We start from the raw sequence: 55,201 nt of genomic DNA, 5'->3' as shown, positions 1-55,201 counted from the left end.
CGCGCCACACCGCATTATTACGGGCCACATCGGTCGAGCCACTTCGGTCCGGCCGCTAACATTATGTCATATCGCGGGGCTACCCTGAAATGCTGGCAGGCCGTAAGCTCACCACCCGATCTCGGAGGTCAATGCCGTGATGACCCTTCCCGAACTTGCGGCCGACGCGCTCGGCAAATTCCTCGGCGAATACATGCAGCGCCGCTTCGGCTCCTCGCAGACCGAGCTGGTGGAGATGGTGCCCTCGATCGCGCGGATCGCGATCGAATGCATCGGCAACAGCGACGCGCTCTACCACAATGTCGAGCACACCATGCTGGTGACGCTCGCCGGTCACGACATCCTGCGCGGCCGCGCGCTGCACTCGCACATGAGCGCCGAGGATTATGCGCACGTCATCATCGCCTGCCTCACCCATGACATCGGCTATGTGCGCGGGCTGTTCGATGCCGACGACCATAACGGCTATCTGGTCGCTGCCGATGGCCGCAAGGTGATCCTGCCGCGCGGCTCGTCGGATGCGGCGCTGATGTCCTATCACGTCGACCGCTCGAAGATCTTCGTGATGGAGCGGCTCAAGGGCGTCGCGCTGCTCGACAAGGAGCGCATCGCGCGCGCCATCGAGGGCACGCGCTTTCCGCAGAGCGCTCCGGACGGCGATAAGGACTTCGGCGGCGAGGCCATATTGCTGCGCGCGGCTGATCTGATCGGCCAGCTCGGCGATCCGCATTACATCCGCAAGGCCAACGCGCTGTACATCGAATTCGAGGAGGCCGGACTGAACCGCCAGCTCGGCTATGATTCGCCGGCCGACCTCGTCGACCTCTATCCGCGCTTCTACTGGGACAGTGTCGCGCCGCATGTGCAGAAGGCGATCCGTCACCTCAACATCACCTCCAGCGGGCGGCAATGGATCGCCAATCTCTACAGCAACGTGTTTCGCGCCGAGCGCGACATCTCGCTGTCGGGACCGCAGAAATAGGCCTCCGAAGGATCACGGCGAACTCTACCCCCGTCATCCTGAGGTGCGAGCGGAGCGAGCCTCGAAGGATGGATCGGCCACGGTCGGACCGTGCATCCTTCGAGGCTCGCCGAAGAGGCTCGCACCTCAGGATGACGGAATCGAGCTGTCGTAACGCTGCGCGCGATCACTGGTGGCCGCGCATGGCTCCAATCCGCACTTTCGTCTTGTGGCAGCGGCGGATTCGGGCACAACATCCACCAGATAATGACCGCTTTGCCCGCACCTGCCACAACCCCGCGCCGCTCGCCGCTGCACTGGCTCAACAACCAGCCCTATCTGCTGCTCAGCCTGACGTCGCTGTTCTGGGCTGCCAATATCGTGCTGGCGCGGCATGTCGGCAGCCATGTGCCGCCGGTCACCCTGACCACGATCCGCTGGTTCGGCGTGTTCCTGATCCTGTTGCCGTTCGCCTGGCCGCATCTGAAGGAAGACTGGCCGAAGCTGCGCAGGGCGCTGCCGCTGATGCTGCTGCTCTCCGCGGTCGGCTTCGCGTTCAACAACGCGATCTCCTACTGGGCGATGCAATATACCGAGGCGCTCAATGCGCTGCTGATCCAGTCGGCCGGGCCGCTGTTCGTGGCGCTGTGGTCGCTGGTGCTGTTCGGCGTGCGGCTGACGCCGGCGCAGCTTGCCGGCATCGCGATCTCGCTGGCCGGCGTGCTGACCATCATCCTGCGCGGCGACTTCGCGGCGCTCGCCAGCATCAGCTTCAACCGCGGTGACATCATGTTCGGCGCTTCGCTGGTGTCGTTCGGGCTCTATTCGGCGTTGATCCCGCGGCGGCCGAAAATCCATCAGCTCTCGCTGATCTCGTTCACCACCTGCTGTGGTGCGCTGATGCTGCTGCCGGTGGCTGTCTGGGAATTCGCCAATGGCGTGACGCTGAAGCTGGACATTTTGACGTTTGCCACGCTGGGCTACACGCTGATCTTCCCATCCACGCTCGCCTATCTGTTCTTCAACCGCGGCGTCGCATTGATCGGCCCGAACCGCGCGGCGCCGTTCTTCCATCTGGTGCCGGTGTTCGGCTCGGCGATGGCGATCCTGCTGCTCGGCGAAACGCTCGCGCCGTTCCATCTGATCGGCTACGCGCTGGTGCTGGCCGGCGTCATCATCGCTTCGCGGCAAGGATCAGCTAAAGAATCAGCCAAAGGATCGGCCAAAGGATCGGCGAAGCCTTAGCTGACGCCGCGGATCTGGCTAGCCTACCTTGCGCAAGCCGGCGGACTTGCGTGGTGAATGTGGCTTTGCCGCCAGCGTGTCCGTGATGAAGTCGATGAACCGCCTCACCTTGGCCGGCACGTGGTTACGCGAGGCATAGTAGACGTAGAGCGGAAACCGCTCGTCGGGCCAGTCCGGAAACAGCTCGATCAGCGCGCCGCTCTTCAGGTGATCGTCGAGCCCGATATCGATCACCTGCGCAATCCCGAAGCCGGCCAGGCAAGCGCCTAGCTTGGTTCCTGAATCGGTCACGGTGAGCCGCCCGTTGACCGCGACCGGCACGACCTCGCCGCCGCGCCAAAACTCCCACTCGAAGGGACGCCCGGTCGCCGCGTCGATTGCATGGATGCACTGATGGTCGCGGCTCGCCAGCTCCCGCGGATCGAGCGGCCGGCCGTGTCGTTCGAGATAGATCGGCGAGGCCACGGTGAGCACGCGCGCGTCGAGCACGCGGCGTGCAATCAGCGCCGACGGCGCCGGCTCGCCGAAACGCACAGCCAGGTCGAACCCGTCACTGACCAGGTCCGCGATCCGGTCGCGGGTCTCGATACGCAGCTCCATGCCCGGATTCTGCAGCAGGAACTCGCTCAGCTTCGGCGACAGCACCATGCGGGAGAACAGCGGGTCGACATTGACCCGCAGCCTGCCGCGGACCGCATCGCGCGATTTCGAGGTCTCCGCCGCCGCCTCGCCGATCCCGGCCAGATGCGCGGCGACCCGCTCGACCAGCGCGCGTCCTTCCTCGGTGAGCTCGACCGCGCGGCTCGTGCGGTGAACCAGCCTGGCATCGAGGCGCGCCTCGAGCTTGGCGATCGCCTTGCTGACCCCGGATTGCGTCATGCCCAGCCGTTCGGCGGCGCGGCCAAAACTGCGCGCATCCGCCAGCGCCGCGAGGACCACCAGGCCGCCAACCAGCCGACCGTCAACTTCGTCCATGCCGATGCCTCTCAGTCATCCAAGAGATGACCGCACAGTCGTAGCACTCCGCCACCATATCGGCCACTGTCGGCGCAGATCACCGGTTCAATCCGGTGAGGCCACCGCCACATCATCGCCTTAGGAGATTTTGCAATGAGCGACATCCAGGCCATCACGTCCGCGATCGATGGATATTTCGACCTGATGTATGACGTCGATGACAGCCGGTTCTCCGACGTCTTCGCCGATGCCTCCATCGTGCACGGCATCCGGGACGGCAAGCACACGGTGCGGTCGGCCGCGGAATTCCGCGACTTCATCCAGAGCCGTCCGTCGCCGGCGTCGATGAAATCGCCGCGCGAGGAGGCCATCATCAGCATCGACCAGACCGCGCCCGATCTGGCCATCGCCAAGGTCCGCATCAGGAACGGCCAGACCGGCTTCATCGACCATCTGGTGTTTCATCGGATCGACGGCAGGTGGCTCATCACCACCAAGGCTTTTCACGTCGCGCAGGTCTTCCCAGCGGGATCGTAACGCCCTCATGGAGCATTTCTGAATATTAGAAATATGTCACTGATTTGCCCGACGTGTCAAGTTGGCCGGTCCGGCCGTCGCGGCTACTTTGCATGGGGTTGTTTTCGATATTTTTGGCAGCGCCCCTGAGCAGCTCGTGCTGTGAGAGAAGCTGATCGCCGACGCCGGGATCGAGAAGCAGTAGGCAGCCCAAAACGCGAATGCCCGGGCCAGGCCCCGGGCATCGCGACGATGTCGATTGATCGCGCCGGCCTTACGCCGCGCGGACCTTCTGCAAGAACTCGTCGACCGCGTCGCGCAGCATGCCGGACTGGGTGTCGAGCTCGCGCGCATTCGACAGCACGTCACCGGCAGCGGTGCCGGTGGCGGCGGCCGCGGTGGTGACGCCGCCGATATGGGCGGAGATCTCGCTCGAGCCGGCTGCGACCTGCTGGATGTTGCGCGCGATTTCGCGCGTCGCATCGCCCTGCTGGTCGATCGCGGTCGAGATCGACGCCGTGATCTCGCTCATCTGGGCGATGGTCGCGGTGATGCCGCCGATCGAGGTCACCGCCTCGCCGGTGGAGGCCTGCATCGCGGCGACCTGCGCCGAGATCTCCTCGGTCGCCTTCGCGGTCTGGTTGGCCAGCGCCTTCACCTCGGAGGCGACCACCGCGAAGCCGCGGCCGGATTCGCCGGCGCGCGCCGCCTCGATGGTGGCGTTGAGCGCGAGCAGATTGGTCTGCGCCGCGATCGAGTGGATCAGCTTGACCACCTCGCCGATCTTCTCGCGCCGGTGGACAGCGCCTGCACGGTGGCGTTGGTCCGCTCGGCATCGGCGACCGCCTTGCTTGCGACCTCGCTGGAGCGCGCCACCTGGCGGGAGATTTCCGCAACCGAGCTGGAGAGCTCCTCGGCCGCCGCGGCGACGGTACCGACATTGTTGGAAGCGCTGTCGGAGGCGGCGCCGACGGTCGCGGCCCGCGCGCTGGCGTCGCTTGCGGTCGCGGTCATCGACTGCGCCGTGGTCTGCATGCCGGCGGCGGCGGAGGCCACCGTGCGGACGATGCCGTTCACGCTGCGCTCGAAATCGCTCGCAAGGCCCTGCATCGCGCTGCGGCGTTCGGCCGTGGCGCGCGCCTGCGTCGCGGCCTCGGCCTGCTCGAGGCCGCGGATACGGATCGCATTGTCCTTGAAGATCTGCACGGTTGCCGCCATCCCGCCGACTTCGTCGCCCCGGCCGACGCCCGGAATGTCGCCGTCAAGCTTGCCGTCGGCGATGTCGCGCATGCGGCTGCCGAGCAGATTGAGCGGCCGTGAGATGCTGCGGCCGATCAGCCAGGCAACCGAGCTCGAGATGATGCCAATGCCGAGGATCGCGAGGCCAAGCAGCCAGGCGATGGGGCGCATCTTGGCGTCGATGTCGTCGAGATAGGCGCCGGTGCCGAGATACATGTCGAAGCCGGGGACCGCGACCGCGTAGCCGAGCTTGCGGATCGGCGTCTCCTGGCCGGGCTTCACGTATTCGTAGAACAGCAGGATGTCACCCTTCGACTTCACGCCGTCCATCAGCTCCTGCGACAGCTTGCGGCCATTGGTCACGACGTCCATCCGGTTGGTTCCGACCTGCTTCGGATCGGGCGCCAGCACCGTGATGCCGTTGTAGTCGGTGCCGAACAGATAGCCCGAGCCGTTGTCATACGTCATGGCGTTGGCGCGCTTGCCGAACTCGGCCAGCGCAGCCTCCTTGGTCATCTTCCCGGCGTCGACCTCCTTCTTCAGGCTCGCCGCCATGTTCTTCGCCATCTCGACGATGGCCTTGGCCTGGTCGATGCGAGCATTTGTCATCTCACGCTGCATCAGCTGACCGGCGAGAATGCCGGCCGTGCACAGACCAAGGAGGGTCACCCCCACCAGAATGCCGAGCTTGGGGGTGATCTTCAGATTTGACAGCTTCACGGGGATCTCCAGAAGAGGCGGGGAACGCGACGCGATTGGCGGATTGATTCCGCTCACCGTAATGTGAGACCCTTTACCTGATGGTTACGGTGGTTCCCCGTAGTAGCCCGGAGAATCGGGCCACGGACCAACCGGCAATTGTGGAGAGGACCACCCAGCTCGCGTACAAGTAGGCGCAAGCGACGAAGCAAGCCGCGCTCGGAGAAGCAAGAAGATCAAGAAGCAAACCCAGCAAGAAGCAACAATCAAGAACAGAAGACCTCACATCGGGAGCAGACAATGTCGAAATTCAGAGTGGTGACGCCGAAGGGCGCAAGCTTCACGATCGCCGGCGGCGGCTACGATTATGAGCGCGAGGCGCTCGATCCGATCGGCGCCGAGATCATCGAGGCGCCGGCCAACGAGGCCGAGTTCATCGCCGCTGCAAAGACCGCGGACGCGATCTACGCCAAGGGCATGCCGATCACCAAAGCGGTCATCGACGCGCTCGAGAACTGCAAGGTGATCACGCTCGGCAGCGTCGGCGTCGACTCGGTCGACGTCAAGGCCGCGACCGCGCGCGGCATCCCGGTCACCAACATCCCCGACACATTCATCGAGGAGGTTGCCGACCACGCCATGATGCTGCTGCTCGCAGGCTTCCGCCGCCTGATCGAGCAGGACAAGATGGTGCGCAGCGGCCGCTGGGCCGAGGGCCGCCCGGCGCTCTTGAAGATTCCGCGGCTGATGGGCCAGACCCTCGGCTTCATCTCGTTCGGCCGCGTCGCCCGCGCGGTGGCCAAGCGCGCCGCGCCGTTCGGCCTTCGGATGATGGCCTACGATCCCTTCATCCAGGAAACGCTGATGTACGACCATGGCGTGATCCCCTCGACGCTGTCGGAGGTGCTGTCGCAGTCGGATTTCGTCTCGATGCACGCTCCGGCACGCCCCGAAGTGCACCACATGCTGACCGAGAAGCATTTTCGCCAGATGAAAAAGTCGGCGATCTTCATCAACACCGGCCGCGGCGCCACCGTCGACGAGGAATCGCTGATCAAAGCGTTGCAGGAGGGCTGGATCGCCCACGCCGCGCTCGACGTGCTGGAAAAGGAGCCGCCGTCGCACAACAACCCGATGCTCGGGATGGACAATGTTACCTTGACCGCCCACGTCGCCTCGGCATCGGCACGTTTTGACGAGGCGCGCAAGCGCCGGGTGGGCTACGAATTGTCACTAGTGCTGCAAGGCATGTGGCCGGTAAGCTGCGTCAACCCGTCGGTGCTGCAAAACACCGCGCTGCGCCGCTGGCAGCCCGTCAGCATGGATCGCGGTCCGAACAGTTGAGGCGGGACTGCGCTTGTCGCGCGCGCCTGCCTGATGCGGGCGCTTCGCGCGGCGGCGTGCCGAGACCACAAGATGCTTCACCGGCGGCCAACGCCGGGAAGCCACAATAACAACGAAACAATACAACAACGAAACAATAAGAACGGGAGTGCGAACGACATGAAGTACGAGATCACGCGTCGCGACGCGCTGGTGCTGGGGGCATCCGCGGCGGCGCTGGCGGTCACCGGCGCTTCGGCGCAGGAGGCGTCGAAGGTCAAGGCTGCCGACGTGGCGGCGCCGTCGCTGCCGATCGAGAAGGGCGCGACCCTGCGCATGCTGCGGCCGGTGCGCTTCGTGCAGGCCGACGAAGACGTGTTCCGCGCCAATGCCAAGCGCTTCACCGACAAGACCGGCGTCGAGGTCAAGGTCGACTTCGTTGGCTGGGAAGACATCAATCAGCAGACCGCGGTGACCTCGAACTCCGGCGCCGGTCCCGACATCATCATCGGCTTTGGCGACGCGCCGCATATCTATATCGACAAGCTGATCGAATTGACCGACGTCGCCGATTATCTCGACAAGCGCTACGGCGGATGGCTCACGCTGGCAAAGCGCTACGGCATGCGCTCGAAGTCGAAGAGCTGGGTCGGCCTGCCGTTTGGCGCCTCCGGCGGCCCGCTGGTCTACCGCAAGTCGCTGGTCAACGCGGCCGGCTTCGAGAAGGTGCCGGAAGACCACGCCGGCATTCTCGAGCTCTGCAAGAAATTGAAGGCGGCCGGCAAGCCGGCGGGCTTCGCGCTCGGCAACGCGGTTGGCGACGGCAACGGCTTCGCCAACTGGCTGTTGTGGTCGCACAACGCCGCGCTGCTGGATGAGGAAGGCAACATCATCATCAACAGCAAGGAGACGATCGCCGCGCTGAAATATCTGAAGGAACTCTATCCGACGTTCATCGCCGGCACGCCATCCTGGAACGACGTCTCCAACAACCGCGCCTACTCCTCGCAGGAGATCGGCCTGACCGCCAACGGTGTCTCGTTGTACTTCTCGCTGAAGAACGATCCCGCCACCAAGGCCGTGGCCGACGACACCGAGCATCAGTTCCTGCCCAAGGGACTGGCGTCGAGCTCGCCGATGTCGGGCCTGACCCTGAACGCGATGGCGTTCAAGCACAGCCCGTATCCGAATGCGGCGAAGGCGTTCCTGCAGTTCATGCTGGAGAAGGAGCAGTACGAGCCGTGGCTCAACGCCAACTCCGGCTACTGGTCGCAGCCGCTCGCGGCCTACGCCGACGCTGCGGTGTGGTCGGGCGATCCCAAGGTCTCGATCTTCAAGGAGACGATGAAGAGCGCCTATTACAACGGCTACAAGGGACCGATCTCGACCGCGACCGGTGCCGTCACCGCCGACTACGTGCTGGTGCAGATGTGCGCCTCGGTTGCGACCGATGCGGCAACGCCCGAGGCCGCCGCCGCGGAAGCCGAGCAGCGCGCCAAGCGGTACTTCCGCCGGCAGAACCGGTGACGGCGGTCATTGAACTGCGAAACCTTAATCAACCGTCATTGCGCGCGAAGCGAAGCAATCCATAGTGCCACAAAGGAGAAATGGATTGCTTCGTCGCTTCGCTCCTCGCAATGACGACAAGACGAGCATTCAATGTCCGTAACCACCTTCCCTTCACGCGGCGCGACGCTTCGCCAGCCCGGCTGGCTCGCGCGCCTGTTCGACTACAAGCCGTTCCTGATCGTGATGTGCCTCGCGCCCGCGATCGGCCTGCTGCTGGTGTTCCTCACGTACCCGCTCGGCCTCGGCATCTGGCTCGCCTTCACCGACACCACGATCGGCCAGCGCGGCATCTATATCGGGCTGGAGAACTTCCAGTACCTGCTCAAGGATCCCCTGTGGTGGAACGCGGTGTTCTACTCGATCTTCTACACCGCGGTCGCGACCTTCGGAAAGTTCGCGCTCGGCTTCTGGCTGGCGCTGCTGCTCAACAACCATTTCCCGTTCAAGAGCCTGATCCGCGCCATCGTGCTGCTGCCGTGGATCGTGCCGACCGTGCTCTCCGCGTTGGCGTTCTGGTGGATCTACGATCCGCAGTTCTCGATCATCTCCTATCTCCTGGTCGACGTGCTGCACCTGCGCGACAGCAATGTCGACTTCCTCGGCTCGCCCTGGCCGGCGCGGTTCTCGCTGATCGCGGCCAATATCTGGCGCGGCATCCCGTTCGTCGCAATCTCGCTGCTGGCTGGGCTGCAAACCATCTCGCCCTCGCTCTATGAGGCGGCAATGCTCGACGGCGCCACCTCCTGGCAGCGCTTCCGCTACATCACCTTCCCGATGATGATGCCGATCCTGGCGATCGTGATGACGTTCTCGATCATCTTCACCTTCACCGACTTCCAGCTGGTCTACGCCATCACCCGCGGCGGCCCGGTCAACTCGACCCATCTGCTCGCAACCTTGGCGTTCCAGCGCGGCATCGCCGGCGGCGAGCTCGGCGAGGGCGCGGCGATCGCGGTCTCGATGATCCCGTTCCTGGTGTTCGCGACGTTGTTCAGCTACTTCGGCCTCGCCCGCCGCAAATGGCAGCAGGGAGAAGCCAATGACTGACGTTGCAGCCCAATCCAACGTCGCCAGCGCCGCGCCCGACACGATGGCGTGGGACAGCCGTGCCCGGCGCGTGGTGATGATCTACCTGCCGCTCGCCTGCTTCATCCTGATCCTGCTGTTCCCGTTCTACTGGATGGCGATCACCTCGTTCAAACCGAACGCGGAGCTCTTGAACTACAAGGAGCACAATCCGTTCTGGATCACCTCGCCGACGCTCGCGCATGTCAAGCATCTGCTGTTCGACACCTCGTATCCGCGCTGGCTGAAGACCACCATGCTGGTCGCGATCGGCTCGACCTTCCTGTCGCTGTTCGCCTCGACGCTCGCCGCCTACGCGATCGAGCGGCTGCGCTTCCGCGGCAGCCCCTATGTCGGGCTCGGCATCTACCTCGCCTATTTGGTGCCGCCGTCGATCCTGTTCATTCCGCTCGCCACCGTGATCGTGCAGTTCGGCCTGTTCGATTCACCGCTGGCGCTGATCCTGGTCTATCCGACCTTCCTGGTGCCGTTCTGCACCTGGCTTTTGATCGGCTATTTCAAGTCGATCCCCTACGAGCTCGAGGAATGCGCGCTGGTCGACGGCGCGACGCGGCTGCAGATCCTGTGGCGGATCACGCTGCCGCTCGCGGTGCCCGGCCTGATCTCGGCCGGCATCTTCTCCTTCACGCTGTCCTGGAACGAGTTCATCTACGCGCTCGCCTTCATCCAGAGCGGCGCCAACAAGACCGTGCCGGTCGCGATCCTGACCGAGCTCGTCACCGGCGACGTCTACCAATGGGGCGCGCTGATGGCGGGCTCCCTGCTCGGTTCGCTGCCGGTCGCGCTGTTCTACTCGCTGTTCGTCGACTACTACGTGTCGTCGCTGACCGGCGCGGTGAAGGAGTAACGGAGCTTCCGGCGATGATCGCCGTTACGCCGCAGCGGTCTTCGCCCGCTCGGTGATCAGCACCTGGAAGCCTTCGAATTTCGGGTGTCCGAGATAAAGGCTGCCGCCGGTCGCGTTGCCGGCGCGCGCATGGGCGCGGCGGAACGCATCCGACCTGGTCCAGTCCTCGAACGCCGACTTGCTGGCCCACACGGTGTGGGTTGCATAGAGCGTGTGGTCCTCGGCCTCGGATCCCTTCACCAGGTGAAACTCGATGAAGCCCGGAACATCGTCGAGATAGGAATCGCGCGTGTTCCAAACCGTCTCGAAGGCCTCTTCCTTGCCCTTGATGACCTGAAACCGGTTCATTGCGATGAACATCAAAGCCTTCTCCTCTACGCAGCGGATGCCTTCGATCCTGCCAGCTGAACTCGTCAATAGCACGATCTATCCTGCGACATTTGCGACCGTTCACAAAACTGTCAGCCGGCTGTAACAGGCGCCTCCGAGAACACCGCATCGTTTATCCCTTGGGAGATCAACCATGCGCCTGTCACTGCTCTGTTCCGTCGCCTCGATCCTGCTCGCCACACCGGCGTTCGCGCAGAGCGAGGACGAATTTCCGGCGACGCTGGCAGGACACGCCGTGATGCCGGCGGAGAGCTTCATCGATGCTCCAGCCGATGCGCCGGCAGACCTGAAGACCTCGGGCAAGTACACCACCGGCAAGCGCGTCGACGCCATCGGCACCGTGATGGGCAAGTCCTATGAGCGGCCGACCGGCGTGTCTCTGCCGTTCAAGGGCCAGCCGCTGCAGGGACATTCCGGCATCAAGATGATGCCCGACGGCACGTTCTGGGTGATCACCGACAACGGCATGGGCTCGCGCTACAACTCGGCGGACTCGATGCTGTATCTGAACCGCTACAAGATGGACTGGACGGGCGGCAAGATCGAGCGCCAGGAGACCGTGTTCCTGCACGATCCCGACAAGAAGGTACCGTTCCGCATCGTGCATGAGGACACCGCCAAGCGTTACCTCACCGGCGCCGACTTCGACACTGAAGGCTTCCAGATCATCAACGACATTTTCTGGATCGGCGACGAGTTCGGGCCCTACATCCTGAAGGCCGACAAGACCGGCAAGATCCTTGCCGTGTTCGAGACGGTCGCCGATGGCAAGCCGGTGCGTTCGCCGGATCACTGGGCGGTACAGTCGCCGGGCGCCCCCGGCGCGAGCTACACCAACGTCAATCTGCGCCGCTCCAAGGGCTATGAGGGCTTCGCTTCCTCCAAGGACGGCAAATTCCTGTACGGCCTGCTCGAAGGGCCGCTGTGGGACGCCGACAAGAAGGACTGGGAGAAGGTCGATGGCAAGGAGGCCTCGCGCATTCTCGAATTCGACGTCGCGGCGGAGAAGTTCACCGGACGCTACTGGCAGTATGTGTTCGAGCAGAACGGCAATGCGATCGGCGACTTCAACATGATCGACCCGACCCAGGGCCTCGTGATCGAGCGCGACAATGGCGAGGGCACCGCCGACAAGGCCTGCCCACAAGGCCAGCGCGGCGAGAACTGCTTCCCTGATCTCGCCAAGTTCAAGCGCGTCTACAAGATCGAACTCTCCGACGCCAACGTCGGCAAGCCGGTGCGCAAGATCGCCTATATTGATCTCTTGAAGATCCGCGATCCGAACAAGAAGGCACGCAAGCCGCTCAACGACGGCGTCTACACCTTCCCGTTCTTCACCATCGAGAATGTCGACCGGGTCGACGAGACCCACATCATCGTCGGCAACGACAACAACCTGCCGTTCTCGTCGAGCCGCGACCCGAACAAGGCCGATGACGACGAATTCATGCTGCTCGAGGTCGGCGACTTCCTGAAGGCGAAGTGAGGCGCCTCTCGCCGCAAACACCGTGTCGTCGCCCGGCTTGCCGCCTCCGCTAAAGCTTCGGCGCGCCATGCATTCATGGCCTCGTCGAAGCCTTGGCGTAGACGGGACCGGGCGACCCAGTATTCCAGAGGCGGTCGACTTCAACGGAGAGGCCGCGGCGTGCTGGATGCCCCGCTCGAGGCGGGGCATGACAGTGAATATGCGGAGGCCGGTCTTCGTCTCCTTCGCGCCGTTCAGCGCGGCGATCGGAGCCCAATCCAAAGGTTGTCCGACAAATACACTTCTAGCAACGCGCTAGATGATGATAGCCTCCGCCGATACTTGAGTCGCTTTGGGGCAAATCATGCAAGAGAAATCCAGCCTGACCACCATCGAGGCGCTGATAGCCGCGGGCTTCGTTGTGTATCTGACCTGGGATCAAAGCTGGGGCCTTCCGCCGGCATGCATCGCCCTGATACTCGGCGTGATCGTGTACTTTGCCTATCTGTGCTTGATGCGCCGATTGGTGAGGCTTCATCAGAATAGCTACGGGGTTGTGGCCACGATATTGGCCCTCGCATGGGCCGTATTGGCTTACTTCGCAACGGGCGCGCTGCAGGCGGCTTCGCCGGCCAGATCCCCGACACGCTGCTGATGCATCTATGGCCGTGGATCGCGGCGATCGCCGCTTTCGTTGGCGCGCTCGCCAGCAAGGTCCGCTTCATGGACGATGTTCGCGACTACGTCCTCGGCCGTCGCGCGCACTGGGACAACCATCAATGGCTGGAGGAGAACGCCGGCTTCTAACGCGTTTTCAAGCGAAGTGGACACCGGTTCGCGTGAAGAAAACGCGTCAATATAGCGGGCGTTCGCGAGGCCAGCTCACTCCTTCCTGGTCCGGTAATCGCCGAACGTGGTGTCGCGCTGATCGAGCTGGGCCTTCACGCTGCCGCCGTCGCGGCGGAAGCCGGCCATGTAGGCCTTGCTCGCCTCGGTCGTGAAGGCCAGCGCCTGGATCTCGGTGCCGGCGCGCATCGCGGCGCGGGCGCCCATGATCTCCATCGCGCGATGAACTGAGCGCTTGTTGAGCTGCTGCAGCTCGATCGGCACCTTTGCCGCGCGCTCGGCAAAATCCAGTGTCTTCGCCTCCAGCTCGGCGAGCGGAAACGACCTGGTCGCGTAGCCCCATTCGGCGGCCTCGCGGCCGGACATCGCATCGCCCGTCAGCATCAATTCCATGGCGCGGCGCATGCCGACCAGCCAGGGATGATACTGCATGTCAGGCGGGCTCATCAGCCGCACCGGCGGGTAGCCGATCTGGGCATCGTCGGCGACATAGACCACGTCGCAAGCGGTCGCGAGCTCGGTGCCGCCGGCGAGGCAATAGCCGTGCACCTGTGCAATCACGGGCTTGGCGAGGTCCCAGATCGAGAACCAGCCCTCGACGACATGGCGCGACCATTGGCCGGGGCCGGATGCCGAATGATAGGGCTGGTCGACGCGGTTGTCGGCGGACAGGTCATAGCCCGCCGAGAAGCACGGCCCAGCGCCACGCAGGATCGAGATCGAAATCTCGGGATCGCGGTCGGCCTGCTCCAGCACCGCGAAGATCTCGCCGCGCAGGCGGTTGTTCAGCGCATTGCGCTTCTCGGGGCGGTTCAGCGTGATGCGGCGGACGCGCGGACGCGGATCATCGACGATGATGTGCTGGTAGCTCATGGATCCTCCCGATCTCAGGCATTTTTGCCGTTGGCAAAGTGATGCCCGAGATCGAGAGGGATGTCATCGTCTCAAGATGCAGATCACCCCGCCGGCACCATCACGACGCCCTTGTCCTTCGGCCAGCGCATCCGCCAGGCGAAATTGACGTCACGGACTTCGCCGGCCTTGGCCTCGAACGCCCATTCCAGCACGCCGCGCTTGTCGCGCAGATTAGTGGTCGTCGCAGGCGTCGACGACGGCAGCATCTCGACCACGATGTCGTCGTTCTCGCTGACCGGGAGCTGATCCTGGATCGCGACCTTGATCGGGAAGTCGTGGCCGTTGCGCACCGTGGTCTTGAACGCGCGCTCGTCGGTTTTCGATGTCGTCACGATCAGGCCCGCGGAGCCCTCGTTGCGTTTCACCACTGTGCGTTCGATCTTGACCTTGTCGTCGGCGCCGAAGCCGAACCGCACGGTCTCGTCCTTGGCGGCGGTGGCCATCCGGCTGCGGCCGACAAAGATGCCGTCGCGGTAGATCGAGACCTGCCCCGGCAGCAGCGGCGCATCGTCGGCCTGCACGAAGCTCGCCTCCAGGAACGCGGTCGGATCGAGCACCGGGACGGCGCGCACCGCGAGATCGGGGGTGATCGTCGCGGTCGCGATGCGCAAGCTCTTGGCGCCCTCATTGGCTGCAACGCTGACGCGGCCGGGGATCTTGAAGATGGCCTGGAAGGCGCCGACCTCGGCTGTGGCGTCCCGCTCCTCGGCCTGCTTGGACAGATGCTGCTCCATCGGCGGCGCAGCCGGTGCAGGCATCAGCGCCGAGGGCTGTTGCACGCTGTCGAACGCTCGGCCCGCAGCCAGCGGCCGCGGCGGCAGCGGATATCGCACGACCAGCGAATTGAGATCGGGCGCGTTGCCGCCGCGGGCGATGCGCACAGTGGAGACGACGAGTGCCACGTTCGACCAATCCTCGCCGGTCGACTGGGTGATCTCGGCACGGCGCACCAGTTCGATCGCCGGCTTGCGATCCTTGGCGCCGGTGTCGAGACGGGCGTCGTAAATCGGCATCCAGCGGGCATTGCGCACCGCATAGGTCACCCGCAGCGTCGCCCGGGTCGCGGCGGCGGAGGCCAGCTCGATCCGCACCTCGAGCTTGCTCGGCGGCTTGGCGGCACGATCGGCTTCAAGGCGCGCGATCTCGCGATCGATGTCGCGCTGCTTACGCGTGGCGTCGCGGATCGCATTGTCGGCGGTTGCCACTTCGTCCCCGACCGCCGAGAACGCGGCACGCCACTCGCTGACCGGACGCGCCTCGCCCTTCTCGCCGATCCCGACCGGCGAGGCCTCGGCAAAATGCTCGGCGAATTTGCGCCGCGCTTCGGCCGACGTGATGATCCCCTGCAGATCCTCGCGCTGATCCCTGAGCGCCTCGATCCGCTTGTCGATGTCGGGCAAGTTAGCCGGCGGCACCGGACGCGGTGGCCGCGCGTCGATGGCCCCGATCGTCAGCCGGTCGCCCGCCTCGCCCTCGACCCGCAACGAGGTCGGATCGAGGCCCATCGGGAAATCCTTCGCGACCAGCGTGTTGTCGCCGGCGGGCAGATCCAGCGTGATGACGCGGGTGACACTCGCGCCATCGGGATAGACGGTCACGGCGTCGACCTGCGACGCCGCGTCGAGATTGGCCGCATGCAGCGGCCCGGCAACCAGCGCTCCCGCCAGCACCAGGCTGGAGGTCACAAGACAATTCGCAATCCTTCGCATCACATCCCTCCGGGAAACATCGCATCGCGCGCGAGACCAACCGCGCGCCGGGCTCAAGGCGCGCCGTTTCTGGTGGTGAGACGCAGCGAGGAAGGGACTGGTTCGATTGAGGTTTCCCTGCGGCGCGACCATGGCGGCGCCGCGACTGCCGGATGGCGCGGCGATGTCTTTCGTGCGTCAGCGCTCAGCCCGGCGCCGGATGAACAGGTAGTTCGGCACGAAGCCGGCGATGGTGATCGCGATCATGATCCACCAACCGCGATGGAAGGCCGCGATCCTGTCAGCCATCGTCGCCGGCGTAGCCAGGATCGCGACGAAGATCGCGACGCCGATCGCAAGCGCCGCCTGCCGGATCATGTTGATGACACCGGAGCCGGTGGCGAACGACGATGGCGGCAGCGAACCCGCCCCGACCCCCATCAGGGTCGGAAAGGTCAGCCCGACACCGATACCGGTGAGCATCATGCCGACCACGAAGGCAGGCATGTCGGGGTCAGCCCCAAGCAGCATTGCCCAGATCGCGAGGCCGCCCGCGAACGATGCGATTCCGGCGGACACGACGGCTGCGGCGCCAAACCGTGCGATCAGGCGGGCAGCGAACAACAGCGAGGTGAACGGGACAAGCAGCGGACCCGGCGCGATTGCAAGGCCGGTCTTCAGCGCCGACCAGCCCCACACGGTTTGCTCCCACAGCGCCACCGACAGCAGCATCGCGCCGAAAGCCGCCGAGTAAGGCGCCATGACAAACGTCGCCCCGGTAAACGGCCTGACCGCAAACAGGGCGGGATCGACGAACGGGTTCTTCGAGCGCAGACAGTGCCACGCGAAGGCGGCGAGCGAGAGGCCCGCGACGGCAAAACCGAGCAGCACGCCGCGCGAGCCCCATCCCCAGTCATTCGCCTTCACGATTCCGAATGTCAACGCACCGATGCCCGAGGTCACCAGCAGTGCCGCCCACCAGCTCGGGCGCGGTATGTCATGGCCGGGCACCTCGGGCAGTTTGAGCCAGCCGATTACCAGTGCGACGACGCCGATCGGGACATTGACGATGAAGATCCAGCGCCAGTCGAAAGTGACCAGCACTCCGCCTGCCAGCGGCCCGAGCGCGGCTGCAAGTCCGCCGATCGCCGTCCAGGTCCGCACGGCACCTGCGCGCTGGTCGGGCGGAAACGACGCCAGCAGCAGGCCGATCGAGGTCGGGGTCATCAACGCAGCGCCGGCGGCCTGCGCGACGCGGGCCACGACCAGCAATTCGACGTTAGGCGCAAGCGCGCAGGCCGCCGACGCCGCCGTGAACAGCGCAACGCCGAGCAGAAAGCTCAGATTGCGGCTGTGGCGCTCCGCCAGGCGGCCGAAAAACACCAGCAGCGCCGCATAGACGATCGCATAGCCATTGAGGATCCAGGACAGATCCTCGAGCGAGGCGCCGCGGAATTCCTGCGCGATGTTCGGCAGCCCGACATTGACGATGAACAGGTCGAGATTTGCGAGGCAGATACCCACCGATACGATCGCGAGTACCTGGCGCGGTGATGCCGTTGCGACCCGAACCCGTGGCCGCGCGTCAGTTCCGATAGCCAGCCCGATCGTCTCCGTCTCGATCTCCGACATCGCATCCTCCATATATGTGCATATGCATCTATTGCTACTAGGTGCATATGCATGTATATGTCAAGCGTGTTGGAGGCAGTGATGGCGAAGATCGAAACCAGCCGGTGCAATCTCACGGCGTTGCGCAAGGCGACGCGGCGGGTGTCGCAGCTCTACGATCAGATCCTTGCGGCGTCAGGGCTGCGCGGCACGCAACGGGCCATTCTGGTCTATGTCAAACGCTCGGGCTCGCCGACGATGGGGGAACTCGCCGCAGCGCTGGTGCTCGATCGCACCGCGCTCAATCACAACCTCAAGCCGCTGGAGCGCGACGGCCTTTTGACCATCACCGTCGACAAGAATGACCGCCGCAGCCGGCTGGTGCGGCTGACCAAACGCGGCGAAGTGAGGCTCGATGAGTCGCAGGCCGCCTGGCTCGAGGCGCAAGAGCGCTTCGAGACGGCGTTTGGCGCCAGGCAGGCCGCAGATCTGAGGCAGACGCTCGAACTGGTCGCCGCCCTCGACTTCGGCGAGCGCGCGGCGGATCTGCCGGCGCCTTGATCGACTTCAAATGAAAAGCGGCCCGGCGTTACCGCCGGACCGCTCGTTCTCATGCAATCAGTATTGATCGCGCTCAGCTGTAGATCTCGAACAGGCCGGCGCCGCCCTGGCCACCGCCGATGCACATGGTCACGACGCCCCACTTGGCCTTGCGGCGACGGCCTTCCTGCAAGAGGTGGCCGGTGAGCCGGGCGCCGGTCATGCCGAACGGATGGCCGATCGCGATCGAGCCGCCGTTGACGTTGTACTTCTCGGGATCGATGCCGAGCTGGTCGCGCGAATAGAGGCACTGGCTGGCGAAGGCCTCGTTGAGCTCCCAGAGGTCGATGTCGTCGACCTTCAGGCCGTGGCGCTTGAGCAGCTTCGGCACGGCAAACACAGGGCCGATGCCCATCTCGTCGGGCTCGCAGCCGGCCGAGGCCCAGGCGACGAAACGGCCGAGCGGGTTGAGGCCGCGCTTCTCGGCGTCCTTAGCTTCCATCAGCACCACGGCAGCGGCGCCGTCGGACAGCTGGCTGGCGTTGCCGGCGGTGACGAACTTGCCCGGACCCTTGACCGGCTCGAGCTTGGCAAGGCCTTCCAGCGTGGTCTCGGGGCGGTTGCACTCGTCGCGATCGACCACGTAGTCGACGATCGACTCGGCCTTGGTCGCCTTGTCGACCACCTTCATTTTGGTCTTCATCGGGACGATTTCGTCCTTGAACTTGTTGGCCTGCTGCGCGGCGGCCATGCGGCGCTGCGACTCCAGCGAATACTCGTCCTGGTATTCACGGCTGAGCTTGTAGCGCTCGGCGACGATGTCGGCGGTATCGATCATCGCCATGAAGATATCGGGCGCGGTCTTGAGCAGATCCGGATCGATCGATTCCTTCGGCGAACCGCCGCCGGGAATCGAGATGCTCTCGACGCCGCCGGCGACGATGCAATCGGAGCCATCCGAACGAATGGAGTTGGCGGCCATCGCGATGGTCTGCAGGCCCGACGAGCAGAAGCGGTTCACGGAGACGCCCGCGGTCGACTTCGGCAGGCCGGCGAGCAGCGCGGCCTGGCGGCCGATGTTCGGCGCGCCATGCGCGCAATTGCCGAGATAGCAATCCTCGACATATTCCTTGTCGACGCCGGCGCGGTCGACCGCGTGCTTGATGGCGTGCGCGGCGAGCGACATCGGCGGGGTGATGTTGAATCCGCCACGGCCGGACTTCGCCAGGCCGGTGCGCGCGTAGGAAACGATTACGGCTTCACGCATTGTTTTCTCCCTCTGAGATGACGGTCATTGTGGCGCGTCGTGGCCCGTTCGTACACATTTTTCGTGCGGCGCAACAGCAATACCGGAGGCTCTGGAACGACAAACGCCGCCTCCGGGGCCGGAGACGGCGTCATGTTCCGCAGATCGGAATTTGGCTGCGCTTTGAACGCTAACTTCCCTCATGCCCGGCACGTCCCGGGCGACGACGAGAGCCACTCAAACAGCGTTTGAAACGTCTTCTTAGAACGTCAGCGCCTTAGAACCTCAGCGCCTTGGCCTGCTTCACCTGCGGCAGCGCCTGCACCTTGGCGAGCAGCTCCGCCGGCACCGCGCCGTCGACCTCGACCAGCGCGATGGCGTCGCCGCCCTGCTTGACGCGGCCGAGATGGAAGGTCGCGATATTGATTTTCGCATCACCCAGGAGACTCGCGAACGCGCCGATGAAGCCCGGCTTGTCCTCGTTGGTCACGTAGATCATCGACTTGCCGAATTCGGCGTCGACGCGGATGCCCTTGATGTCGACGAGGCGCGGCTTGCCGTCGGCATAGACGGTGCCGGACACCGAACGCTCCTGGCGCTCGGTCGCGACGGTGACCGTGATCAGGCTTTCATAGTCGCTCTGCGCGGCGCGGACCACCTCGTCCACCACCATGCCGCGCTCCTTGGCGACGACCGGCGCCGACACCACGTTGACCTCGCCCAGCATCGGCCGCAGCAGGCCCGACAGCACCGCCGAGGTGATCGCCTTGATCTTCATCTCGGCGACGTGGCCCTCATAGGTGATCGTGGTCTTGAGGATTCCGCTCTCGGTGAGCTGGCCGGCGAACGAGCCGAGCTTCTCGGCGAGCTCGATGAACGGCTTCAGCTTCGGCGCCTCTTCCGCCGTGATCGAGGGGAAGTTGACCGCGTTCGAGATCGCGCCCGACAGCAGATAGTCCGACATCTGCTCGGCGACCTGCAGCGCGACGTTCTCCTGCGCCTCGGTGGTGGAGGCGCCGAGATGCGGGGTGCAGATCACGTTGGGATGACCGAACAGCACGTTCGTCGTCGCCGGCTCCTCGACGAACACGTCGAAGGCGGCGCCCGCGACATGCTTGGAATTGAGCGCATCGACCAGCGCCTGCTCGTCGACCAGGCCGCCGCGCGCACAGTTGATGATGCGCACGCCCTTCTTCATCTTGGCGATCGCCGCCGCGTCGATGACGTTGCGGGTCTTCTCGGTCAACGGCGTGTGCAATGTGATGAAATCGGCGCGCTTGAGCAGGTCATCCAGTTCGACCTTCTCGACGCCGATGTCCTTGGCGCGCTCCGGCGACAGGAACGGATCGAACGCGATCACCTTCATGCGCAGGCCGAGCGCGCGGTCGGCGACGATCGAGCCGATATTGCCGCAGCCGATCACGCCGAGCGTCTTGGCGGTAATCTCGACGCCCATGAAGCGGTTCTTCTCCCACTTGCCGGCCTGGGTCGAGGCGTCGGCCTGCGGGATCTCGCGCGCCAGCGCCAGCATCAGGGTGATGGCGTGCTCAGCGGTCGTGATCGAATTGCCGAACGGCGTGTTCATCACGATGATGCCCTTGGCAGTCGCCGCCGGAATCTCGACATTGTCGACGCCGATGCCGGCGCGGCCGATCACCTTGAGCTTGGTCGCCTTCTCGATGATCTTGGCGGTCGCCTTGGTGGCCGAGCGGATCGCAAGGCCATCGTAGTTGCCGATGATCTCGGCGAGCTTGTCCTTGTCCTTGCCGAGGTTGGGCTGGAAGTCGACCTCGACGCCGCGATCCTTGAAGATCTGCACGGCGGCGGGCGACAGCGCGTCGGAAATCAGAACTTTGGGCTTTGTCATCGGAATGATCCGTTGCTGAACGATGCGTTTGAATACACGACGGCCGCGGGCACGAAGCCCGCCCGTCCACTCTGCGCGATAGATGGCCGGGACAACTAGCGAAGACGCGCTTCGCGCTTTAGCCCGGCCATAACGATGATGAATTACGCGAAGCGGCTTAGGCCGCCTCCCTAGGCCGCCTTGGGCAGCGCCGCCTTGGTCTCGGCGAAAGCCCAGTCGATCCACTGCGTCAGCAGCTCGACGTCCTTTGCCTCGACCGTGGCGCCGCACCAGATCCGCAGGCCCGCCGGCGCATCGCGGTAATACGCGAAGTCGAAGCCGGCGTTTTCCTTCTCCACCAGCGCGACCAGCTTCTTGCAGAAGTCGGCCTGCGCATCTGATGGAAGCGAGGTGATCGCGGGATCGGTGAACTTCAGGCACACCGAGGTGTTGGAGCGGATCGCGGGATCCTTGGCCAGGAAGTCGATCCAGGGCGTCCGCGCCTTCCAGTCGGCGAGCGCCTTGGTGTTGGCGTCGGCGCGCGCGATCAGCGCCTTCAGGCCGCCGATCGACTTCGCCCAGTTCAGCGCGTCGAGATAATCCTCGACGCAGAGCATCGACGGCGTGTTGATGGTCTCGCCTTCGAAGATGCCCTGGTTGAGCTTGCCGCCCTTGGTGAGGCGGAAGATCTTCGGCAGCGGCCAGGCCGGCTTGTAGGTCTCGAGCCGTTCCACCGCACGCGGCGACAGGATCAGCATGCCGTGCGCGGCTTCACCGCCAAGCACCTTCTGCCAGGAGAAGGTGACGACATCGAGCTTGGCGAAATCGAGCGGCTGCGCGAAGGCGGCCGAGGTCGCGTCGCAGATCGTGAGGCCTTCACGGGTTGCGCTGATCCAGTCGGCGTTCGGCACGCGCACGCCCGAGGTGGTGCCGTTCCAGGTGAAGACGACGTCGGAGGCAGGATCGACCTTGGAGAGATCGGGGATTTCACCGTAAGCCGCGTTCAGCTTGGTGACGTCCTTCAGCTTCAATTCCTTGACGATGTCGCTGACCCAGCCCTCGCCGAAGGATTCCCAGGCGAGCGTGGTGACGGGCCGCGCACCGAGCAGCGACCACAGCGCCATCTCGACCGCGCCGGTATCCGACGCCGGCACGATGCCGATCTTGTAGTCCGCGGGCACCTCAAGCACTTCGCGCGTCAGTTCGATCGCGAGCTTGAGCTTGGCCTTGCCGACCTTCGCACGATGCGAGCGGCCGAGGGCGGCATCCTTGAGATTGTTGGGGTTCCAGCCGGGGCGCTTGGCGCAGGGGCCGGAGGAGAAATGCGGCACGTTGGGCCGCGAAGCGGGCTTCGCTGCAGTCATAATCTACCCTTCCAGATAGCTGCCTCTCGGTGGGGAGAGGTTTCCCGCGGTCGGAGATAGTGGAAGGGTACCCAAACGTCAAGGAAGTTCAGACTTTTCCGGAATGATCGGGAGATCACGGCTGATTGATGGGGCGTTCTCGACCTGCTGCACAGTCTCCTGATCGAGCAAATCTGCCGCCAGAGTCATGATCTTAACTGCCTTGCGCCGGCTTGATATTTTCAAAATGCTCTTATCGCCGACCAGCACGATGTACTCGTTGCCGACCCGCACGATCGAATATTCCGACATTCCAATCCCCAGTTGCCCGCCGCCCCGTGGGAGACGTCCGACATACCGGACTCGTTCCGCCCGGTAAAATCACGGAGGCCGGCTTAGTTTATTGGCTGTTAACCGGATCGCGCAGCAGCGGCTACCGCAGGCGCACAACTTCGTGCGCGCAGCTCAAAAGCGCAGCGTCATGCCGACATGACTGCGCGCGAATCCCAGCCGCTCATAGAAGCGCTGCGCATCGACGCGCGTTTGGTGCGTCAGCAACTCGACGAGCATGCAACCTTGCGCACGCGCCTCGGTCACCGCCCACTGCACGAGCTGCTCGCCGATACCGCGGCTGCGGCAATGCTTTGCGACGCGGACGTCCTCGAGCAGGCCGCGCGAAGAGCCCTGCGAGCTGATCCCCGGCAGGACCGCAAGCTGCAGGCAGCCGACGATGGCGCCCTCCCCGTCGACCGCAACGACGAGCTGCAGATTCGGATCACGCTCGACCCGTGCGAAGGCGTCGTAATAGCTTTGCGGCAACGGATCCGCGATCTGCTCGCGTGCGCTGCCGAGCGGATCGTCCGCCAGCATGCCGACGACGGCGGCGACATCCTCGCGCCGCGCGCGGCGGATCGTGATCGATGAGGCTTCAGTCATATCGATGTTCACCAGAAGTCAGCGCACCGCCGGCAGGCCCAGCACACGCTCGGCGTCGGCGATCCAGCGGCGGATCATGGGATAGCGCGCGAGCGCGAGGCCGCCGTCCTCCGCCACGCGCGTATAGGCGAGCAACGACACGTCGGCGAGCGAGAACGCATCGCCGACCAGAAACTGCGTGCCGGCAAGATGCCACTCCAGGCGATCGAGCGCGACATAGCCGCGCTTGATCAGGCTCGGATCGATCTCGGAGACGGCCTTGCCGAGATACACGGTCTGAAAACGGCAGACGGCGACATAAGGCTCATGGCTGTTCTGCTCCCAGAACATCCAGGCATCCATCTGCGCCGCGCGATAGGGATCGGCGGGGATCAGATCGCTGCCGCGCGCGAGGTAGCGGATGATGGCGTTGGATTGCGCGAGCGTGCGTCCGTCATCGAGCTCGACCGTCGGCACCTGTCCCCAACCGTTCAGCTTGAGGAATTCCGCCGTCCGGCTGCCTCCCTTCATGGTGTCGATCTCGACCCATGTGTAAGGCAGCGCCAGCTTGTCGCACACCCATTTCACCTTCAGGCAATTGCCTGAATTGGCGTCGCCATGGATTTTCATGTGAAGTCGCTCCGCTTGCGGAGCAACATCGGATCAGCCGCACATTGCGGTGTCAAGCGACGCAGCGCTCGTCAGAACTTGTAGCCGATGGCAGCACGCACGCTGTTCTGCGTGACCGACGTGTTCTTGACCGGCATGAACTTGACGTATTCCCACTCGCCGCGCACGAAAACACAGTTCCACAGCATGTATTCCAATCCGAGACCAGCGGTCCAGCCGGCAACGTAAGCGTCCGTCTTCGCATCCGTTGCGGTTTGGGAAAACTGCGGGAGTGCAAAGGTGGTCGAACTTCCGTCAGCAAAGTTGATCGTTCTGTTCACGGAGCTCGTGACCGTGCGCGAGACATCCATTCGGCCGACCGCAAGTCCGCCGAACATGTAAGGCAGGAAGTCACCGGTTGCCCAACCCGCCCGGCCGCGGAATGTCACCTCGTCCTTGAGCTTCATTGAAGCGCGTCCATTCAACGTCACGCCGTCGGCGGCAGAGGCACCGGCGGGCAGGACCAGGGTTGGCTGCGCGATTTGAATCGGACCCAAACTTCCGAAGGTCGATGCCGTAAGGCCGGACCAATAGGTATAGTTTGCTTCGACACCCACCACGGCGTCGTCGTACTGCCAGTTGCGTCCGACAAATGCTCCGAAGCCCGAGCTCTGCGAATTGACCCGGCCAAGCAGATTGAATTGGGACGTCGGCCCCTGCAGCGTCGTGTTACGAAAGATGGAATTGGTCAGAGGCGCAACCGAGCCACCGAAGTCGGTGTTGATCCATGTCTGGCTGACCTGACCGCCGACATACCAGCCGTCCCAGTTTCTGGTGGGTGCGCTGGACGCGGGCAGACTGCCGCGAAGGAACTCCGGCATGTCGGCCGCCTGCGCGCCGGTCACCGCCCCGAACATCATCGCCGCCAGCAAGAACCTACGCATCGCAACGCTCCATCCCACTCATCGAATGCGCGTTGATCATCGCCTGTTAACCTTAACCAATCGTTGTCGCCGGCAGCTTTCGACCACGCAAGTTGCACAAAGCTCGCGACATGATGCGGCAACGGAAAACGGCGCGGGATGATCCCGCGCCGTTGCAATCGTTAACCGTGAAGGGACGAAATTAACCCTCATTAGCCCTTGCGGATCAGCGGGGGCGGCGGCGGCGGAGGCAGCACGTCGCAGCACGGCAGGTTGAAGCGCACGCCGAGCTTCACGTCCTGCGAGGTGATGTCGCGGAACTGGAAGCTCGAGGGACCGGTCGGCGTGCCGTCGAAGAAGTGACCCTGGCCCTGGCCGGCAGTGCCCATGTCGAGGTAGCGATAGGCCAGTTCGACGGTGAAGTTGTTGGTCACCTTGTAGGCGACACCGGCGTGCACAGCCCAGGCGAAGTTGGTCTTGGTTGCGCCGTCGGCGATGAAGGAGCTGGTCAGGCCCGACCCGCTCGGGAACGTCGTGACGTCGGAGAACGCCGAGGTCTTGAGCACTGCGGCACCGACACCGGCACCGATGAACGGGGTCAAGCAACCCCAGGTGCCGAGATCGGCATAGACGTTGACGAGGCCGACCCAGCTCTGGATGCCGCCATGATAGGTGTCGCCCAATGAGCTCGGCCCGGGGAATGTGAAGAAGTCAGTGCCGTTGAAGCTCACCTTCGAGCGATACTCACCGGTGATGTCGGCGCGGAACCAGCTGTTGAACTGATAGCCGACGCCGATGCCGTAGAGCATGCCGCCGTCGAAACCGTGGCCGAATTGATTGAAGGCAGTGCCGGCCGGCAGCGTATCGTAGGCGTTGACGTGCAGCCTCGCCTTGGTGTTGGTCATGCCGATATCGCCGCGCAGATACCAGCCGCCGAAATCCTGGACCGGCGGAGGCGCATACGCCATCGGGGGCGGCGGCATGATCGGCATGTCGGCAGCGAACGCCGCCGAGGACAACAGAGATGCCGCTCCGGCGGCAATCAGGGTCTTTACGCTACGCATTGGCTTCGTCCTTTTGGGCCAAGTGAGGCGACACGAAAGGCCCCACGTCTGAAACTCACGGGCGGACGATGGCAGCAAATGTTTAAGCGGCACTTAACCCTAATTTTTAAGGTTGATTTTCTCTCACCGATTTCTGCGGCTGTTGCTTATGAGAGTCCATAAATGCGCGGGCGGCGGGTGAAAGATGGCGATCTCGCCACAAGTGCTAATCAAGCGTTGACGCATGCGCGGTGTTTTCAGCGCACGCAGGCCGTGAGTGTTAGCGAATGCTTAATGCGGACGCGCCGTGAGGGAGAGTTCAGCGAACAGCCTCCGGCATCCTTGGCGGCACCAGCAGGGGTTCGCTCACCACGGGCATATTCGATGCAGCATTCGCGCAGAGATGCGTGACGTGGCTCTCACCGACAATCGACCGGCTCCCCGTCATCCTGAGGAGCCTGCACAGCAGGCGTCTCGAAGGATGCACGGCCACAGGCCGGGCCGTACATCCTTCGAGGCTCGCTACGCGAGCACCTCAGGATGACGGAGACAAACCGGCGCGAGATCGGAAATCGCGACTCAAGCCGCGGCGGCGTGGCCGAGTGCGCTGACGATGTTGTCGACGACCTCTTCCACCAGGATGCGGTCATCGCCCTCGCCCATGACGCGGATCACCGGTTCGGTGCCGGAGGGGCGAATCAACAGACGGCCATGGCCGTTGAGGCGCTTCTCGCCGTCGGTGATCGCGGACTTGACCTCGGCGGCGTCGAGCGGCTTGCCGCTGCGATAGCGCACGTTCTTCAGGATTTGCGGCAATGGTTCAAAACGCCGGCAGATCTCCGACACCGGGCGGCGCAGCTTCTGCACCACGGCCAGCACCTGCAGCGCCGCGACGAAGCCGTCGCCGGTGGTCGAATAGTCCGACATGATGATATGGCCGGACGGCTCGCCGCCGAGATTGTAGCCGCCGCTCAGCATCTGCTCGAGCACATAGCGGTCGCCGACCGGGGTGCGGACCATCGAAAGCCCGTGGCCCTGCAGGAAGCGCTCCAGGCCGAGATTGGACATCACGGTCGTGACGATGCCGGGCTTGGCGAGGCGTCCCTCTTCCTTCCAGCTCTGCGCGATCACCGCGAGCAGCTGGTCGCCGTCGACGATGTGGCCGCGCTCGTCGACCAGGATGACGCGATCGGCATCGCCGTCGAGCGCAATGCCGATGTCGGCGCGCATCTCGCGCACCTTGCGCGACAGCGCTTCCGGCGAGGTCGAGCCGCATTCCTTGTTGATGTTGAAGCCGTCGGGTTCGACCCCGATCGGCACCACGTCGGCACCGAGCTCCCACAGCGCTTCCGGCACCACCTTGTAGGCGGCGCCGTTGGCGCAATCGACCACGACGCGCAGGCCGTCGAGCGAGAGGTCGCGCGGCAAAGTGCGCTTGGCGAATTCGATGTAGCGGTCATGGACGCCGTCGATGCGGCGGGCACGGCCGAGGCTCGCGCTCTGCGCCAGGCGGCGATCGAGCGATTCGTCGAGCAGCTGCTCGATCTGCTTCTCGACATCGTCGGAGAGCTTGAAGCCCTGCGGACCGAACAGCTTGATGCCGTTGTCCTCGAAAAGATTATGCGACGCCGAGATCATGACGCCGAGATCGGCGCGCATCGACTTGGTCAGCATCGCGATCGCCGGCGTCGGCATCGGGCCGACCAGCAGCACGTCCATGCCGACCGAGGTGAAGCCCGCCACCATGGCGTATTCGATCATGTAGCCGGACAGCCGCGTGTCCTTGCCGATCACGACGCGATGGCGATGGTCGCCACGCTGAAATACCAATCCTGCGGCCTGCCCCACCTTGAGCGCGAGCTCCGGCGTGATCAGCCCATTGGCGCGGCCCCGAATTCCATCGGTCCCGAAATATTTGCGGCTCATGTAACCCCCAACACGGACCTCTCGAACCACACGGCGAGAGAGTCCCGAACGCCTACCAGTGTAGCGTGCATCGGCCTTATAGACTGCCAGGCGCTAAGATGACTTCAAAAAATATGATGAATCATTACCACGGCCGAACCGCATTTTTCGGCCTTAAGGCGCTGAAAAATATAACATTCCGGTCGTTCAGACAATCCCCGGGGAGGCGCGCTGTCCCCTACCCTTTGCCGCTGCGCTTGACGTGCTGGTCGCCCTTGGTCGGGGCCGGCTGGGTCACATTGACGGGGTCGGAACCGGGAAACGTCTCCTCCAGGCCCTCTTCAAGGGCCTCGTCGAGCCGGCGCTTTTCGGCGTTGTCGTCGGCCTTCGGCTTGGTGCCTGATTGCATCATCGCGCTCTCCCATCCGTCTTCGATTTGGCGGGCCATCCAACCATGCTAGATGACGCCAAGACCGAACAGCTGCAAGGCTTACCGACAAGGCTTGCTCGAATAGACTTGCGACAAGAAGAAGGGCCGGGAACGTCCATGAAGCACATTACCTGCATCGAAGATCTGCGCCAGCTGCACAAGCGCCGGGTGCCGAAGGCGTTTTTCGATTATGCGGACCGCGGCTCCTACACCGAGGACACGCTGCGCGCCAATTCCGAGGACCTGCAGCAGATCAAGTTCCGCCAGCGCATCCTGGTCGATGTGTCCAAGCGTACCCTGGCGACCACGATCCTCGGTGAGCCCTCGGCGATGCCGCTGATCCTGGCCCCGGTCGGCCTGCTCGGCATGCAGCATGGCGACGGCGAAATCTACGCCTGCCGCGCCGCACAAGCGGCCGGCATTCCCTTCACCCAGAGCACCATGTCGATCTGCTCGATCGAGGACATCGCGGCCGCCGTCGACAAGCCGTTCTGGTTCCAGCTCTACGTCATGAAGGACCGCGGCTTCATCAAGTCGCTGATCGAGCGCGCGATCGCGGCGAAATGCTCGGCGCTGGTGCTGACCGTCGACCTGCAGGTGATCGGCCAGCGCCACCAGGACATCAAGAACGGCATGACGGTGCCGCCGGAATGGTCGCTGTCGAAATTGATCGACTTCGCGACCAAGCCCGCCTGGGTGTCGGGCGTGCTGCAAGGCAAGCGCCGCACCTTCGGCAACATCGCCGGTCACGTCAAAGGCACCGAGGACCTCACCAAGCTGTCGGAGTGGACGGCTTCGCAGTTCGACACCTCGCTGAGCTGGAAGGACATCGACTGGATCCGCAGCATCTGGCCGGGCAAGCTGATCCTCAAAGGGATCCTCGATGTCGAGGACGCCGAACTCGCCGCCAAGACCGGCGCGCAGGCGATCGTGGTATCCAACCATGGCGGCCGCCAGCTCGACGGCGCACCGTCCTCGATCGAGGTGCTGCCCGAGATCGTCGACGAGGTCGGCTCGAAGCTCGAGATCATGTTCGACGGTGGCATCCGCACCGGCATGGACATCATGCGCGCGCTCGCACTCGGCGCGAAGTCCTGCATGATCGGCCGCGCCTATGCCTACGGCCTCGGCGCCGGCGGCCAGGAGGGCGTCGCCAAGCACTCGACATCCTGGGCAAGGAGCTCACCACCACGATGGGCCTGTGCGGCGTCAACACCATCGCCGAGATCGACGACAAGGTGCTGGCGGTTTGAGGCAATAGCCATCCCGCCTACAGGCGTCGTCCCGGCGAAGGCCGGGACCCATAACCACAGCCGTGCGAGATTTGAACACGGCTGTGGCCCCAACTCTTCTCAACAATCGTCATCGGTGGTTATGGGTCCCTGCTTTCGCACTAGTGCATGCACACATCTTCTGGAGTCTTCTCAAGGACTTGGCTGAAGAACGCAGAGAAATGACGACGTTTAGCTGAGCTGCGCTCGCGAACTTTGGTCATCGCCCCACATCCAAGTCCTTGATTAAGAGTCGGTTTTTCGATCGGAAAAGATGTGTGCATGCCCTAGGGCGAAAGCAGGGACGACGTGTTGAGAGAGCTTCGCTCCGCCTCACATCGGCGGTGCGATGCCGTCGCGGCCGACGTTGACGCGGTTGGCTTCCAGCGTGCCGTCATCCTTCTTGACCGCGCCGAAGATGATGATCTTGGCGCCGGGCTTCAGTTCCGACTTGTCGCCGGAAACGAAGGTCACGACCGGAGTGCCCGGCGGCACCACGACCTTCTTCTCGCCGTCCTTGTATTTCACCGTGATGTTCTGGCCGTCGGTGCCCTGCACCGTCTCGGCGACAGTGGCGTTGGTCATCGTCGAATTGGCGCGCAGGTCCCAGGGGCGAAAACCTTCAGCGGCGCCGCGCTGGTTTTCCGGGAAGATGTGAACCGCGATCGCCTTCTGCGTCCCGTCAGGCTCGGGCATCGCGGTGACGCCGATATAGGAACCGGACTTGATCTCGGACAGATCGGTCTTGGCAACGCCGAACACCGCAACGTTATCGGTGGTGCGCACCTTCATGTCGGCGCCGTCGCGCGACTTGACCGAGAGCAGTGCGCCGTCGACGGCCTCGATGGTGCCGCGAATCCGTACGGTCGGCGGCTGCTGCGCCGACGCGGTCGAGGCAAAGGCAACAAGAAGCAATGCAGCGAATGGCAGCGATTTCGGCATGGTGTTCCTCATGGGTTTGGCTGGCGATTCAGGGAACACCGGGAAGTTGAAGGTATTCCGTGCGGCTACCTCCCCTTCGCGGTAGAGATAGCTCGCACGACACCTACGCACCGAATGAGGATGCCGTTACTGCGATAACGAAACTGTCATCCTGTAGCCCGGATGGAGCGCAGCGCAATCCGGGACGATCGTACCGCGGAGACAGAACCCGGATTTCGCTTCGCTCCATCCGGCTACCAACGTGTTCACATCGGCGGCGTGAGACCGTCGCGGCCGACGCTGACGCGATCGGTCTCAAACGAGCCGTCGGGCAGCTTCTTCATGAAGGCGATGACCTTGGCGCCGGCCTTGAGGTCCGCCTTGTCGCCGGGAACATAGGTCACGACAGGGGTGTCGGGCGTGACCTGCACCTTCTTCTCGCCGTCCTTGTATTTGACCAGCAATGTATGACCGTCATTGCTGACGACGGATTCCGCGACGGTAGCGTTGGTCATGCTGCTGTTCGGCTTCAGATCGTAAGGCCGCGATCCCTCGCCGGTGCCGCGCATGTTCTCGGGGAACACATGCACCTCGACCGCCTTCGGCACGCCGTCGGACCCGGGCACCGTGGTCGTGCCGATGAAGGAACCGACCTTGATGTCGGCCAGGGCGATCTTGGTGAGCCCGAGCACCACCATATTGCCGGCCATATGCAGCTTGACGTCTTCACCACTGCGCGACTTCACCGCGAGCGTATCGCCGTCGACGCTCTCGACGGTTCCACGCACCCGGGTCGGCGTCGGCGGCTGCTGGGCAAGCGCGTAGAGCGTGGATGCCGTCACCATCGCGAGCGCAATGAACGGACGAATGAGTTGGGAACGGCTGGCAGGCATCAGTGATCTCCGGGAGGGAACGCGGGGGGACTAACACCAGACCCCGTTCCGGAGACGCTATTCCAGCCCTCAAGTCTTTGTGAGATCGGCCTCGACGATCGCGCGCAACTCCGCCGTGACTTGCGGGCGCTGCCCGAACCACAATTCGAAACCGCGCACCGCCTGGTGCAGCAGCATGCCGAGCCCGTCGGCGGTCTTCAGGGAGCGCGCCTGCGCAGCCGCAAGCAGCGGCGTCACCAGCGGCACATAGACAAGATCGGTCACGACCGCGTTCTGCGGCAACAGCTCGACATCGATCTCGAGCGCGGGCTGACCATGCATGCCGAGCGACGTCGTGTTCACGAGTAGCCCGGCGCGCGGCAGCAGCTCGCCGACTTTGTCCCACGTCGCAGGATGCACGCGCGCGCCAAATTGTTCCGCGAGCGCGCGGGCGCGGTCGATCGTGCGGTTGACCAGATGCACGCGCGCAATGCCGCGCTCGATCAGGCCGAATACCACCGCGCGCGCCGCCCCGCCGGCGCCGAGCACCAGCGCGTCCTCGGTCTTGTCCCAGCCCGGCGCGCAGGCGTCGAGATTGTTGATGAAGCCTTCGACATCGGTGTTGGTCGAGCGCAACTCGCCGTCCGCAAACCACAGCGTGTTGGCGGCGCCGACAGCGCGGGCGCGCGCATCCGGGGCCGACAGCGCCAGCGCGTGCTCCTTGTGCGGACGGGTGACGTTGGCGCCGACGAAGCCGCGCAGCGACAGGCGGAACAGGAAATCCTTGAAATCCTCCGGCGGCACCGCCTCGATCACATAGCCGCCCTCGATGCCGAGCGTGCGCAGCCAGTAATGGTGGATCAGCGGCGAGCGGGAATGCGCCGCCGGCCAGCCGATCAGGCATGCGGCGCGGGTTTTGCCTTGAGATGTCATTGTTGAGGATGTCATGGCCGTGACATCGGCCAAGGCAGGCGCGCTGTCAATCCGTCCGCTTCGCGGTTGCGGCAACCAGCGCACTGAGGATGAAGGCGGTGCCCGCGGCAAACCAGATCGCAGCGAGGTTGATCCAGTGGTAGGCAGCGGCCCCCGCCAGCGCGCCTGCCACCAGCGCCGCCCACAGCAATAAATTGGGCAGCCAGGCCCAGCCTGCGCCGCCCGTCAGTGCGGCGGCGATCAACTGGCCGACCTTGACCAGCGCCCCGGTGACATAGGTGAGGCCCAGCCCGGCCCCGCCTTCAAGCTGGAATACGGCGTTCTCGAGCCCCATCGCCAGCACGATGGCCGCGACGGCGGCGTTCGGCAGGTCATAGCCGTAGGCCAACGCCGCGGCCGCCAGCAGCAGCGCCTCGACGAGCAGGATCAGGGGCTGGCGATGCGCGATGCGGCTGAGCACGACCAGACTGCCGGCCGCGGCACCCACGACGAACAGCACGATCAGCGCCAGCGCCTCCAGCGCGTGCTGCCAATGCCCCGCGGCCAGCGTCACGCCGAGCCGCGTCGAGTTGCCGCTCATGAAGGAGACGAACAGTCCGCCGAGCTGTAGATAGCCGATGGCATCGACATAACCGGCTAGCGCGCTGAGCGCGCAGGCCAGCGCCAGGTTACGGCGGGATTCCAGCATGATGTCCTTGCGCCCCCATAGGGACGCAAGCTAACCGGCTGCGGCCATCCTGCCAACGATCACGCCCGCGCGGCGTGATCACAGCCAGCATCACGCCGCGTCGCGATGCGCGGCGATGATCTGGTCGGCGGCGCGGCCCGTCACTTCGGCCATGCGGTCGAACTGGCGGGTGAAGGTGCCGGCGCCGGCGGTGGCCGAGCGCAGCTCCACGATGAGGTCGCCGATCTCGGATTCCGGCATCGTGGCGCGGACGCAGTCCCAGCCGCTCCAGCCTCGCGGGTGTCGAAGCCGAGGATCTGGCCGCGGCGCGCCGACAGGATCGCGTTGATCTTGGCGGTGGCGTCGGTCGGACAGACGATCTCGACCATGTGGATCGGCTCGAGCAGCACCGGCTGGCACTGCGGCAACCCTTCGCTGACCCCGATCCGCGCCGCGGTGCGGAACGCAAGATCGGAGGAATCGACGCTATGATAGGAGCCATCGGTCAGCGTGACGTCGACGTCGATCACGGGGAAACCGAGCGGGCCGCGCGCCAGCGCGTCGACGACGCCCTCTTCCACCGCACCGATATAGTTGCGCGGCACCGCGCCGCCGACCACCTTCTCATGGAATTCGAAGCCCGAACCGCGCGGCTTCGGCTTGATGTCGAGCACCACGTCGCCGAACTGGCCATGGCCGCCGGATTGCTTCTTGTGCCGGCCGCGCTGGGTGATGGCTTTACGGATGGTCTCCTGGTAGCCGATCGCCGGCGGATGCGATTTGACGTTGACGCCGTAGCGATCCTTCAGCCGCTCCTGCGCGACGCGCAGATGCATCTCGCCCTGCCCCCACAGCACGGTGTCGTGGGTGCGCGGGTTCTGGATCATCGTCAGCGACGGATCCTCCTCGTTCAGCCGCAGCAGCGCCTGGCCGAGCTTGACGTCGTCCTTGCGGTCGGTCGCGGCAATCGAGATCGACAGCACCGCCGCGGCCGGCTCGACCTTGGCCAGCGAGGCCGGGGCCGTCTTGCCGCTCGAGACCGTATCGCCGGTCTTGATTGCATCGAGCTTGCCCAGTGCGACGGTGTCGCCGGCCTCCGCCGACGGCCGCTTGCTGTCATGCGTGCCCGAGACCGCGAGGATGCCGGAGACGCGCCCACTCTCGCCAGACGAGGATTGCAGCGTCGCGCCGTCGTCGAGATGGCCCATCAGCACGCGCGCCAGCGACAGCTTGCCGCCGTGCTGCAAATGGACCGTCTTGAACACATAGGCCAGCGCGTCCTTCTGATCCTTGATACCGAGCCGGCTGGCGGTCTCAGTGACACCGGGCGCCTCGTGGCGCAGCGCCTTCATCAGGCGCAGTACGCCGTTCTCGCGGCTCGCAGCTCCCAGCAGCACCGGACAAATCTGCCCTTCGCGCAATTCGCGGGCGAGGTCGTCGAACACGGCGTCGCGCGGCGGCTGGATGTCCTCCAGCAATTGCTCCATCAGCGCATCGTCGTGATCGGCGAGCTTTTCCAGCATCGAGAAGCGCGCTTCCTTCTCGCGGTCGAGATTACCGCCCTCGAGCGCCATCACCTCCGACGGCTTGTGCTCGCGATAGACGAAGGCGCGCTCCAGCGCGAGGTCGACGAAGCCTTCGATCAGATCGCCGTTCCAGATCGGGATCTGGCGCAGCACCAGCGGCACGCGCGAGGCCGGCTGCAGCGTCGAAAGCGTCTCGCGGACGCGCTTGTTGGCGCGGTCGATCTTGTTCAGGAACAGGAAACGGGGAATTCCGAGCTCCTCGAGCTCGCGCAGGATGATCTGCAGCTGCGGCAGCTTCTTCTCGTCAGCTTCGCAGACCACGACTGCGGCATCGACCGCCGGCAACGCGGCACGCATATCGTGCGCGAATTCGATCGAGCCGGGGCAATCGATAAAGGTGTAGCTGTCCCCCATAAAGGTGGTGGTGGCGGCGGTCAGGCCTACGCCCATCTTGTGTTGACGCGCCTCGGGGCTGGCATCGCCGACGGAGGTTCCGGCATCGACGCTGCCGGCAGTCTTGATGGCGCCAGTGCGCGCCAGGATCGCTTCCAGAAGTGTGGTTTTACCGCTTTGGAAAGGGCCCACCAATGCGATGCACCGTGGACCTCGGGGACTTCTGACGTCTTGTCCCATTGCCGCCTCCTCGTGTTGGAGCTCGGCCCATGATTGGGTCGGCGACCGTTCATGCTCTGCCTGCGTTTGACATTTGGCAAGCGGGAAAACGTCGCTGCGGTGCGGCGTCGCTGACGTTTACGATCGCGGAGCTGCGCGCCGCCCCTCTCCGGAAAAATTGCGTCCGATGCGCCAGTTCCTCAGCGCGCCACCCCTGGAGCGATCTCGCGCCAGCGCGCGGCGATGTCGAGCAGGCGCTGCACGGCAGGCGATGCATCTTCCTCGCGCCACGCAAGCGTGAGCGGGGCCGTCACCACCGGTGCGGAAAGCCGAACGTAAGCGACGCCGCGACCGGTCTGCGCGCGCGCCGCGCCCTCCGGGACGAGCGACACACCGACACCGGCGGCAATCAAGCCGATCGCGGTTTGCAGATGCAGAACCTCTTGCGCGAGCCGCGGCGTGAAGCCCGCTGCCTGGCATGCGTTCACGATCAGGCCCGTGACCGAAGGCTCCGGCCGAGCCGGATACAGCACGAAGGCATCGTCGGACAATTCGGCGAGCGCAATGTCGCGCCGCGCCGCAAGGGGATGCGCACGCGGCAGCGCCGCGACGTACGGCTCTTCGAGGAGGAGGTGTTGGGCAAGCCCCGTCTCGGCTGGTAGCGCCGGGCGCGCGAAGCCGGCGTCGATCCGGCGGCGGCGCAGCGCCTCGGCGATCTCGGCCGCCAGCATCTCGTCGAGCACAAGCTCGACATCGGGACAGGCATCACGATAGGCGCCGACGATGTCGGGCAGTCCCGCAAACATGGCGGAGCCGACGAATCCGATCGCGAGCTTGCCGGCCTGGCCGCGCCCGACGCGCCGGGTGTCGGCAACCGCACTCTCGAAACTTGCGAGCACCGCGCGTGCGCGCGCAAGAAACAGCTCGCCGGCCTCGGTGAGCCTGACGGGACGGCTATTCCGCTGCAGCAGCGTGACGCCGAGCTCGTGCTCGAGCTGACGGATCTGCTGGCTGAGCGGCGGCTGCGCGATATGCAGCCGCTCGGCCGCGCGGGTGAAATTCAATTCCTCGCCGAGCGCCACGAAGTATCTGAGATGTCGCAATTCCATGCCACCGCTATAGCACGGCGGCCGGCGGCGGCAGCCATACGCAATAGCTCTGCAACCGTATCGAACGAGTATTGGACCGGACGCATCGACGCGGACAGCCTGCGCCAAACCACAGGAGGTCGGCATGACGGCACTGGAGAAAGCCTTCGCGGATGCAGCCGCGTCAGGCATCACGCAACAGAAGATCGATATCGGCGGCCTGCGCGTCAACGTCGCGCGCTTCGGCAAGGGCCCGCCGCTGCTGCTGCTGCATGGCTGGCCGGAGTTTTGGCTGATGTGGCGGCCGCTGATGCTGCGCCTCGGCGACAGCTTCGAGCTGATCGCCCCCGACCTGCGCGGCTGCGGCGACACCGGCAAGCCGGCGCCAGGACCCGATGCCTCCGCGACCGCGGAGCGCCACGCGCAAGATATGTTCGCGGTCATGGACGCGCTCGGTCATGACCGCTTCGGCCTGATCGGCGGCGATCTCGGCGCCTATGTCATGCAGGCGATGTCGCATCGTCAGCCGCAGCGGCTGACGGGCACGCTCTATCTCTGCACGCCCTATCCGGGCCTCGGCCACCGCTACGGCGAGCCCGGCCACCTGATCGAGGTCTGGTATCAATACTTCCAGCAGCTGCCATGGGCCGCGCAACTGGTCGGAAGCTCGCGCGAGTCATGCCGGCTCTATTTCCGCCACTTCCTCGACCATTGGTCGGGCGACGATCCCGCCGTGTTCGGCGACCTGCTGGAAGCCTATGTCGATAACTTCATGAAGCCGGGCAACATCCAGGGCGGCTTCGACTGGTATCTCTCGTCCGCATCCAATCGCCGGCTCTGGCTGGAAGGCAAGCTTCCGGCGCAACCGCGCATCGAGGTGCCCTCGCGCTTTCTCTGGGGCCGAAGCGATCCGCTGATCCCACCCGAATGGTCGGACCGGCTGGGGGACTATTGGAGAGAACCTTCGATCAGGTTCGTCGACACCGGGCACTATGTTCACGCCGAGTCGCCCGGCATCGTTGCCGAAGAAGCCCGCGGCTTGTTCGGCAAGATGAAGAACGCTACGCGCGCGGTTTAGCGACCCGGACGCAGCTCCAGGCTCTCGAGGCCGGCGGCGATGTTGACGCCGACCTGACCCTGCACGCTGAGCGGCTGCAGCGCGATGGTGTTGTCGGAGCCGCCGACCAGCACGTTGCCGCCGACGCCGACGCCAAGCGTCGCGCTGCCCTGCGCACCGGCATAGTTGCCCGAGAGTGCGCCTGGCCCGAGCCGCTCCACCGGCGCGTAGACGCCCCAGGCCAGCGCCGATTCCTGGGTGATGCCGAGATCGATGCCGACCTTCTGGATGGTCGCGATGTAGCGGTCCTCGGGCAGGCCATTGGCGCGCAGCACGCAGCCGAGATGGGTCACGGAACCGACGATGAAGCCGACGCTCGCACCACCGCGGCATTCCAGGACGCCGACCTGTACGCGCTGGCTCGGCTGTTGGGCGTTGACGCCAACGATTGCGGTCAGCGTGGCGATGGCGGCAGCGGCGAGGAGAGTGAGGCGACGCATGTTGGGGAGTCTCCGGCTGAGAGGCATGACGCGAGCAGAGAACAGAACGGCGCCGTGTCTGCGGCGCCGTTCGCATCCTATGCCATAACATTGGATGGTCGGCCAGAATTTGCGGTGCTCGGCCACCGATTGTTGGGGGATGTGGCGCTGTTGCTATGTTCCTTCGGGGCCGAAGCTTGGTCAGCAACGGACAGCAAACAACAGACCGCAAAAAAAGAGGCCCGCTTTCGCGGGCCCCTTTGCACGAACACCAACCAGCCTAGAGCGTTTTCGAGCGAAGTGGATACCGGTTCGCGTGAAGAAAACGCGTCAAGACAAAATCTAGTGGTGGTGATGATGACGGTGGTGGCGATGATGCCGGCGCGGACCGTTGGTGCGGACCGGCTCGAGATCGATCCCGGCGATGCCGGCCGCAACGTTGAGGCCGGTCTGGCCCTGCACGCTGATCGGCTGCAGCGCATAGGCGTTGTTCGGGCCACCGAACAGGAAGTTACCGCCGGCGCCGAGGCCGACCGAAGCATTGACGCCGACGCCGCCGTAGCTGCCGGCGAGCGCACCGCGCGGCACCACCGTGGTCGGCGCACTGACGGCCCAGGCGAGCTGGGTCTGTCCGGTGAAGCCGAGGTCGACGCCGATCCGCTTCACGGTCGCAAGATACGGCTCGGGCCGGCGGCCACCGCTCTGGAACACGCATTCGAGGCGGGCGACAGAGCCGACGACGAAGCCGACATTCTCGCCGCCCTGGCACTGCAGGACCCCGGCTTGAACCTGTTGAGGCGCCGCGTTGGCGGTGGCGAACGGCGCCAGCAACGCAAGCGCTGCAAAGGTGAGGGTCGAAAGTCGCATTGGTCTGTCTCCGCAAGGTGAACTGAATTGCAATTTGCGCGGCGGACACAAAGGAAGGCTCGTGTCCAAAACAAGGCAGTTCGCAAAGGGGCCGTAAAAACTTCCCGCGTGTGGCATTGATGTTCGCACACACACGCGTGAGGTGAGCAGGTTGTGATTTGACTCTGCGATTTTACCGGCGCGCAATGTCAGCGCATAAACGAAAACGCTCCCGCACCAAATGCGGGAGCGTTTTTAGTCTCTCGGTTCGGAAGCGACTATCGCAGATTACCGCAGAAGCGCTGGATGCGCTTGCAGGCATCCTCGAGATCCGAGGTCTTGGTGGCGTAGGAGATGCGGAACGCCGGTCCAAGGCCGAACGCCGATCCCTGCACGACTGCAACGCCTTCGCTCTCGAGCAGCTCGGTGACGAACGCCTCGTCGTTGTCGATCACCTTGCCCGACGGCGCGGTCTTGCCGATCGTGCCGGCGCAGGACGGATAGACGTAGAACGCGCCTTCCGGCCGCGGGCACTCGATGCCGCTCGCCTGGTTGAGCATCGACACCACGAGGTCGCGGCGTTCCTTGAACACCTTGTTGTTCGCGGCGATGAAGTCCTGCGGACCGTTGAGCGCCTCGACCGACGCCCACTGCGCGATCGACGACGGGTTCGAGGTCGACTGCGACTGGATCGTCGCCATCGCCTTGATCAGCTGCGCCGGGCCGCCGGCATAGCCGATGCGCCAGCCGGTCATGCAGTAGGCCTTCGACACGCCGTTCACGGTCAGCGTGCGATCGTAGAGGCTCGGCTCGACCTGCGCCGCGGTGGTGAAGACGAAGTCGTCATAGACGAGGTGCTCGTACATGTCGTCGGTCATCACCCAGACATGCGGATGCTTGACCAGCACGTCGGTGATCGCCTTGAGCTCGCTCCTGGTATAGGCCGAGCCGGTCGGGTTCGACGGCGAGCACAGGATCACCCACTTGGTCTTCGGCGTGATCGCCTTCTCGAGATCTTCCGGGCGCAGCTTGAAGCCAGTCGAGGCCGGGCACACCACCGGGACCGACTCGCCGCCGGCGAGCGCGACCATCTCGGGATAGCTGACCCAATACGGCGCCGGGATGATCACTTCGTCGCCCGGATTGATGGTCGCCATCAGCGCGTTGTAGAGCACCTGCTTGCCGCCGGTGCCGACGATGATCTGGTTCGGCTTGTAGGTCAGGCCGTTCTCGCGCGAGAACTTGTTGATGATGGCTTCCTTGAGCTCCGGAATGCCGCCGACATCGGTGTACTTGGTCTTGCCGGCCTCGATCGCGTGGATCGCAGCCAGCTTGATGTTGGCGGGCGTGTCGAAGTCCGGCTCGCCGGCGCCGAGGCCGATGACGTTGCGGCCCGCGGCTTTCAGCGCGCGTGCTTTGTCCGTGACCGCGATCGTCGCGGACGGCTTCACACGGTCGAGCGCAGCGGACAGGAAGGCCATTATCATCTCCTGGCAAACGTCGTGAGCCGTTGGGCCACGACTTGATTTGAATGGGATCGCGGCACCCTAGGCCGGTCGCCGCTGCATCGCAAGAAGCTTGGCTGCAAAGCACGAAAACTTTCTCGCATGGCGCGCGACATGCGCAATATTCCGCAAGTTCCGCCGCCAAATGACTCATATCCGGCAAGCCCTGTCACGGTCGCTTCAGCCTAGCCGGCAAGGCTTCCGGCCACGTGCTCCAGCGCGGATTGCTCCGAGGACAATGTGCCGCGCGACACCTGCCTGATGGTGTCGGCGGCAGGCGGTCATGACAGCGCATCCCGCGATCCGGATGCCGCGTTAACGTTTCTGAATTGCAGCATGTCGGCCAGGGCTACAGGTGGCATCGACCGGCACCGTGCACAGCGTCGCGCAGCCGTGATCCGAGTTGTTCTACCGTGTTGATGGAATCGTTCTGCACGCGTGCAGTGCGGTAGACGTTTCGACTTTTTCCACATTGCAGGGCTTGCGACGCACCCCTGTCGGCATCATTGTTTAGCGGCGTTGCGGTGTGACAGGCCGCGCAACTTTCAAGCGTACCGTCTCATGCAGTCCGTCTTCCCGATCGAGTGAACCCCGACGCAATGTACAAGCTCTATTCGATGCAGCGCTCCGGCAACAGCTACAAAGTCCGGCTGGCGCTTGCCGTGCTGAACACGCCGTACGAGGCGATCGAAATCGACATCCTGCGCGGCGAGAGCCGGACCCCGGAATTCCTGGCCAAGAATCCGAGCGGCCAGGTGCCGTTGCTCGAGGTCGCCGAGGGCCGCCATCTCGCGGAGTCCAACGCCATCCTCTGGTATGTCGCGATCGGCACGCCGCTGGCGCCGGAGTCGCGGATCGAGCGCGCCGAGGCGCTGCAGTGGATGTTCTTCGAGCAGCACGCGCTGGAGCCGAATATCGGCGCCGCCTATTTCTGGCTGTCGCTGGTCAAGGGCGGGCGCGACCTGCAGACGCACGCGCTGGAGGACTGGATGGAGCGCGGCTATGCGGCGCTGCAGGTGATGGAAAATCACCTCAAGAACCACACGTTTTTCGCCGCCGAGCAATTCACCGTCGCCGATATCGCCCTCTATGGCTACACCCACGTCGCCGACCGCTGCGACTTCGACCTGACGACCTTTCCGTCGATCCGGGCCTGGCTGAGACGGGTCGAGCAGACCCCCGGATTTGTCTCGATGGATTGGCAGCCGGGTCCCGAAGCCGAGCCTCAGGCCCACCTTGTCGCCGGGGTCTGAATTGCGGGAACAGCGGGGAAATTGCCCAAATAACGGGCAAAACCCCCGCGCAGGCCGCATTTTCGCCGTTTTCAGGGGGCTCCGCCGCCGTAATGTTGCCGGTGACGATGGGCAGATTCGCTCGGATGTCGCGAGTGATTCGCTCGCGGCCTGAGGGATTTAGACCATGAAACGGTGGTCCGGCACGGCAGGCTTCCATGGCCGCCCTGCCCCGGTGGCATCATCCCGGCTGACCAACGCGATCGCCGCGTCGCTCGCGCTTGGCGCGCTGACGCTGTGCCTGGTCGTGGCCGTGACGGTGCTGTCGAGCAACATCAGCATGGCGACATCGATCCCGGCGTAATCCAGCAAGTTCGTTTTGGCACCTTATCCGCGGCAAGGCGCGGGAGAGACAGCGGCGCGACATGATGAAGACCCCCGTCGGACTGGTGACCGTGACGCTGTCAGCGGCGATCCTGCTGGCGGCATCGCTCCTGATCGTGACCGGCACGCAGGGCGAAGATCGCGCGCACCCGGCGCACGTGACGGCGCCTGCCGCCAAGCAGGCCCCGCGCCACTAGCGCACGCTCCAGCGCAAATGCGCTAGCTCCATCTGTGGAAGATGAAGAACGCACCGGCGGCGATGAAGGCGAAACCGAGCGCGTGATTCCAGCCCAGCGGCTCCTTCAGGTACAACACCGAGAAGCCGGCGAACACGACCAGCGTGATCACCTCCTGCATCGTCTTGAGCTGCGCCGCGCTGTAGACCTCGCTGCCCCAGCGATTGGCCGGCACCGCCAGCCAGTATTCGAAGAACGCGATGCCCCAGCTCACCATGATGACGATGGGGAGCGAATGATCCTTGAACTTGAGATGACCGTACCAGGCGAAGGTCATGAAGACGTTCGAGGCAAACAGCATCAGGATCGGCAGTAGCGACGGCGAAATGGCGGGCATCGATGTCCTCTTGCAAGCAAAGCACGCGGTAATCCGCAGGCACGGAAGCGGGTTCCCATCCCGATCTACATATCATTTGATTTGAAAGCAGCGAAAGCTGGCTCGGACCGCGCAAGGGCCGCTTAACGGTCGGGGCGGAAATCCCGGCGCCGTTGCGGCTCTGTCGTCAAACTGCGGCTTTATCGTTTGTTCGACACATAGCGAGAACGCGCATGCGGTTCGACTGGCGTGCAATTTCAGGTCCTGCGCTGACGGCGATCATTGCGCTTGCCGCCTTCCTGATCGATCGCCTGGTGGTCACCGTCCCCAATCCGGCGCCGCTGTTCGTCTGCATCGTGGCGCTGGCGAGCTCGATCAGCGGCATCACCTCCGGGCTGGTCTCCGCCGCGATCGCGGTGGCCGCCTCGGCGCTGTTCTTTCTCGATCACCGCGCGCTGCCCGGCTACGACACAGCCGACGTCGCGCGGATGCTGCTGTTGGCCGCGACCGCGGCCGGCACGGCCTTGATCACCGGAATGCTGCGGCAGAAATGGATCGATGCCTTTGCCGCGGACCAGCAGCATCACGCCACCTCGGAGCGGCTTGCCGCCGCGCTCGACCAGGTCGACATCGGCATCGTGCTGCTCGACGCCGACACCCGCGCCGAATTCATCAATCGCGCCTTCCGCGACTATTTCGCGCTGTCCGACGCGCAGGCCGACAGCAAGCCGCCCTTCGTCGCGCTGATGTATCACGGCCGCGACACCGGCGCCTATGAGCTGCCGGAAGACGAGATGAGCGCGTTCGTCACCAAGCGCATCGAGATGATGCGCGCAGGCGATTCCACGCCGATCAACCTCAATCTCGCCGACGGCCAGGTGCTGCGTTTCAGCTGCACGGCGCTGCCCGACGGCGGCCGCATGCTGAGCTATACGCCGGTCACCGACCTCGTGCGGCACACCGACGATCCCGCCCGCGCCGACGAATACCGGGCGCAGCGCGCCGGGCGCGAACGCCATCTCGCAAGGCTGCTGCGCGCCGCCGAGTGAGCCGCGACCGCGCTGCAATTGATCCCACGGGATAGCGACGCCACTTTTAAGCATGATCGCTTCGGAAAACCGCTTCGCACCTTTCCGGATCATGCTCTAGAACGTTGCGAGGCGATGCGCAAACATCGCATCACGCGGGATCATCCAGGGATCGCTCATGTCCAACGACGTCACCATCCGCTTCGTCACGCGCGACGACTACGCCCAATGGCTTCCGCTGTGGGACGGCTACAACGCCTTCTATGAGCGGTCCGGACCGACTGCGCTCGCGCCCGAGATCACCGCGATGACCTGGGAGCGTTTCTTCGACGCCTATGAGCCAGTGCATGCGCTGGTCGCCGACGCCGGCGGCAGGCTGCTCGGGCTGACTCACTATCTGTTTCACCGCTCGACCACCGCGATCGCGCCGACCTGCTATTTGCAGGACCTCTTCACCAGCGAAGCCGCGCGCGGCAAGGGCGTCGGCCGCGCCTTGATCAACGGCGTCTACACCCAGGCGAAACTTGTTGGCTCGCCACGCGTCTACTGGCAGACGCATGAGACCAACCACACCGCAATGCAGCTTTATGACAAGGTCGCGGACAAGCCCGGCTTCGTCATCTATCGCAAGATTCTCTGAGCGCGCATTCGCACCCTGTGGATTGCACAGAGGTGTCACCGGCACGTTACAAAGCCCGGCTACGCTTCCGCTCGCGTAAGATCAGGCCCCCCGTCTCAGATCTTCGCCCCGAGCGGTCCCCGTCAGTCGCCGCGTCTGACCGGGACCGCTTTTTTTGTGACACCGCGTGCTTTGCGACGCAGCATCCTTTGTGACACTGCATTTTTTGCGACATTGCCATGCGTGACTGGCGGTAGGGCGGCACCTTGCCGGCCTGCGCCGTGCGCGTCACAATCCGGCGCACTCCCTCGCCTATCCCACAGGATTGTCTCATGGAAATTCGTAATCTCGGCGGCTCCGGCCTGCGCGTGTCCGCGGTCGGCATCGGCTGCAACAATTTCGGCCAACGCACCGATCTGGAAACCTCGCGCAAGGTGATCCACAAGGCGATCGATCTCGGCATCACCCTGTTCGACACCGCCGATATCTATGCGGGCATGGGCGGCTCGGAAACCGTGCTCGGCACCGTGCTGGGCGATCGCCGCAAGGACATCGTGCTCGCCACCAAATTCTCCAAGCCGATGGCGACCGACGGCACCAAGCAGGGCGCATCGCGGCGCTACATCATGTCCGCGGTCGAGGCGAGCCTCACCCGCCTGAAGACCGACTACATCGATCTCTACCAGCAGCACGATTACGATCCGCTGACGCCGATCGACGAGACGCTACGCGCGCTCGACGATCTCGTGCGCCAGGGCAAGGTGCGCTACATCGGCAACTCCAACTTCCCGGCATGGCGGATCGCGGAAGCCGAATACGTCGCGCGTCAGATGAACGTGAACCGCTTCGTGTCGTGCCAGGACGAATACAGCCTCCTGGTGCGCGGCATCGAGAAGGACCTGCTGCCGGCGGCGCAGCAATACAATCTCGGCCTGCTGCCGTTCTTCCCGCTCGCCAGTGGCCTGTTGACCGGCAAGTACCAGCGCGGCGCCGCCGCGCCCGCCGACACCCGCTTCGCCAAGGCGCCGGCGTTGAAGGATCGCTACGTCACGCCGCGCAACGAGGACATCGTCGAGAAGCTGCAGGCCTTCGCCAGCGAGCGCGGCCACACCATGCTCGAGCTCGCCTTCTCCTGGCTCGCTGCCCGCCCGCAAGTCGCAAGCGTCATCGCCGGCGCGACGCGCCCCGAGCAGGTCGAGCAGAACGTCAAGGCGATCAGCTGGAAGCTGAGCGCGGAGGACATGGCGGAGATCGATCGGATTACGAAGTAGTCCGCCCCGCTGAAGCCACAGGCGCAACTGTCGTCCCTGCGAAAGCAGGGATCCATAACCACAGGTCTTCGTGGTCGCGCCGCGCTGTGGCCCCAGTGTTCTCGAGTAACTGCGTTCGGTGGTTATGGGTCCCGGCTCGCGCTTCGCTTGGCCGGGACGACGCGGTGATTGGGGTTGGCGCTTACACCACCAGCCCCTTCATCGGCTTCGCCGGCGCACTATCCGGAAACACCGTCTCCGCCAGCACGCGCTCGCCGAGGCCGAACTGGTCGTGCAGCACGCCCTTGATCACAGCGCGCAGGTCGGTGGTCGGGGCGAGGTCGCGGGCCTGGTAGAGATTGGCTACCTTCAGCCCCGGCCAATCGGTGATCATGCGACCGCCATTGACCGCGCCGCCGGCGAGCAGCGCGATGGTGCCGGTGCCGTGATCGGTGCCTTCGGTGCCGTTGATGCGCGCGGTGCGGCCGAACTCGGTCGCGACCACGATCACGGTGTCGCGCCATCGCGCGCCGAGGCCGCTCTGGAATTCCGCCAGCGCGCCGTCGAGACCGCCGAGCAGTTGCGCGAGCCGGCCGACCGGGCCGCCCTCATTGGCGTGAGTATCCCAGCCGTCGAAGGCGAGCGCGCCGATCCGCGGGCCGTCATCGGCCGCCATCAGCTTGGCGGCGCCGCGCGCCACGAGGCGCATCGCCGCCACACCGCCGCCGCCGGGCTTCGGCTTCATCTCATCGCCCTGCGCCTGCTTCTCGAGCTGCAAGCCCTGCGTCAGCGCGCTCGCCAACGTCGGATCGCGATGCTGATAGAGATCGAGCAGCCGCATCGCGGTGTCGTCGGCGGCCTGCGGCAGCGCGGTCGGCGCCCAGCCGACGGTTGGCGCTGCGCCACGCAACACCAGCGGCGTGGTCGGGCCGACCGCCAGCGCGCTCGTCACCCGCTCGCCCTTCGGCAATGCTTCGAGCGCGCGGTTGAGCCAACCGGATTGCACGCGGCCGGGACCGGGGAAGCCGCTCTCCAACACATCTTGGCCATCGAAATGCGAGCGGTCGCGATAGGAGGTCGCCACCGCATGCACCACCGCCGCCTGCTTGGCGCGGTACATCCGCGCGAATTCCGGCATCGCCGGATGCAGGCCGAAGAACGGATCGAGCATCACGGCCGCGTTCGGACCATCGGAGCGGAGCGCGATCGCGCCGTGCAGACCGGCATAATCGGGGTCACCGATCGGCGCGACAGTGGCAAGGCCATCGAGCGCGCCGCGCAGGATGATGGTGACGAAACGCGGATCGCGGCCATCGGCGGCGCGCGCGAATTTCGGCAAATAGGCCCAGGCCGCAAAGGAGGCGCCGCCGAGCAGCAGCGCGCGTCGCGACGTCGCCTGCATCGTCAGGCTCTCGGAGCAATCCATCGTCACCTCCTCTGGAATTCCGGCGACATCAACAGCAGCGCCAGCGCCTGCTGTCGCGATTCCGCGCGCTCGATGGTGCGCCGCGTCTCCGGCGCGGCGGCATCCGCGGCAACGAGTTCGAGCAGGTCGCGCGGGTCGAACCGGTCGGCCAGCTGGGAGGCGAGCTGCGCGGAAATGTCGAGCCTGAGCTTGATGCCTTCAGGCGCCGCCCAGGCCGCCGCGGTGTCGGGGAAACCGTTCGGCCCGGCCGGCGACCACAGCGGTTGGCCGAGCAAATTGAGGCCGTTGAGATAGCGGCCCGGGTCCTCGGGATTGCGCGCCAGCAGCCGGCCGGAGGCCAGCAGGAATTCGTAAGGCGAACGCATCTTCGTCAGCGGCGCCTGCCACGCCTCGTTCGACTGAACGAGCGCGGTGGCGAGGGCCCTGAGATCGCCGTCCGTCCTGGTAAAGGTGTCCTGCAACTTCGCCACCAGCGCCGGCGGCGGATCGTCGGCGACGAAGTGACGGGCGAATTTGGTCGCTATGAACTTCGCGGTGGAGGGATGCCGCGCGATGTCGGACAGCACCGCCTCGCCCTGCGCGACGCCGGCCTGCGCATAGGTCTTGCCCAGCACCTGCTGCGGACCGGGCTGGTGCGCATTGGCGTTGAACACGAAGCTGCCGGGCGTGCCGAGCTGGCCACGGCGGCCGGCGAAGGTCCAGCCGGTGATGACGCGCGCCAGCGCCGTGACGTCGTCCTGGGTGTAGCCACCGCCGACGCCGAGCGTATGCAGCTCCATGATCTCGCGCGCGAGGTTCTCGTTCAGGCCGCGATTGCGGTTGATGCCGGCGCGCGACTCCGGCCCGAGCGATTGCTGGTTGTCGAGGAAGAACAGCATCGCCGGATGCTGCTCGACGGCTTTCAGCATGTCGCCGAAGCGACCAAGCACGTGCGGGCGGATCGCCTCGCGCTCGAACGAGCCGGCCCACATCCGCGCCAGCGCGCCCTTGTTGGCGGAGATGCAGAAGTGGTTGGACCAGAACACCACGAGCCGCTCGACGAAACCGCAATCGGCGACCACGCCGCGTTGCAGCCGCGCCAGCGCCTCGGCGCGAAAAGTCTTCTGGATGATGTTGAGCGGCTGCGCCGGTGGCTTCGGCGGATTGACCGATGGCTGCATCGTCGCGGACGACGACATCGCCGCATTGGCGCCATCGGCGGCCTGCGGCTGCATCGCCGGATCCCTGCCGGCGATCTCCTTCGCAGCAGTCGACAGCGACAGATTGCGCCGCGGTTGCGGCTTTGCGTCTTGCGGCGGCGTCTCGCTCGCGCCTTGCTGCGCGGCTTTCGCGGCGTTGCGCGCCTGCTGGATCTCGAACTGATAGTCGAACACCTGCTTGCCGAGCTCCGGCGTCGAGAGCAGGCCCGGCACTTCAAGCAGCGCGCCGTTCGGACGCGCCAGTTCCGCCAGCACGAAACCGCGCGGATCGGAGGCTGCGTTGATGAAGTCGCCGGACGCCCCGCCGCGGGCGCCAAATCCAAACCGGTTGAGCGCAATCAGCGCGGCTTGCGAATCACGGGCCATCAGAATTCCCTTAACGGCCTATCCCGGCTATATCAGTTGCCGGCATCATAGCGCGGTCCGGGATGAACCCGAGATTAATTCGCGCATTAAATCGCGGTTAGAAATGGACCTCTCGTCAAGCGATCGTTCCGAACAGGCATCACCGCGCCGGCTCGCCTGCACGGCCTGCGGCAGCGAGTTCTCCTGCTCGCTCACGGGATCGTGCTGGTGCTTCGACGAGAGCTTTCGCCTGCCGATGCCAACCGATAGCGCCGACTGCCTGTGCCCGGCATGCTTGCGGAAACTGGCGGAACAACAAGCAGCGGTGAGCGGCAAGTGAACATACAAGTGAACACGTCCTGGACCGTCGACGCTGTCCTGCTCGACATGGACGGCACGCTGCTCGACACCGAGAAGGTCTACTTTGACAGCTTGGTCGCGGCGCTCAATGCATGCGGCTACACCGACGACGTCGTCGCGCTGTGCCATTCCATGGTCGGGCTTCCCGGCCCGGTCTGCGAGGCGATGCTGCGCGAGCATTACGGCGCGGCATTTCCGCTTGCCGAGGTCAATCGCGCCTTCATCGTTACCCGCGATCGCATGTTCAACGCCGGCCTGCCGCTCAAGCCCGGTACGATCGAGCTGCTCGACGGCCTTGCCGCGGCCGACTGCCGGACCGCGATCGTGACCTCGTCATCGCGCCGTACCGCCGAGCGCCATCTCACCCTCGCCGGGATCCGCGATCGTTTCGATACGCTGCTGACTCTCGACGATGTGACGCATGGCAAGCCGGATCCGGCGCTCTATCTCAAGGCCGCCGCGCGGCTTGGTGTGACGCCGGCCGCCTGCATCGCGGTGGAGGATTCCAACCACGGCGTCGCCGCCGCGCACGCCGCCGGCGCGATCACATTGATGGTCCCCGACATGGCGCCGCCGACAGAAGAGACCCGCGCGAAATGCGCGGCCGTGCTGCCCGACCTCAACGCGGTGCTGGCGCTGTTGCAGGAGCGCGGCGCGGTTTAAGCGTCATTGCGAGCACTTCGGGTACCACGCTGGCGGGTTACGCCGGAGCCGTCATCGGACGCGCTCTGCGTCGCTCCGGTGGGCTAACCCACCATACGCACCATCGCGAGCCCGCTCAGGTCGTTCGCACCTTCGATGACTTCGCGGTCTTTGCGCGTTTCACCGCGGCGCGATTGTCGTGCGCCGCGTGGCGGCTGCGCGTCTTCGCGTCCCGCGCCGCGTGCCGCGTTTCGCCGCCACCGCGGTGAGCGGCATATTCCTTGCCATCGATCGGCGCCAGATGGGGCGGGTCAAAATCGAGATAGGGGCGCGCGACGCCAAACTCCTTGCCGTGCGCGTCGACCCATTTCCAGAGCCTTTCCGACGATCTCCAACGGTCGTCGCGTGTCGCGCCGTCGATGCTGACGATGTCGGCCGCGAGCCCATGGCCGTAGCCGCCACGGAAGCTGCCGCCGTGATACGATTTGTTGCTGGCCGCCTTCAGCCCGCTTGCAATCGACTGGCGGTAGTCATCGCGGAAGGCGCTGGTGATGCCGGGCGACAGGCCGGCCTGTTCCGCCGCGAGAAGCGCATGAAAGAGCTTCAGCTTGAAGCTCCGATCGACGCCTCCCATGACGTAGTCCATCATCGGCATGCCGGCTCTTTCGGCCGCCTTGGTGTCCTTCCAGGCGAAATCCTCATCGACGAGCCTGGTGAAGGTTCTGGTGACCGTCACCATCTTCTTCTTTCTCTTGACCGTCACCTGCCTCTGCTCCGGCACCTTGATGGTGTCTTCCTTGGGCGTCCTTTGATAGAGCGCCCACAGATAGCGATCGACGCAGGCGTTGACATCCCAGCACTCGTCAAGGATTTCGACGGAGTCCACCGCCGGCTTGGCCACGCGAGGCTCCGGATCCGGCGTGTTCGCTGCCGGCGCCAGCGGCGGTTGAATGTCCGGCGGCAGCGCCGGATCGGTCAACGCGGCCTCGACGACAGGTTCCGCCTCGTGGACGGTCGGCGCAGCGTGGGCGGTCGCCACCGCTTCCTGTTCGCTCATGGCCGGTGAGTGAGGGCCATCGACGGCAGCGTTCGACGCGGCAGTTGCTGGCGATGTCGCCGATACGGCATCGGCGACGACTGCAGGTGTGCGGGACTCGTCAACCGCCGCACCGGTAACTGACGCATCGGTGACCGACGCACCGATCTTCTCGGTGCCAGCCGAACCGAACGCCGCAAACCACGAGACAATACAGCCCGACAGAACGACCGTCCCGCTCAATGCCGCCGCCCGCACCCGCCGCGAGTTCATCATCCCAGCCTCCACGGGCTCCTCGGGAGCCAGATTGCAAGCATGTGACGATGCGGATTGTCTGCTCAGGGCGTGGTCGCGCAATGGCGAAAGAAGGTTAACGCCCCATCTTTCCGAACGATGTTGCCCGAATGCAACTCACGCCCTACCCCCGTTTTCGCCTCGGCTTCGCCAGCGCCGTCTCGATCAGCGTGCGCGCGGCCTCGCCCGCCGTCTCCATGTAGCTCGCGTCGCGATGCAACAGCACGACGGCGAATGAGCCGTCCAGCAGCAGCAGGATCTGCCGCGCCAGCTTGAGCGGATCGGCGATCCCCTGCTCCGCGAAAGTGGCGCGCAGCCAGTCCTCGAACTTCTTCTTGTGCGCGGCGCCGATCCGGATCGCGGGATGGCCGGGCAGGTTGGCGAGCTCGGCCGAGGTGCGCAGGAAGCCGCAGCCTTTCCATTTCGGATGCCGCGCCGAGCGCGCGAGGTTCTTGAAGATCGCCTCGACCTTCGCCGGCAGGCCGCCTTCGGCCTCCGCGAACCAGGTCCGGAACAGCGCGAGGTTGGGCTGGTCGCGCGCGGCGAGATAGGCGGCGACCAAATCGTCCTTGCTCTTGAAGTGATAATACAGCGTGCGCTTGGTGAGGCCGGCCTTGGCGGCGACCTCGTCGACGCTCACGCGGCGGATGCCTTCATTGTAGAACAGCGCGCTCGCCGCCTGGACGATGCGCGCGCGGGTGGGCTCGGAGGGTCTGGGCATCCGTCGTATGTATACTAACCAGTGAATATACACAAATTCCGGCGGCCTCTACATTCGACTCCGACACCAATGCCGGAGATTGCACATGCCCGAACCCATTCTGCTCGAGATCAAAGACGGGACCGCCCTGATCACCCTGAACCGTCCTGAGCAGCTCAACGCGCTGAACTACGCGCTGATCGATCAGTTGATGGCGGCGCTCGACCGCATCGAGGGCGATGCCGCGGTGCGCGCGGTGATCCTGACCGGCGCCGGCGAGCGCGCGTTCTCGGCAGGCGCCGACATCAAGGAGTTCTCCGAAAGCGTCAAACAGGGAGCGGCTGTTGCGGTGCGCGACTTCGTTCGCCGGGGACAAGCCATGACCGCGCGGCTCGAGGCGTTCAAGAAGCCTGTGATCGCCGCGGTCAACGGGCTTGCCTTCGGCGGCGGCTGCGAGATCACCGAAGCCGTGCATCTCTCCATCGCCAGCGACCGCGCGCTGTTTGCAAAACCCGAGATCAAGCTCGGCATGCCCCCGACCTTCGGCGGCACGCAGCGGCTGCCGCGGCTGGCAGGTCGCAAGCGCGCCCTCGAGCTGCTGCTCGCAGGAGATCCGTTCCCGCCCGAGCACGCGCGCGAGATCGGGCTGATCAACAGCATCGTGCCGCACGAGCAATTGTTGACGGCGGCGCGCGATCTCGCCGGCCGCATCACCAGGCATTCGCCCGGCGCCGTCGCCGGCACCATCACCGCGGTGACACGCGGGCTCAACATGCCGATTGCCGAAGGCCTCCTGGTCGAGAGCGAGCAGTTCGCCGCGCTGGTGCCGAGCCGCGATCTCGCTGAGGGCCTGGCGGCGTGGAAGGAGCGGCGGCCGGCGAAGTATGTGGGGGCGTAGCCCGCGCTCGCGCCCACACCGTCATTGCGAGCGAAGCGAAGCAATCCATCGATCCGCGTACGCGGAAGGATGGATTGCTTCGTCGCTTCGCTCCTCGCAATGAGGGGGAGAGAGCCGAGTCCTACCGAACCACCGCCGCGGTCTGCCCGAACAGCAGCTTGCGCTCCTCCTCGGTGCGGATCGCGGGCTGGCCGAAGTTCGGATTGACCTCCTTGGCCTTGGCATAGGCGCGCTCGGTCGCCGGGCGCTTGCCGATCGTCTCCAGCCAGCGCTTCAGATGCGGAAAGTCGTCGATCTCCTGGCCCTGGTTCTTGTAGGGCACGACCCAGGGATAGCTCGCCATGTCGGCGATCGAATAGTCGCCGGCGATGAATTCGCGGTCGGCAAGGCGCTTGTTGAGCACGCCATAGAGCCGGTTGGTCTCGTTCACATAACGCTCGATCGCGTAAGGCAGCTTCTCGACCGCGTAGTTGCGGAAGTGATGGTTCTGCCCGGCCATCGGCCCGAGCCCGCCCATTTGCCAGAACGTCCACTGGATCGCGTCATAGCGGCCGTAGAGATCTTCGGGGAGGAACTTGCCGGTCTTCTCGGCGAGATAGAGCAGGATCGCGCCGGATTCGAACAAGGAGATCGGTTTGCCGCCGCCCTTCGGCGCGTGATCGACGATGGCCGGAATGCGGTTGTTCGGCGCGACCTGCAGGAAGTCCGGCTTGAACTGATCGCCCTTGCCGATGTTCACCGGGAAAACCTTGTACTCCAGGCCGGTCTCCTCAAGAAACATCGTGATCTTGTGACCGTTCGGCGTGGACCAATAGTGGAGATCGATCATGGGCGTGATCCTGCATTTGCAAGGGATTGCTGACGCATCGGCGAAAAGATGCGAATGCATGAAGTTGGGCGCAAAGCGGCAGCCAAGTCAATGGCAGCGCATTGCACAGCGCGCGAATGTGATCTGCAAACAACGCAAGCGCCCGATTGAGCCGCGCCCCGATTGCACCTAGGCTCCGCGTGCTTCGAATTGAAGAATTTTCAGAACAAGGGGGATTATGATGACACGTGAGTTGGCACGACGCGATTTCCTGAAAGGCTCGGCGGCGATCGCGGGCGCGGCGGCCGCGGGCGCATTCTCTTGCGTCGAGATCGCGAGCGCCGCACCGATCGAGGTGCCGACCGTCGACAAGCTGTCGATCCGCGTGCTGGTCGATTCCAGCTTCGACATCTTCTTCAAGCCGAAACAGGCCAACGGCGTCTCAATCGTCCCGGCGTCGCGCAACGCCAATTACCAGCGCTCGCTGCACAATGAATGGGGCCTGTCGCTGTGGCTGGAGTCGGAGGCCAAGGGCGCGCAGCGCACGCTGATGCTCGACTACGGCTATACCCCGGACGTCCTGCTCAACAACATGGAACTGGTCGGCGTCGATCCGTCGAAGCTCGACGCATTGATCGTGAGCCACGGGCATTACGACCATTTCGGCGGCCTCAACGGCTTCCTCGACAAATTCCGCGACAAGCTGCCGGCCGACGTGAAGCTTTATGCCGGCGGCGAGGACAATTTCTGCCACCGCGTCAGCGCGACCCCAACCAAAGGCCAGTTCGCCGATTTCGGCACGCTGGATCGCCGCCAGCTCGCCGCGCAACGCGTCACCACCGTGCTATGCGAGACCCCGACCGTGATCGCCGGCCACGCCTTCACGACCGGCAAGATCACCCGCCGCAGCATCGAGCGCGTGCTGCCGCAGACCTGGGTCGAGTTCAGCATGAAGGACGGGCTCGGCTGCAACGCCAGCCACTATCTGCCGGCCGAGATGGAAGGCAAGATCGTGCCGGACGAGCACATCCACGAGCACGCCACCTGCTTCAATGTGAAGGATTTCGGCCTGGTCGTGATCTCGTCCTGCGGCCATGTCGGCATCGTCAATTCGGTGAAGCAGGCGCAGGAGGTCTCCAGCATCCAGAAGGTGCACGCGATCGTCGGCGGCTTCCATCTCGGGCCGGCGCCGAAGGACTACCTCACCGAGGTGGTGGCCGAGATCAAGAAGCTCGACCCCGACGTATTGATCCCGATGCATTGCTCCGGGCTCAACTTCGTGCAGGAGGCGACCGCGCAGATGGGCGACAAGGTGATGGTCACCACCACCGGCAGCCGCCTCTCCTTCGGCATATGATCCGATCGATCCTGCGCAGCATTGCGTGCGCCGGCGCCGGCCTGTGGCTGACGCTGGCGCCCGTGCTGGCCGGCGATACGGCACAGCAATCGGCGCGCTCGGCCGCCGAGATCATGGACATCCTGATGTGGAGCAGGGAGCCGGTCGGCGGTCCGTTCGCGCTGACCGATCAGGCCGGCCATGCGCGCACCGACGCGGACTTCCGCGGCAGGCTGATGCTGGTCTATTTCGGCTTCACTTTTTGCCCGGACGTCTGCCCGACCGATCTGCAGGCGATCGGGCTCGCGCTCGACAAACTCGGCCCTGACGGCGACCGGGTGCAACCGATCTTCATCACGGTCGATCCCGAGCGCGACACCGCTAGCCATCTCGCCGAATACGTGCCGCTGTTTCACCCGCGCCTGATCGGGCTGACCGGCAGCGGTGAAGCGATCCGCCAGGTCGCCGATGCCTACAAGGTCTATTACGCGAGGGTCCCGCTGAAGGACGGCGACTACACCGTCGATCACACCGCCTACATCTATCTGATGGACCGCGACGGCAACTATCTCGGCTTCTTCCCGCCGGGCACCTCGGCCGACCGCATGGTCGAGATCATCAGACCGAGGCTCGCGGAGCCGGCGCGTTGAGTTGGCATTACCGGCGCCGCATCGGGACTACTCCCCCTCTCCCGCTTGCGGGGGAGGGCCGGGGTGGGGGTTCCCCCACGAGTCATCTTGTGGAGAGAGCACCACGGATTGCATCTAGATGCAATCCGACCTCCCCCGCAAGCGGGAGAGGTGAAGAAAGCATCGCCGGGGTACGTCCTCAATGCATCCGCCCATGCGCGCGCAAGAAGGTCTCGCCGATTTCCGTCACCATCACCCGCAGGCCCTCGACCGAGGGACGGCGCGCGACATAGCCGCGGTCGACCGCGTCCTCCCAGATCGTCAGCCGCGGGCATGAGGTGCGCCAGACCTCGAGCACCTCGGCGTAAGGCCGCGGCTCGCGGGCGACCCATTCGACGAGATCGAGCACCAGGCGTCCGTGGTCTCAGTCATCGCATGTCTCCTTCAACGACCCGAGCGCGATCGCGACTTCCCCTTCTCCCCGCCTGCGGGGAGAAGGTCGGGATGAGGGGGAGTCTCCGCGAGGGAG

At 64.8% G+C, this 55,201-nt stretch carries 53 protein-coding genes and 3 pseudogenes; 24 read left to right on the top strand and 32 right to left on the bottom strand.

Annotation, left to right across the window (positions count from 1 at the left end):
- Positions 1-136 precede the first annotated feature (136 nt).
- Together AKN84_RS25010 and AKN84_RS25005 are read left to right on the top strand one after the other, a co-directional pair.
- Positions 137-982 carry a hypothetical protein gene (locus tag AKN84_RS25010; protein ID WP_050423255.1) on the top strand — a complete coding sequence of 282 codons (846 nt, stop codon included), beginning with the start codon at positions 137-139 and terminating at the stop codon, positions 980-982.
- A 246-nt stretch (positions 983-1,228) separates the two neighbouring features.
- Entirely contained in the window at positions 1,229-2,206 is a 978-nt protein-coding gene (locus tag AKN84_RS25005) for a DMT family transporter (RefSeq protein ID WP_050423253.1), read from the top strand.
- Positions 2,207-2,224: 18 nt separating this feature from the next.
- Here AKN84_RS25005 and AKN84_RS25000 read toward each other — a convergent pair whose 3' ends face one another.
- Positions 2,225-3,181, bottom strand: coding sequence for a LysR family transcriptional regulator (locus tag AKN84_RS25000; protein WP_050423252.1), 957 nt, complete (start codon positions 3,179-3,181; stop codon positions 2,225-2,227).
- Positions 3,182-3,316: 135 nt separating this feature from the next.
- Here AKN84_RS25000 and AKN84_RS24995 point away from each other — a divergent pair, with 135 nt between their 5' ends.
- Positions 3,317-3,700 (top strand): nuclear transport factor 2 family protein, encoded by a 384-nt coding sequence (locus AKN84_RS24995; protein ID WP_050423251.1) that lies wholly within the window; start codon positions 3,317-3,319, stop codon positions 3,698-3,700.
- Positions 3,701-3,953: 253 nt separating this feature from the next.
- Here the strand turns inward: AKN84_RS24995 and AKN84_RS24990 are convergent.
- Positions 3,954-5,638 (bottom strand): annotated as a pseudogene (locus tag AKN84_RS24990) (methyl-accepting chemotaxis protein).
- Between the two features lie 279 nt (positions 5,639-5,917).
- On the opposite strand from AKN84_RS24990, the gene AKN84_RS24985 reads away from it, so the two are divergent.
- From AKN84_RS24985 to AKN84_RS24970, 4 genes are all read left to right on the top strand, one after another.
- Complete coding sequence (locus AKN84_RS24985; protein ID WP_050423250.1) at positions 5,918-6,961, top strand: C-terminal binding protein; 1,044 nt, start codon at positions 5,918-5,920, stop codon at positions 6,959-6,961.
- A gap of 159 nt (positions 6,962-7,120) precedes the next feature.
- On the top strand, positions 7,121-8,467 hold the full coding sequence (locus tag AKN84_RS24980) for an ABC transporter substrate-binding protein (RefSeq protein ID WP_050423248.1): 1,347 nt from the start codon (positions 7,121-7,123) through the stop codon (positions 8,465-8,467).
- Between the two features lie 132 nt (positions 8,468-8,599).
- Entirely contained in the window at positions 8,600-9,556 is a 957-nt protein-coding gene (locus tag AKN84_RS24975; RefSeq protein WP_050423247.1) for a carbohydrate ABC transporter permease, read from the top strand.
- Between the two features lie 43 nt (positions 9,557-9,599).
- On the top strand, positions 9,600-10,442 hold the full coding sequence (locus AKN84_RS24970; protein WP_371818069.1) for a carbohydrate ABC transporter permease: 843 nt from the start codon (positions 9,600-9,602) through the stop codon (positions 10,440-10,442).
- Between the two features lie 24 nt (positions 10,443-10,466).
- Here AKN84_RS24970 and hmuQ read toward each other — a convergent pair whose 3' ends face one another.
- Positions 10,467-10,802: a heme-degrading protein HmuQ gene (gene hmuQ / locus AKN84_RS24965; RefSeq protein WP_050423245.1), complete on the bottom strand. Its 336-nt coding sequence runs from the start codon at positions 10,800-10,802 to the stop codon at positions 10,467-10,469.
- 163 nt (positions 10,803-10,965) lie between these two features.
- On the opposite strand from hmuQ, the gene AKN84_RS24960 reads away from it, so the two are divergent.
- The 3 genes from AKN84_RS24960 to AKN84_RS47450 all read left to right on the top strand — a co-directional run bounded on the left by AKN84_RS24960 (position 10,966) and on the right by AKN84_RS47450 (position 13,104).
- Complete coding sequence (locus tag AKN84_RS24960) at positions 10,966-12,318, top strand: esterase-like activity of phytase family protein (protein WP_050423244.1); 1,353 nt, start codon at positions 10,966-10,968, stop codon at positions 12,316-12,318.
- Between the two features lie 343 nt (positions 12,319-12,661).
- Positions 12,662-12,952 (top strand): hypothetical protein, encoded by a 291-nt coding sequence (locus AKN84_RS24955; RefSeq protein ID WP_050423243.1) that lies wholly within the window; start codon positions 12,662-12,664, stop codon positions 12,950-12,952.
- On the top strand, positions 12,952-13,104 hold the full coding sequence (locus tag AKN84_RS47450; RefSeq protein WP_157863333.1) for a hypothetical protein: 153 nt from the start codon (positions 12,952-12,954) through the stop codon (positions 13,102-13,104). The genes AKN84_RS24955 and AKN84_RS47450 overlap by 1 nt, the downstream gene beginning before the upstream one ends.
- A 75-nt stretch (positions 13,105-13,179) precedes the next feature.
- Here the strand turns inward: AKN84_RS47450 and AKN84_RS24950 are convergent, their stop codons facing one another.
- The 3 genes from AKN84_RS24950 to AKN84_RS24940 all read right to left on the bottom strand — a co-directional run bounded on the left by AKN84_RS24950 (position 13,180) and on the right by AKN84_RS24940 (position 17,378).
- The gene (locus tag AKN84_RS24950) at positions 13,180-14,016 is read right to left on the bottom strand and encodes an enoyl-CoA hydratase-related protein (RefSeq protein WP_050423242.1); all 837 of its coding nucleotides are present in this window, start codon (positions 14,014-14,016) and stop codon (positions 13,180-13,182) included.
- A gap of 83 nt (positions 14,017-14,099) precedes the next feature.
- On the bottom strand, positions 14,100-15,767 hold the full coding sequence (locus AKN84_RS24945) for a mucoidy inhibitor MuiA family protein (protein ID WP_050423240.1): 1,668 nt from the start codon (positions 15,765-15,767) through the stop codon (positions 14,100-14,102).
- 177 nt (positions 15,768-15,944) lie between these two features.
- A complete protein-coding gene (locus AKN84_RS24940) occupies positions 15,945-17,378 on the bottom strand; it encodes an MFS transporter (protein WP_128971130.1) in 1,434 nt (477 codons plus the stop codon).
- Between the two features lie 81 nt (positions 17,379-17,459).
- On the opposite strand from AKN84_RS24940, the gene AKN84_RS24935 reads away from it, so the two are divergent.
- Complete coding sequence (locus tag AKN84_RS24935; RefSeq protein ID WP_050423287.1) at positions 17,460-17,918, top strand: MarR family winged helix-turn-helix transcriptional regulator; 459 nt, start codon at positions 17,460-17,462, stop codon at positions 17,916-17,918.
- 73 nt (positions 17,919-17,991) lie between these two features.
- On the opposite strand, the gene AKN84_RS24930 is transcribed toward AKN84_RS24935, so the two are convergent.
- The 10 genes from AKN84_RS24930 to AKN84_RS48155 form a co-directional block, all read right to left on the bottom strand.
- The gene (locus tag AKN84_RS24930) at positions 17,992-19,164 is read right to left on the bottom strand and encodes a thiolase family protein (protein ID WP_050423239.1); all 1,173 of its coding nucleotides are present in this window, start codon (positions 19,162-19,164) and stop codon (positions 17,992-17,994) included.
- 256 nt (positions 19,165-19,420) lie between these two features.
- Positions 19,421-21,010: a phosphoglycerate dehydrogenase gene (gene serA, locus AKN84_RS24925; protein WP_050423238.1), complete on the bottom strand. Its 1,590-nt coding sequence runs from the start codon at positions 21,008-21,010 to the stop codon at positions 19,421-19,423.
- A 170-nt stretch (positions 21,011-21,180) separates the two neighbouring features.
- The gene (locus AKN84_RS24920; RefSeq protein ID WP_050423236.1) at positions 21,181-22,353 is read right to left on the bottom strand and encodes a phosphoserine transaminase; all 1,173 of its coding nucleotides are present in this window, start codon (positions 22,351-22,353) and stop codon (positions 21,181-21,183) included.
- A 78-nt stretch (positions 22,354-22,431) separates the two neighbouring features.
- Complete coding sequence (locus AKN84_RS24915) at positions 22,432-22,644, bottom strand: hypothetical protein (protein ID WP_050423235.1); 213 nt, start codon at positions 22,642-22,644, stop codon at positions 22,432-22,434.
- 153 nt (positions 22,645-22,797) lie between these two features.
- A complete protein-coding gene (locus AKN84_RS24910) occupies positions 22,798-23,268 on the bottom strand; it encodes a GNAT family N-acetyltransferase (RefSeq protein ID WP_050423234.1) in 471 nt (156 codons plus the stop codon).
- 18 nt (positions 23,269-23,286) lie between these two features.
- A complete protein-coding gene (locus AKN84_RS24905; protein WP_050423233.1) occupies positions 23,287-23,877 on the bottom strand; it encodes a glutathione S-transferase family protein in 591 nt (196 codons plus the stop codon).
- 71 nt (positions 23,878-23,948) lie between these two features.
- On the bottom strand, positions 23,949-24,800 hold the full coding sequence (locus tag AKN84_RS24900) for an outer membrane protein (protein ID WP_050423231.1): 852 nt from the start codon (positions 24,798-24,800) through the stop codon (positions 23,949-23,951).
- Between the two features lie 191 nt (positions 24,801-24,991).
- Positions 24,992-25,843 carry an outer membrane protein gene (locus tag AKN84_RS24895; protein ID WP_050423230.1) on the bottom strand — a complete coding sequence of 284 codons (852 nt, stop codon included), beginning with the start codon at positions 25,841-25,843 and terminating at the stop codon, positions 24,992-24,994.
- A 558-nt stretch (positions 25,844-26,401) separates the two neighbouring features.
- Complete coding sequence (glmM, locus tag AKN84_RS24890; protein WP_050423229.1) at positions 26,402-27,748, bottom strand: phosphoglucosamine mutase; 1,347 nt, start codon at positions 27,746-27,748, stop codon at positions 26,402-26,404.
- A 217-nt stretch (positions 27,749-27,965) separates the two neighbouring features.
- Positions 27,966-28,139: a hypothetical protein gene (locus AKN84_RS48155; protein WP_167351874.1), complete on the bottom strand. Its 174-nt coding sequence runs from the start codon at positions 28,137-28,139 to the stop codon at positions 27,966-27,968.
- A gap of 135 nt (positions 28,140-28,274) precedes the next feature.
- On the opposite strand from AKN84_RS48155, the pseudogene AKN84_RS24880 reads away from it, so the two are divergent.
- Positions 28,275-29,410, top strand: a pseudogene (locus AKN84_RS24880) (alpha-hydroxy acid oxidase).
- Positions 29,411-29,761: 351 nt separating this feature from the next.
- Here AKN84_RS24880 and AKN84_RS24875 read toward each other — a convergent pair.
- The 6 genes and pseudogenes from AKN84_RS24875 to AKN84_RS24850 form a co-directional block, all read right to left on the bottom strand.
- Positions 29,762-30,370 carry a single stranded DNA-binding domain-containing protein gene (locus AKN84_RS24875; RefSeq protein ID WP_050423286.1) on the bottom strand — a complete coding sequence of 203 codons (609 nt, stop codon included), beginning with the start codon at positions 30,368-30,370 and terminating at the stop codon, positions 29,762-29,764.
- 245 nt (positions 30,371-30,615) lie between these two features.
- Positions 30,616-31,194, bottom strand: a complete 579-nt coding sequence (locus tag AKN84_RS24870) for a hypothetical protein (protein WP_162240902.1) — start codon at positions 31,192-31,194, stop codon at positions 30,616-30,618.
- A 117-nt stretch (positions 31,195-31,311) separates the two neighbouring features.
- A complete protein-coding gene (locus AKN84_RS24865) occupies positions 31,312-32,169 on the bottom strand; it encodes a shikimate dehydrogenase (RefSeq protein WP_430649929.1) in 858 nt (285 codons plus the stop codon).
- A 31-nt stretch (positions 32,170-32,200) separates the two neighbouring features.
- Complete coding sequence (locus tag AKN84_RS24860) at positions 32,201-32,842, bottom strand: YoaK family protein (protein WP_050423225.1); 642 nt, start codon at positions 32,840-32,842, stop codon at positions 32,201-32,203.
- A gap of 90 nt (positions 32,843-32,932) precedes the next feature.
- Positions 32,933-34,980 (bottom strand): annotated as a pseudogene (locus AKN84_RS24855) (elongation factor G).
- A gap of 179 nt (positions 34,981-35,159) precedes the next feature.
- Complete coding sequence (locus AKN84_RS24850; RefSeq protein WP_050423224.1) at positions 35,160-36,068, bottom strand: LysR substrate-binding domain-containing protein; 909 nt, start codon at positions 36,066-36,068, stop codon at positions 35,160-35,162.
- Positions 36,069-36,192: 124 nt separating this feature from the next.
- On the opposite strand from AKN84_RS24850, the gene AKN84_RS24845 reads away from it, so the two are divergent.
- Positions 36,193-37,125: an alpha/beta fold hydrolase gene (locus AKN84_RS24845; RefSeq protein ID WP_128971128.1), complete on the top strand. Its 933-nt coding sequence runs from the start codon at positions 36,193-36,195 to the stop codon at positions 37,123-37,125.
- Here the strand turns inward: AKN84_RS24845 and AKN84_RS24840 are convergent.
- The 3 genes from AKN84_RS24840 to AKN84_RS24830 form a co-directional block, all read right to left on the bottom strand.
- Positions 37,122-37,604: a DUF992 domain-containing protein gene (locus tag AKN84_RS24840; protein ID WP_050423223.1), complete on the bottom strand. Its 483-nt coding sequence runs from the start codon at positions 37,602-37,604 to the stop codon at positions 37,122-37,124. The two genes, AKN84_RS24845 and AKN84_RS24840, sit on opposite strands and share 4 nt — an antisense overlap.
- A gap of 321 nt (positions 37,605-37,925) precedes the next feature.
- Positions 37,926-38,450 (bottom strand): DUF992 domain-containing protein, encoded by a 525-nt coding sequence (locus AKN84_RS24835; RefSeq protein WP_050423222.1) that lies wholly within the window; start codon positions 38,448-38,450, stop codon positions 37,926-37,928.
- 257 nt (positions 38,451-38,707) lie between these two features.
- The gene (locus AKN84_RS24830; protein ID WP_050423221.1) at positions 38,708-39,910 is read right to left on the bottom strand and encodes a pyridoxal phosphate-dependent aminotransferase; all 1,203 of its coding nucleotides are present in this window, start codon (positions 39,908-39,910) and stop codon (positions 38,708-38,710) included.
- 623 nt (positions 39,911-40,533) lie between these two features.
- On the opposite strand from AKN84_RS24830, the gene AKN84_RS24825 reads away from it, so the two are divergent.
- The 3 genes from AKN84_RS24825 (at position 40,534) to AKN84_RS48145 (ending at position 41,747) form a co-directional block, all read left to right on the top strand.
- Entirely contained in the window at positions 40,534-41,187 is a 654-nt protein-coding gene (locus tag AKN84_RS24825; protein WP_050423220.1) for a glutathione S-transferase family protein, read from the top strand.
- 166 nt (positions 41,188-41,353) lie between these two features.
- Complete coding sequence (locus AKN84_RS48150) at positions 41,354-41,530, top strand: hypothetical protein (RefSeq protein WP_167351873.1); 177 nt, start codon at positions 41,354-41,356, stop codon at positions 41,528-41,530.
- Between the two features lie 61 nt (positions 41,531-41,591).
- Entirely contained in the window at positions 41,592-41,747 is a 156-nt protein-coding gene (locus AKN84_RS48145) for a hypothetical protein (protein WP_167351872.1), read from the top strand.
- A gap of 22 nt (positions 41,748-41,769) precedes the next feature.
- Here AKN84_RS48145 and AKN84_RS24820 read toward each other — a convergent pair whose 3' ends face one another.
- Positions 41,770-42,123, bottom strand: a complete 354-nt coding sequence (locus AKN84_RS24820) for a DMT family protein (RefSeq protein WP_050423219.1) — start codon at positions 42,121-42,123, stop codon at positions 41,770-41,772.
- A 212-nt stretch (positions 42,124-42,335) separates the two neighbouring features.
- On the opposite strand from AKN84_RS24820, the gene AKN84_RS24815 reads away from it, so the two are divergent.
- The 3 genes from AKN84_RS24815 (at position 42,336) to AKN84_RS24805 (ending at position 45,020) form a co-directional block, all read left to right on the top strand.
- Positions 42,336-43,151, top strand: a complete 816-nt coding sequence (locus AKN84_RS24815; RefSeq protein WP_050423218.1) for a PAS-domain containing protein — start codon at positions 42,336-42,338, stop codon at positions 43,149-43,151.
- A 157-nt stretch (positions 43,152-43,308) separates the two neighbouring features.
- Positions 43,309-43,770 carry a GNAT family N-acetyltransferase gene (locus AKN84_RS24810; RefSeq protein ID WP_050423216.1) on the top strand — a complete coding sequence of 154 codons (462 nt, stop codon included), beginning with the start codon at positions 43,309-43,311 and terminating at the stop codon, positions 43,768-43,770.
- 311 nt (positions 43,771-44,081) lie between these two features.
- The gene (locus tag AKN84_RS24805; protein WP_050423215.1) at positions 44,082-45,020 is read left to right on the top strand and encodes an aldo/keto reductase; all 939 of its coding nucleotides are present in this window, start codon (positions 44,082-44,084) and stop codon (positions 45,018-45,020) included.
- 181 nt (positions 45,021-45,201) lie between these two features.
- On the opposite strand, the gene AKN84_RS24800 is transcribed toward AKN84_RS24805, so the two are convergent.
- Both AKN84_RS24800 and AKN84_RS24795 read right to left on the bottom strand, forming a co-directional pair.
- Entirely contained in the window at positions 45,202-46,425 is a 1,224-nt protein-coding gene (locus AKN84_RS24800; protein WP_050423214.1) for a DUF1501 domain-containing protein, read from the bottom strand.
- Between the two features lie 2 nt (positions 46,426-46,427).
- A complete protein-coding gene (locus tag AKN84_RS24795) occupies positions 46,428-47,990 on the bottom strand; it encodes a DUF1800 domain-containing protein (protein ID WP_050423213.1) in 1,563 nt (520 codons plus the stop codon).
- A gap of 327 nt (positions 47,991-48,317) precedes the next feature.
- On the opposite strand from AKN84_RS24795, the gene AKN84_RS24790 reads away from it, so the two are divergent.
- Positions 48,318-48,992 carry an HAD family hydrolase gene (locus AKN84_RS24790; RefSeq protein ID WP_050423212.1) on the top strand — a complete coding sequence of 225 codons (675 nt, stop codon included), beginning with the start codon at positions 48,318-48,320 and terminating at the stop codon, positions 48,990-48,992.
- 115 nt (positions 48,993-49,107) lie between these two features.
- Here AKN84_RS24790 and AKN84_RS47820 read toward each other — a convergent pair whose 3' ends face one another.
- Both AKN84_RS47820 and AKN84_RS24780 read right to left on the bottom strand, forming a co-directional pair.
- Complete coding sequence (locus AKN84_RS47820; protein WP_050423211.1) at positions 49,108-50,283, bottom strand: hypothetical protein; 1,176 nt, start codon at positions 50,281-50,283, stop codon at positions 49,108-49,110.
- Between the two features lie 142 nt (positions 50,284-50,425).
- Positions 50,426-51,022, bottom strand: coding sequence for a TetR/AcrR family transcriptional regulator (locus AKN84_RS24780; RefSeq protein WP_050423210.1), 597 nt, complete (start codon positions 51,020-51,022; stop codon positions 50,426-50,428).
- A gap of 85 nt (positions 51,023-51,107) precedes the next feature.
- Between AKN84_RS24780 and AKN84_RS24775 the strand changes: the two genes are divergently transcribed.
- Positions 51,108-51,899 (top strand): crotonase/enoyl-CoA hydratase family protein, encoded by a 792-nt coding sequence (locus AKN84_RS24775; RefSeq protein ID WP_050423209.1) that lies wholly within the window; start codon positions 51,108-51,110, stop codon positions 51,897-51,899.
- Between the two features lie 121 nt (positions 51,900-52,020).
- On the opposite strand, the gene AKN84_RS24770 is transcribed toward AKN84_RS24775, so the two are convergent.
- Positions 52,021-52,728 carry a glutathione S-transferase N-terminal domain-containing protein gene (locus AKN84_RS24770; RefSeq protein ID WP_050423284.1) on the bottom strand — a complete coding sequence of 236 codons (708 nt, stop codon included), beginning with the start codon at positions 52,726-52,728 and terminating at the stop codon, positions 52,021-52,023.
- Between AKN84_RS24770 and AKN84_RS48135 the strand changes: the two genes are divergently transcribed.
- Genes AKN84_RS48135 through AKN84_RS24760 form a run of 3 tightly spaced genes read left to right on the top strand, consistent with a single transcriptional unit; the run spans position 52,727 to position 54,693 of the window.
- Positions 52,727-52,900 (top strand): hypothetical protein, encoded by a 174-nt coding sequence (locus AKN84_RS48135; protein WP_244485472.1) that lies wholly within the window; start codon positions 52,727-52,729, stop codon positions 52,898-52,900. The two genes, AKN84_RS24770 and AKN84_RS48135, sit on opposite strands and share 2 nt — an antisense overlap.
- A 48-nt stretch (positions 52,901-52,948) precedes the next feature.
- Positions 52,949-54,064, top strand: coding sequence for an MBL fold metallo-hydrolase (locus AKN84_RS24765; RefSeq protein WP_050423283.1), 1,116 nt, complete (start codon positions 52,949-52,951; stop codon positions 54,062-54,064).
- Positions 54,061-54,693: an SCO family protein gene (locus tag AKN84_RS24760; RefSeq protein WP_050423208.1), complete on the top strand. Its 633-nt coding sequence runs from the start codon at positions 54,061-54,063 to the stop codon at positions 54,691-54,693. Before AKN84_RS24765 ends, AKN84_RS24760 begins: the two co-directional genes overlap by 4 nt.
- A 178-nt stretch (positions 54,694-54,871) precedes the next feature.
- On the opposite strand, the gene AKN84_RS24755 is transcribed toward AKN84_RS24760, so the two are convergent.
- Positions 54,872-55,084 (bottom strand): hypothetical protein, encoded by a 213-nt coding sequence (locus AKN84_RS24755; protein WP_050423207.1) that lies wholly within the window; start codon positions 55,082-55,084, stop codon positions 54,872-54,874.
- Positions 55,085-55,201 lie beyond the last annotated feature (117 nt).

The organism is Bradyrhizobium tropiciagri (assembly GCF_001189845.1).
Taxonomy (GTDB): domain Bacteria; phylum Pseudomonadota; class Alphaproteobacteria; order Rhizobiales; family Xanthobacteraceae; genus Bradyrhizobium; species Bradyrhizobium tropiciagri.
Note: the sequence above shows the minus strand (reverse complement) of the source record. Positions and strands in the feature narration are given on the sequence as shown.

Coding starts and splice junctions, on each gene's coding strand:
- AKN84_RS25005 (WP_050423253.1), top strand. CDS start 1,229: ATGACCGCTTTGCCCGCACCTGCCACAACCCCGCGCCGCTCGCCGCTG.
- AKN84_RS25000 (WP_050423252.1), bottom strand. CDS start 3,181: ATGGACGAAGTTGACGGTCGGCTGGTTGGCGGCCTGGTGGTCCTCGCG.
- AKN84_RS24995 (WP_050423251.1), top strand. CDS start 3,317: ATGAGCGACATCCAGGCCATCACGTCCGCGATCGATGGATATTTCGAC.
- AKN84_RS24985 (WP_050423250.1), top strand. CDS start 5,918: ATGTCGAAATTCAGAGTGGTGACGCCGAAGGGCGCAAGCTTCACGATC.
- AKN84_RS24980 (WP_050423248.1), top strand. CDS start 7,121: ATGAAGTACGAGATCACGCGTCGCGACGCGCTGGTGCTGGGGGCATCC.
- AKN84_RS24975 (WP_050423247.1), top strand. CDS start 8,600: ATGTCCGTAACCACCTTCCCTTCACGCGGCGCGACGCTTCGCCAGCCC.
- AKN84_RS24970 (WP_371818069.1), top strand. CDS start 9,600: ATGGCGTGGGACAGCCGTGCCCGGCGCGTGGTGATGATCTACCTGCCG.
- hmuQ (WP_050423245.1), bottom strand. CDS start 10,802: ATGTTCATCGCAATGAACCGGTTTCAGGTCATCAAGGGCAAGGAAGAG.
- AKN84_RS24960 (WP_050423244.1), top strand. CDS start 10,966: ATGCGCCTGTCACTGCTCTGTTCCGTCGCCTCGATCCTGCTCGCCACA.
- AKN84_RS24955 (WP_050423243.1), top strand. CDS start 12,662: ATGCAAGAGAAATCCAGCCTGACCACCATCGAGGCGCTGATAGCCGCG.
- AKN84_RS47450 (WP_157863333.1), top strand. CDS start 12,952: ATGCATCTATGGCCGTGGATCGCGGCGATCGCCGCTTTCGTTGGCGCG.
- AKN84_RS24950 (WP_050423242.1), bottom strand. CDS start 14,016: ATGAGCTACCAGCACATCATCGTCGATGATCCGCGTCCGCGCGTCCGC.
- AKN84_RS24945 (WP_050423240.1), bottom strand. CDS start 15,767: ATGCGAAGGATTGCGAATTGTCTTGTGACCTCCAGCCTGGTGCTGGCG.
- AKN84_RS24940 (WP_128971130.1), bottom strand. CDS start 17,378: ATGTCGGAGATCGAGACGGAGACGATCGGGCTGGCTATCGGAACTGAC.
- AKN84_RS24935 (WP_050423287.1), top strand. CDS start 17,460: ATGGCGAAGATCGAAACCAGCCGGTGCAATCTCACGGCGTTGCGCAAG.
- AKN84_RS24930 (WP_050423239.1), bottom strand. CDS start 19,164: ATGCGTGAAGCCGTAATCGTTTCCTACGCGCGCACCGGCCTGGCGAAG.
- serA (WP_050423238.1), bottom strand. CDS start 21,010: ATGACAAAGCCCAAAGTTCTGATTTCCGACGCGCTGTCGCCCGCCGCC.
- AKN84_RS24920 (WP_050423236.1), bottom strand. CDS start 22,353: ATGACTGCAGCGAAGCCCGCTTCGCGGCCCAACGTGCCGCATTTCTCC.
- AKN84_RS24915 (WP_050423235.1), bottom strand. CDS start 22,644: ATGTCGGAATATTCGATCGTGCGGGTCGGCAACGAGTACATCGTGCTG.
- AKN84_RS24910 (WP_050423234.1), bottom strand. CDS start 23,268: ATGACTGAAGCCTCATCGATCACGATCCGCCGCGCGCGGCGCGAGGAT.
- AKN84_RS24905 (WP_050423233.1), bottom strand. CDS start 23,877: ATGAAAATCCATGGCGACGCCAATTCAGGCAATTGCCTGAAGGTGAAA.
- AKN84_RS24900 (WP_050423231.1), bottom strand. CDS start 24,800: ATGCGTAGGTTCTTGCTGGCGGCGATGATGTTCGGGGCGGTGACCGGC.
- AKN84_RS24895 (WP_050423230.1), bottom strand. CDS start 25,843: ATGCGTAGCGTAAAGACCCTGATTGCCGCCGGAGCGGCATCTCTGTTG.
- glmM (WP_050423229.1), bottom strand. CDS start 27,748: ATGAGCCGCAAATATTTCGGGACCGATGGAATTCGGGGCCGCGCCAAT.
- AKN84_RS48155 (WP_167351874.1), bottom strand. CDS start 28,139: ATGATGCAATCAGGCACCAAGCCGAAGGCCGACGACAACGCCGAAAAG.
- AKN84_RS24875 (WP_050423286.1), bottom strand. CDS start 30,370: ATGCCGAAATCGCTGCCATTCGCTGCATTGCTTCTTGTTGCCTTTGCC.
- AKN84_RS24870 (WP_162240902.1), bottom strand. CDS start 31,194: ATGGTGACGGCATCCACGCTCTACGCGCTTGCCCAGCAGCCGCCGACG.
- AKN84_RS24865 (WP_430649929.1), bottom strand. CDS start 32,169: ATGACATCCTCAACAATGACATCTCAAGGCAAAACCCGCGCCGCATGC.
- AKN84_RS24860 (WP_050423225.1), bottom strand. CDS start 32,842: ATGCTGGAATCCCGCCGTAACCTGGCGCTGGCCTGCGCGCTCAGCGCG.
- AKN84_RS24850 (WP_050423224.1), bottom strand. CDS start 36,068: ATGGAATTGCGACATCTCAGATACTTCGTGGCGCTCGGCGAGGAATTG.
- AKN84_RS24845 (WP_128971128.1), top strand. CDS start 36,193: ATGACGGCACTGGAGAAAGCCTTCGCGGATGCAGCCGCGTCAGGCATC.
- AKN84_RS24840 (WP_050423223.1), bottom strand. CDS start 37,604: ATGCGTCGCCTCACTCTCCTCGCCGCTGCCGCCATCGCCACGCTGACC.
- AKN84_RS24835 (WP_050423222.1), bottom strand. CDS start 38,450: ATGCGACTTTCGACCCTCACCTTTGCAGCGCTTGCGTTGCTGGCGCCG.
- AKN84_RS24830 (WP_050423221.1), bottom strand. CDS start 39,910: ATGGCCTTCCTGTCCGCTGCGCTCGACCGTGTGAAGCCGTCCGCGACG.
- AKN84_RS24825 (WP_050423220.1), top strand. CDS start 40,534: ATGTACAAGCTCTATTCGATGCAGCGCTCCGGCAACAGCTACAAAGTC.
- AKN84_RS48150 (WP_167351873.1), top strand. CDS start 41,354: ATGAAACGGTGGTCCGGCACGGCAGGCTTCCATGGCCGCCCTGCCCCG.
- AKN84_RS48145 (WP_167351872.1), top strand. CDS start 41,592: ATGATGAAGACCCCCGTCGGACTGGTGACCGTGACGCTGTCAGCGGCG.
- AKN84_RS24820 (WP_050423219.1), bottom strand. CDS start 42,123: ATGCCCGCCATTTCGCCGTCGCTACTGCCGATCCTGATGCTGTTTGCC.
- AKN84_RS24815 (WP_050423218.1), top strand. CDS start 42,336: ATGCGGTTCGACTGGCGTGCAATTTCAGGTCCTGCGCTGACGGCGATC.
- AKN84_RS24810 (WP_050423216.1), top strand. CDS start 43,309: ATGTCCAACGACGTCACCATCCGCTTCGTCACGCGCGACGACTACGCC.
- AKN84_RS24805 (WP_050423215.1), top strand. CDS start 44,082: ATGGAAATTCGTAATCTCGGCGGCTCCGGCCTGCGCGTGTCCGCGGTC.
- AKN84_RS24800 (WP_050423214.1), bottom strand. CDS start 46,425: ATGGATTGCTCCGAGAGCCTGACGATGCAGGCGACGTCGCGACGCGCG.
- AKN84_RS24795 (WP_050423213.1), bottom strand. CDS start 47,990: ATGGCCCGTGATTCGCAAGCCGCGCTGATTGCGCTCAACCGGTTTGGA.
- AKN84_RS47820 (WP_050423211.1), bottom strand. CDS start 50,283: ATGATGAACTCGCGGCGGGTGCGGGCGGCGGCATTGAGCGGGACGGTC.
- AKN84_RS24780 (WP_050423210.1), bottom strand. CDS start 51,022: ATGCCCAGACCCTCCGAGCCCACCCGCGCGCGCATCGTCCAGGCGGCG.
- AKN84_RS24775 (WP_050423209.1), top strand. CDS start 51,108: ATGCCCGAACCCATTCTGCTCGAGATCAAAGACGGGACCGCCCTGATC.
- AKN84_RS48135 (WP_244485472.1), top strand. CDS start 52,727: ATGGGCGTGATCCTGCATTTGCAAGGGATTGCTGACGCATCGGCGAAA.
- AKN84_RS24770 (WP_050423284.1), bottom strand. CDS start 52,728: ATGATCGATCTCCACTATTGGTCCACGCCGAACGGTCACAAGATCACG.
- AKN84_RS24765 (WP_050423283.1), top strand. CDS start 52,949: ATGACACGTGAGTTGGCACGACGCGATTTCCTGAAAGGCTCGGCGGCG.
- AKN84_RS24760 (WP_050423208.1), top strand. CDS start 54,061: ATGATCCGATCGATCCTGCGCAGCATTGCGTGCGCCGGCGCCGGCCTG.